Source organism: Streptomyces sp. NPDC002446, assembly GCF_053595675.1.
Window position 1 is genome coordinate 1 of the sequence record NZ_JBSFYC010000037.1, and the last position, 56,893, is coordinate 56,893.

Sequence of the window (56,893 nt, forward strand, 5' to 3'; positions counted from 1 at the left end):
ACCGCCATCTGGCACAACTGGACCGCAGGCACACCAGCCAAACGCTCACTGATCGCGTACGACCACTGAAGACATCGGACTCAATCATCTAGGGGCTGCCACGTCACCTGCGTGTTGTGCCCTGCCGAGCGCTGCCCGTAACGCTGTTGGGCGCCGAGGTGCCGCGCCGTGTCGTACGAGAAGCCGCCCGCGGACGGGGCCCGGGCCGCCGCCGCCCGCCGCCGCCCGCCGCCGCCCCTGTCACGTGTGCGGCGGCCGCCCGAATTGGGATAATCGGGTGCAAGGGGTAGGGGCTCTGGCCGACCGCCCTGGAGAGGGAGCGTCCCGTGACCGCTGTGCCCGTGGATGATCACGAAGACTTCGCCGACGCCGACCGCGGCTTCATCGCCGGGCTCGACCCGCCCGAGATCACCATGGACGACGGCCGGCTGGTCTGGGACGCCGAGGCCTACGGCTTCCTGGCCCAGAACTGCCCCGACACCGCCCACGAGAGCCTGTGGCGCCAGGGCCGGCTGGTGAGCCGCCAAGGCCTGTACGAGGTCACGGACGGTATCTACCAGGCCCGCGGTCTGGACCTGTCCCATATGACGCTGGTCGAGGGCGATCACGGCGTGGTCGTCATCGACCCGCTCCGCTCCGCCGAGACCGCCGCCGCGGCCCTGGAGCTCTACCGCAAGCACCGCGGCGACCGGCCGGTCTCCGCACTGATCTACACCCACCCGCACGGAGATCACTTCGGCGGCGCACGCGGCGTACTGCCGCACGGCCAGGACCCCGTACCGGTGCTCGCGCCCGCCGGCTTCCTCGCCCATGCGGTCAGCGAGCAGATCTACGCCGGGACCGCGATGGCCCGGCGCGCCGTCTACATGTACGGCGCCGAGCTCCCCAAAGGGCCGGACGGCCAGATCGGCTGCGGGCTGGGCGCCGCCCACTCCACCGGCACCATGACACTGATCCCGCCGACCGTGGACATCACCAGCACCGGCCAGGAGGAGATCGTCGACGGCGTGCACCTCGTCTTCCAGCTCACCCCGGACACCGAGGCGCCCGCCGAGATGAACTTCTGCTTCCCGGCGCACCGGGCGCTGTGCCTGGCCGAGAACGCCACCCACACCCTGCACAACGTCCTGACGCTGCGCGGCGGCGCCGTCCGCGACGCCCGGGCCTGGTCCCGCTACCTGGGCGAGGCCCTCGCCCTCTTCGGCGACGACGTGGACGTCGCCTTCGCCTCCCACCACTGGCCGACCTGGGGCCAGGACCGCATCAAGACCCTGCTGGCCAACCAGCGCGACCTGTACGCCTACCTGCACGACCAGACCCTGCGGCTGCTCAACCAGGGGCTCACCGGCCCCGAGATCGCCGAGGAGCTGCGGCTGCCACCGGACCTGGAGCGGGCCTGGGCCCACCACGGCTACTACGGCTCGCTCAACCACAACGTCAAGGCGATCTACCAGCGCTACCTGGGCTGGTTCGACGGCAACCCCGCGCACCTGTGGGAGCACCCGCCGGCCGAGCAGGCCAAGCGCTATGTGCACACCCTGGGAGGCGTCGAGGCCACCGTGGACGCGGGCAAGCAGTACGCCGCCGAAGGCGATCTGCGGTTCGCCGCCACCCTCCTCAACCACGCCGTCTTCGCCGACCCGAAGAACCTCCGCGCCCGCCGCGAACTGGCCCTCGTCTACGAACGGCTGGGCCACGGCTGCGAGAACGGCACCTGGCGCAACTTCTACCTCACCGGCGCCATGGAACTGCGCGGCACCCTCGCCGAACCGCTGCCGGCCACCACCACCTGCGACCTGGCCCGCGCCCGCACCGTCGACCAGCTCCTCGACTCGCTCGCCATCCGCATCGACGGCCCGCGCGCCTGGTCCACCGGGCTCACCCTCGACCTCTACCTCCCCGACGAGGAGCGGACCTGGCACCTGACGCTCTCCAACGGGGCCCTGACCCACCTCAGTTCACCCGGCGCGCCCACCCCGTCCGACGACCGCGGCCCGGATCTGACCCTCACCCTCACCAAGCCCCAGCTGCTCGACCTCCTCACCGGCCGCGGTCCGGCCGAGGCCGACCGGCACGGTGAGACCGGGGCGCTCAACCAGCTCCTCGGCCTCCTCAGCCCCCCGGACCCCACCTTCCCCATCGTCACGCCCTGACCGGGCACCGCCCCGCCCACCGGCGTCAACTTCGCGCCCCCGGCCGCCCACGCCACCCTGCGCCACCCTCGCCAAATCTGGGGCAAACTGGGCTCGTGGCGTGCAGCATTCCCGAGGAGTCGACCAGTTTCGTCGGTCGGCGGAGCGAACTACAGCAGATCGACCAGGAGTTGACGGAGCACCGGCTGGTCACCCTGACCGGGCCCGGCGGGGTGGGCAAGACCCGGGTCGCCCTACGCGTCGCCCGCGCGGCGGCACCGCGCTTCCCCGACGGTGTCCGATGGGCCGAGCTATGGCCCTTACACAACGACGGGCGGCTGCTGTCCACCGTCTGCGACGCCGTCGGCCTGGCCGACCACACCTCCCGCACACCCGCCGCGGCGCTGTGCGCATGGCTCGCCGACAAACGGCTGCTGCTGGTGCTGGACTCGTGCGAACACCTCGTCGACGCCTGCCGCGACCTCCTCGGCGACCTGCTCACGGCCGCCCCGCACCTGACCGTGCTGGTCACCAGCCGGCAGCCGATGGACCTCGCCGGCGAGTGGACCCGCGAGATCGGCCCGCTGCCCTGCACCGGCGACAACGACGCGCTGGCCCTGCTCACCGAACGGGCCGGCGCTGCCGCACCCGGTCTGCGGCTCACCGACCCCCGGCACGCGGCGGCCGCCGAGACCATCTGCCGGCGCCTCGAAGGCATCCCGCTGGCCCTGGAGCTGGCCGGCGCCCAGCTCGCGAACAGCTCCGTGGAGCGCATCGCCGAGCGGCTCACCTCCCGCTTCGACGCCCTCGACGGCGACCCGCCGACGCGGCTCCCGCGGCACCGGACGCTGCGCTGCGCCATCGGCTGGAGCCATGAGCTGTGCACACCCCTGGAGCGGCTGCTGTGGGCCCGGCTCTCCGTCTTCCGGGGCACCTTCGACGAGGAGTCGGCGGCCGCGGTGTGCGCCGGCGGGCCGCTCACCGAGCACGAGGTGAGCACCGTACTCGCCGGGCTCGCCGCCAAGTCGGTGCTCACCCGCGAGGGCACGCGCTACCGCATGCTCGACACACTGCGCGAGTACGGCCGGCTGTGGCTCGGCGAACTGGGCGAGACGGCGGCCCTCGCGGACCGGCACGCCGGGTACTTCGTCGACTTCGGGCGCCGCGCGGAACCGGGCTGGCTGGGCCCCGAACAGGTCCGCTGGTACCACAGGATCGCCGACGCCCACGCCGATCTGTGCACCGCCCTGGACCACCTCCTGGTCGCCGACCCGGAGCGCGCCCAGGAGCTCGGCGCCTCGGTCGGCTTCTTCTGGAGCTGCTGCGGCCATCTGCACGAGGCCCGCGACTACCTGGCCCGCGCCCTCGCCGCGCACCCCGGACCGGGCCGGGCCCGCACCCGGGCGCTGTGGGCGCTGGGCATCGCCGTCCTCCTGCAGGGTGATCTGCCGCTGGCCGACGCCCTGGGCCTGGAGTGCGCCCAGGCGGCGCGGGCGGGCGACGACGCGGAGGAGGTGCTGCAGGCCGGCCACCTCATCGGCCTCACCCATCTGATGGCCGGCCGGCCGATGTCCGCGCACACCGTCGTCGAGCAGGTCCTCGGACCGCCGCCGGACGGCCCGTTCGACTCGCCCGGACGGCTGCGCTGCCACCTCGTGCGCATCTTCGCGCTGACCTGCCTCGGCAAGCTCGACGAGGCCCGCGCCGAGGCCACCGCGCTGCGCCGCGGCTGTGTGCAGCGCGGCGAACACTGGAGCCGCTCCTACACCGACTACCAGCTCTCCCTGATCTCGCTCTTCCAGGGCCGCTCCGAGGAGTCGGAAGCGCACGCCCGTGCCATGCTCGCCGCCAAGCACAGCATCGGCGACACGTTCGGGATCGCCCTCGGCCTGGACCTGCTCGCGGCCGCGCTGGCGGCCAAGGGCGACGGTGCGGCCGCCGCCCGGGTCTACGGCATCGGCCAGGCCATCTGGCGCACCGTCGGGCACCCCCAGCGCGGCACCCCGGAACTGCGTGCGGTACGCGAGGAGTGCGAGCAGCGGGCCCGCGCGGCGCTCGGCGACGACGTCTACGCGGAGGTCTTCCACAAGGCCGGCGAGGAACGCCCCGAGGTCTCGCTCGCCCGGGTCCTGGCGGGCGAGCTCTGAGACCGCCGGCCGCCCCGGTTCACCCGGCCGCCTCGCAGGCCAGCGCGTACAGCAGCTCGTAGGCGGTGGTGATCATCCGGCAGGCGCGGCCGCGGCGGGTGGCCAGCGCCGCCAGGCCGGTCTGCGACGCCGGGTGGAAGCCGAGGAACGCCTGCTGGCCGAAGGTCGCCCCGACATGGAAGAGCAGCGGGCCGCGCGGTCCGGGGTGCTGGTACCACGTCAGGGTGTGGGTGTTGCGGTGCCGCCAGCCGCGGCGCAGCAGCGGGACCTGGACGTCACGCAGCGGCCGGACCAGCGGTGTGTCCTCGGGGGAGAGGTGCGCTTCGAGGTAGCCGAGCAGATCCCCCGGGGTGGCGCGGACCGACCCGACGGCGGCGAAGGCGCCCATGTCGGTGCTGCGCACCGGCGTCACGCCGTTCGCCCGGTGGCCGATGGCGTCGGTGCCGGTGGCCCCCGGGGCCAGGGTGGTGTCCTTCAACCCGAGCGGGCGCAGCACACGGTCGGTGAGCAGGTCCGGGTAGCCGGCGCCCGCGGCCTGGGCCATGGCCGGGCCGAGCAGCGCCAGCCCGAAGTTGGAGTAGCGCCAGCGGGTGCCGGGACGGTTCCGGGGCCGGGTCCGGGCGAAGGTGTGCAGCAGGCGCTCGGTGTCGTAGGTCGCGTACCCGCTGGTGTTCGGATGGATGAGGGCACCGGGGATCAGGTCGGTGGGGATCCGCGGCAGCCCCGAGGTGTGGGTGGCCAGGTGCCGCAGGGAGATCCGCCGCGAGCGCGGGTGCGGCAGCGGCAGGTCCGGCAGATGCGCGGCGAGCGGATCGTCCAGCGCCAGCACCCCGGCCCGGGCCAGGTCGGCCAGCAGCAGCACGGTGAAGGTCTTCGACAGCGAGCCCACTTCGTAGCGCAGCGCGTGGCGGGGCGTGGGCGGGGTGAGGGCACGGCCGCCGGTGAGCACGGTGCGCAGGCCGCGCCGGGTGACCGCGAGCACCACGTCCGGCGCGTCGATCAGGGTGACCGCCTCCGCCAGGCGCTCGGCGAGCGCGGGACCGCGTACCGGGCCCATCAGACGGCGGACATCGCCCGGGAGGTGGCCATCGCGGAGGCGAACGCGGCGACCAGGGTGGGGTGGTGGACCTGGTCGAAGACGTACGCCGGGTCCCCCTCGGGCATCCGGCGCTGGACGGGCATCGCCCCGGAGGCCGACTGCGCGGCGGCGTAGCGCTCCCACAGCCCCGCGTCCAGCGAGGGCCGCGGCAGACAGGCGTCGACCACGAGGAGCTCGCCCAGCAGGTCCCAGTGCTCCAGGTCCGCCCAGTCGTCCATCCAGGCCGGCAGATACCGCGTGAGGTAGTCGGCGATGGCCGGCGGAATGTGCTCGGGGGACTCGCCCCAGTTGGTGAGGTGGAAGACCGTGTGGGTGATGTCGTAGGCGATGTGCAGCTGCACCGTCCAGGGTTCGGCCAGCTGCCCCAGCCAGGTGCGGGTCACGGCCTGCTCGAAGTCGCTGCTGGGTGCGAGGCCCAGCTTGCGCTCCGCGTTGAGCACACCGAGCCGCCGGTTGGGCATCATCTCCAGCGCCGTCCAGGTGCCGGTGCGCCGGCAGACCCCCACCATCGCCTCCAGCCCCGGATGGCGGTGGCCCAGCTCGTGGAAGGGCGCATAGACCTCCAGCGGTACGGGGGAGAGCGGCTCGTCGTGCTGGAGGCGGGCCAGTACGTTGCCGCCGTCCAGCAGCTCGCGCCAGGCGAAGTCCAGCAGCTGCCCGGCGTGGTGCTTCTGCCGGGACCCGGCCACGCCCTCCCGGAACAGCACCTGCATGTTCATCGCCAGCTCCCCGATGGGCTTGAGCCGTTCGGCGACCGCGCCGTTGGTGACGAAGTCGTCGGGGGTCAGCCGGAAGTGCTCACGGTGCTCGTCGAGCCAGGACAGGGCCCGGTCGCCGACACCGTGCAGCAGGGCGGGGGATGCGGCCGTCACGGTCACGGGGCTGTCTCGCTTTCACGCAGGGTCCGCCCGCTCACCTGCGCCGGGCCCCCGGCCGACGGACCGGGCTCGGCCTCGTCTGCGGCGATCCGGGCGAGGGTGGCGGCGAACGCGGTCACCAGGGTGGAGTGGTAGCAGGCGAGGAACGCCTCGGCGGCGTCGCCGGACGACGGCGCGGCGCCCGTCTCGGGCACGCTGCCGTCGGCCGCCTGCGCTTCGGCGAGCCGCTGCCAGGCCACCGGGTCGTACGGCGCCGCCGGCAGACAGGCCGTCACGGCCAGCAGCTCGCCCACCAGGTCCCACAGCTCCTCCGCCAGCCAGGTGTCCAGCCAGGAGGGAAGCCACAGCCGCAGATAGCTGGCGAGTTCGAGGGACATCCGCTGCCGGTTGCGGCCCCAGTCGGTGAGGTGGAAGACGTCATGGGTCACGCCGTAGACCGCCCTGCGGTCCAGCGCCCACGGCTCCGGCAGCCGGCCGAGCCCGGTCTGGGCCAGCACGGCGGCGAAGTCGGCGTGCTGCCGCAGCCCGATCCGCCGCTCCGCGTTGAGCACACCGAGCGTACGGGTGTGATCCTGGCGCGCCACCCGCCAGCCGCTCAGCCGCGTGGTCGTCTGCAGCAGGCCGTCGACCTCGGCATGGCGCAGTCCGGCCTGGGCGAAGATCCCGTAGAGCTCCACCGGATAGGTGGCGAACGGCTCTCCGCGGACCAGCTCGGCGAAGAGCTCGCCGTCCCGGGTCTCGTTCCAGGCGAACGAGAACAGGGCGCGGGCCGCCTGGCGGATGTCCTCCCGTGGGTGCAGCACCCCGATCAGCTGCGTCAGTTCGGCGAGTTCGCCCAGGGGTTTGAGGGTCAGATTCGGATCGGCGTCCGTCGTCACGTCCGGGGGCAGCCGGAAGAACCCGCGCGCCCCCTCCAGCCACCCCAGGCTGCCTAGGACCATCCGGTCCAGCAGCCCGGGATCGCTGGGGGCGGCGGTCACCAGCCCCTCCCGTAGAACCGCTGGGCGGCCACGACGTGCAGCGCGACCCGCGGGTCGGCGCCGCCCATCTGGCGGACGAACGCCAGCCCGCTGTCCAGTCCCAGGGTCAGCGGTACGTCGGGAAGCCGGGCCAGCCAGCGGCCCAGCCCGGCCGCCTGCAGCCAGTCCCGGCGGCGCACCGCCCGGACGAAGCCGCGGGCCAGATCGTCGGTACGGGGTGCCAGTTGCTCGGCGAGGCCGGATCCCAGTTTGGGCAGCGCGAGCGCCGCCAGCTGGGACACCTGGTGGGAAAGCTTCGGCCAGGGGTCGAGCCCGACCCAGCCGGCGTCGGCGTCCGGCGCCGGCGGCCAGGGCTGGGCTCCTCCCGGCAGAAACGCGTGCGAGGCCTCGACCAGGCCCCGGTAGCTCCATAGCGACACCTGTGAGGCATCGGCTCCTGGTGGATAGGCCGCGAGCGCCTGCCGGACCACCGCTTCGTCGTCCGCGCCGACGGGCGCCGTCCGGTGCTCCATCGCGTACGGTGCGAGCGCATCGGCGCCGAGCACCCGGACGGCGGCTGGGCCCAGCGCGTCCTCCTGTCGCAGAATGCCGGACAACGCATAAGGGTCGCCCTCACCCCGCAGGGCGAGGGCGACCCCAGTTGCGGCATCGGCGATCACAGCGCTCAGCGGGACTGCTCCCTGCGTCTGTTCAGCCAACGCTTTTCCCCTCAGCGAGTGTCAGTCTTGGGCCGGGGGGTGGGCGGCGAGAGCAGGAGCAGCGCTGCCAGCAGCAGCACTCCTGCGCACTCGCGGGTGTCGCGGAAGACGCCGTCGGCCTCGGCGGGTTCGAGCAGTCCCTCAACCTCGGCGGCCAGGGTGGCCGTCTCAACGGGCGCAGTGCGATCAGTAATCATGTGATCAACTCCTTTGGCGAATGGGATATCAGATTCGCATCGGTATTTATAGGGCGCAACGGGAAAAATCGGAACATTAGCCATTCCGTGTGACCCTGCGTCAGGAGTCCGACGGCTCCGCGGATCCCCAACTCCCTCCACTTCGCGCAAAGTTGACGACACCTTGGGGAATGTGTGGTGCAGGCACCCATTGGCGCCTCCGGGGTGAGGAGACCGGTCCGGCAGGGTGCCGGCCTGCTCTGTTCGGATGCACGTACGGGCGGCGGCGCACCCCGTCCCCGCCGCCCGCCGCCGCCCTCGCCCACCGCGCGAGATCGGGCGGCCCCCGACCGGCAGCGCCTGCCGCACGATGCGCTCCCGGCGCTGGAAGATCGGGTACCTCCACCGACCGAGGGAAGGGCAAGGACCCCATGTACGACGCACTCCTGGCAGAGACCGTCACCCTCACCGGCCACGGCGGCGACCCCATCGAGGCGTACGCGGCCCGGCCGCTCGTCCCCGGGCCGGTCGGCGGTGTGGTGGTCATCCACCACATGCCCGGCTACGACACCGGCAGCAAGGAGATCACCCGCCGGTTCGCCGCCGAGGGCTTCGCCGCCGTCTGCCCCAACCTCTACAGCCGCGAGGCGCCCGGCGCCGACCCGGACGAGGCGGCCGCGGTGGCCCGCGCGCGCGGCGGCGTCCCCGACGCCCGCCTGGTCGGGGACGTCGCCGGGGCCGCCCGCTACCTGCGCGGACTCACCTCCTCCAACCACCGCGTGGGGACCATCGGGTACTGCTCCGGCGGTCGGCAGTCCTTCCTGGCCGCCTGCAGCCTGGACCTGCAGGCGGCCGTGGACTGCTACGGGGCCTTCATCACCGGCCGTCCGCCCGCGGACTTCCCGATCGCCGTCGAACCGATCGTCCATCTGACCAAGGACCTCGGCTGCCCGCTGCTCGGCCTCTTCGGCGCCGAGGACCAGCACCCGTCCCCGGCGGAGACGGCGGAGCTGGAGAACCAGCTGCGCAAACACGGCAAGGTTCATGCGTTCCACACGTACGAGGGCGCCGGGCACGCCTTCTTCGCGGTGAACCGGCCCAGCTACCACCCACAGGTCGCGCAACAGGCCTGGCAGCGCGTACTGGAGTTCTTCGGGCGCCATCTCAGCGGCTGAGGGGGCCTGGCGCGGAGACGCCCGCCTTGGTGCTGTGACGCCCGAGACGCCTGCCCTGGCGCCGGGACGCCCGCTCTGGCGCCGGGACGCCCGCTCTGGCGCCGAGACGCCGCTCTGGTGCCGAGACGCCCGCTCTGGCGCCGAGACTCCCGCCTGGCGCCGAGACGCCCGGCACGCGGATCACGTCCGGGCCCTGGGCTCCTCGTCCGGCCCCTTGAGCCCTTCGCCCGGCCCCTGGGGCCTTCGTCCGGCTCCTGGCCCTTCGTCTGGCCCCTCGGCCCCTCGTCCGGGTCCTGGGCCCTTCGCCTGGCCCCTCGTCCGGGCCTCTCGTCTGCGCCCCTCCCCGCTGTGCCCCTCTCCGCCGTGTCCCTCCCCGCTGTGCCCCTCTCCGCGGTGTCCCTCCCCGCTGTGCCCCTCTCCGTCGCGCCCCTCCCCGCCGTGCCCCTTCTCCTCCAGACCCGCCCACCCCCCGAAGGGGGGTGGGCGGTGGGAAAAAATCAGGCGGGAGGGGGGTGGGGAAAAACCAGGCGGGAGGGGGTGGCGGCGGGAAAAACCAGGCGGGGAGTTTTCGCCCCCGCTCCCCTAGAGTGCGAGGGTGAGTGCGAGGGTGCCGACGTACAGCATCGGTCAGGCAGCCGGGCTGCTGGGTGTGAGCGCGGAGACCGTCCGCCGGTGGGCCGACGGCTGCCGGCTGCGCATGGAGCGGGACGGCGCGGGGAACCGCGTGATCGACGGCGTGGGCCTGGCGGCGTTCGCCAAGGAGCGCGCCGCCGGTCTGCATCCGGTGCCCGGTGAGGCGCTGACGTCCGTACGGAACTCGTTCGCGGGGATCGTCACCAAGGTGACCATGGACGAGGTGATCGCCCAGGTCGAGATCCAGTCCGGGCCGCACCGGCTGGTGTCGGTCGTCAGCCGGGAGGCGGTCGAGCAGCTGGGGATCGAGGTCGGGGTGACCGCCACCGCCCGGGTGAAGTCCACCCATGTGCACATCGACCGGCCGGGCGAACGGAGTTGAGCCACCCGGGGGACCGGGCCGGGGAAGGGCGGAGCCGGGCCGGGGCGGCTCCCCCTCAGCGGCACAGCAGCGCCGCCCGCAGATCCAGTTTGTGGTCGAGCCGGGACAGATCGCGGCCGGTGAGCATCTCTATGCGCTGGATGCGGTAGTGCACCGTGTTGACATGCAGCTGGAGCGTCTCGGCGGTACGCGCCCATGACCCGTGCTGCGCGAGGAAGGCCTCCAGCGTCTCCAGCAGCATCCGGTGCGAGGCGGTGCCGCCGTGCGCCAGCGGGCCCAGCACCCGGCTGCTGAAGGCCCTGCGGACATCGGCCGGGACTCCGGCGAGCAGGGGCCCCATCGTGGTGAGGTCGTCGACACGGGTCACCCGGGCGCGTCCCGGGGCTTCGGAGCGCGCCACGGCCAGGGCGTAACGGGCTTGGTCCAGCGCGGAGTTGAGCCCCGCCGGTGTGGGCACCAGGGCGCTGACCCCGGCGTGCAGCGGTGCCTGCGGGCGCCAGTCGCGCTCCCCTTCTTCCTCTGCGCCCGGTGTCGTGGGGACGATCGCGACCGCCTCGCCGCCCGGCAGCAGACCTGCCGCGAACGGCCCACGGGGGGAACCGGGGGAGCCGGGGGAGCCGGGAGAGCCGGGGGAGCTGGGGGAGTGCCGCAGTGCCCCGGTCAGTGCGGTCACCGCGCGGTCGCCCCCCTCGCCGTCCAGCGTGGCCACCACGACCCGGTACGGGCCGGTGGCGGGCAGCCCGCAGGCGTGCAGCGCGGCGTCGAGCGCCACACCGTCGGCCGGGTCGGCGGCGGCGAGCGCGATCAGCTCGTCGGCCGCCCGCCGCCGGGGCGGGGGCACCGCCCCGGTGAGGGTGTGGAGGGTGGTGTGCGCGGGCACCCCGACCAGCGCGATCCCGTGTGCGCGGCAGGAGTCGACGAGCGCGTCGGGAACCGTGCCGGGCGTCTCCGCGGCGGCCAGCAGCGCGGCGGCACCGGCGGAGTGCAGCGCCGAGACGAAGCGGTCGGCCTCGGCGCGGTCGTCGCCCGGCGCCCACCACCCCGGACCGCTCAGCACCAGATCGCCCGGCTGCACGGACCGCGCCGGGTCCGCGGTGTCGATGTCGGTGGCGGTGACCCCGCGGACTTCCCGGTCGAGCAGGGCACCGTCGCCCCACAGCAGGGTCAGATCGAGCGACTCGACCTGGAGGAGATCTCGGACGTGCATGTGCTGGCTCCTTGGGCGGCTGCCGGGGACGAGCCCCGGCACCTCGCATTCACGAGGCGAATGCGGGTGCCAGCATCGTAAACCTGGAATATGCCACGCTGATGACCGATTTTGCCTCACAGTGGCGAGGTGGAAGCGTGCCTGAGGGTGGTACCCGTGGTTCAGCGGCGGATCGGACGGGCGGCGCGGTTAGGCGGCGGCGAGCGCGATCTCGGTGGACTTGATCAGTGCGGTGACCTCGGAGCCGGCGGTCAGGCCCAGGTCCTCGACGGCGTCCTTGGTGATCGCGGCGGTCAACTCGCCGCCCGCGACCGCGACCTTGACGCCGGCCATCGCGCCACCGGTGGTGACTCCGGTGACCGTGCCGGGGATCTGGTTGCGGATGCTGACGCCGCCGACCGCGCCGGTGGCCAGCGCGACCTCGGTGGACTTGATCAGGGTGCGCACCGTTGAGCCCGCCGCGATGCCGAGCTCCCCGACCGCCTCCAGGGTGATCGCGGCGGTGATCTCCTGGCCGCCCTCCAGGCGGACCCTGACGGTCGCCATGACCTCGCCCGGGGTGACGGCGAGCACGGTGCCGGTCAGCTGATTGCGGATGCTCAGGCTCATGGAAGTACCTCAGGGGGGAAGCGGACGGTGACGGTGCACACGGCCGGGCGGAGTGAAATGCCCTGATTCATCGCCCGATGGCCGGAACTCTAGTCATCGGTGCGCTAGTCGTCGGTGCGGCCTGCGCGCGGTCACTCGGGCGCCGTCCTTCGTCCGTTCCTCCAAGCGGTCCGCTCCTCGCCTGGCATCTGCCATACAGGTTCGCCCGAAGGATTGCAGGTGCGAGCGTGAGCTGCATATCTTGTCGCACATGCAGTCCTACACGATTGGTCAGGCGGCGCGCCTGCTGGGCGTCAGCCCGGACACCGCCCGTCGCTGGGCCGACGCCGGAAAGGTCGCGACCCACCGCGACGACAGCGGCCGCCGGCTCATCGACGGCCGTGATCTGGCCGCCTTCTCCATCGAGGTGGCACAGCACGGCACCGGTGAGGACGACGGTTCGTACACCTCCGCGCGCAACGCCTTCCCGGGCATCGTCACCGCCGTCACCCTCGGCGATGTCGCCGCCCAGGTCGAGATCCAGGCCGGTCCGCACCGCCTGGTGTCCCTGCTGACCCGGGAAGCGGTGGAGGAACTGGGCCTGGAGGTCGGCATGCAGGCCACCGCCCGTGTGAAGTCCACCAGCGTGCACATCGACCGCACCTGACCCACCGCGGCCGCGGCACCTTCCCGTCACCGCACCGCGACCGGACCGCATCCACCGCCCCCACCGGCCGTCCCCACATCGGCTGCCTCACCCCAGCGGCGTCGCCCGTCCACGGCGCGGCTTCCCCCTCCACCCGGACGGCGTCCGCCGTCCCGTGTCACAAGGAGTCCGCCACATGTCCCAGCTCGTCACCGCGCGCCGCGCCGCCGCCGCGATCGTCACCGCCGCCCTGCTCGTCCCGCTCGCCGCCTGCGGCGACGGCGGCGGCGCGAAGGAGGACGGCGGCAGGAAGTCCGGCGGCGGCGCCGCCAAGGCCGAACTCACCGTGCTGGCCGCCTCGTCGCTGACCGACGTCTTCAAGAAGGCCGGCGCGGCCTACGAGAAGGACCACCCGGGCACCAAGGTGAACTTCTCCTTCGCCGGCTCCCAGGAACTGGCCGCCCAGGTCAAGCAGGACGCACCCGCCGACGCCCTGGTCACCGCCGACACCAAGACCATGGACGGGCTCCGGGCCGACACCGGCACCCCGACCGTGATCGCCAAGAACCGCCTGGTCATCGCGACCGGCGAGGGCAACCCGAAGAAGGTCACCGGCCTCAAGGACCTCGCCGGCAGCGGGCTGAAGGTCGTTCTCGCCGCCCCCGAGGTGCCGGTCGGCCGCTACTCCCAGCAGGTGCTGGAGGCCCAGAAGCTCAAGGTCAAGCCGGTCTCCCAGGAGCCCAACGTCCGCGCCGTCCTCAGCAAGGTGGAGCTCGGCGAGGCCGACGCCGGCCTCGTCTACAAGACGGACGCCGCCACCGCGCCGAAGAAGGTCGACGCCATCGACATCCCCGACGCCCAGAACGCCGTCGCCTCCTACCCGGCCGCGACCCTGAAGTCCTCCGCGCACCAGGCGGCCGCGGCCGCGTTCGTGAAGTGGCTGAGCACGCCCGAGGCACAGAAGATCCTGCGGCAGGCGGGCTTCCAGAAGCCGTAACGGGCCGCGGTGCGCACGGGCCTGTCCGGCTCGGGGGAGCGGACAGTCCCGTGCGCACCGGCGTACGACACCTGCCCACGCCGCCGGTTCCACCCCGGCCCCCGGCCCCCGGCCCCGAGACCCGGGCCCGGCCCGGCGATCCCGACCCCAGGAACACCCGATGACACGCCTTCGCACCCCGGCCGCGCCCCCGGTGGGCAGGCGCCGCACGCCCGGCACCCGCACGCCCGTCGCACTGGCGGTGCCCGCGCTCGTCGCCATTGCGTTCCTGCTGATGCCGCTCGTCGGCGTCCTCGCCCGGACCAGCTGGAGCGAGATCGGCGCCCACCTGACCAGCCCGGGTGTCACCGAGGCGCTCGGCCTGTCCCTGGTGGTCTCCTTCTGGGCGCTGGGGCTCTCGCTGCTGCTGGGCGTACCGCTGGCCTGGCTGCTGGCCCGGGTCCGCTTCCCCGGCAAGGCGCTGGTGCGCTCACTGGTGCTGCTGCCGATGGTGCTGCCGCCGACCGTCGGCGGTGTCGCCCTGCTGCTCGGCTTCGGCCGCCGCGGGCTCCTGGGGCCCTGGCTGGAGGACACCTTCGGCATCGTGCTGCCGTTCCACACCTCGGGCGCCGTGGTCGCCGCCACGTTCGTCTCGATGCCGTTTCTCGTCATCAGCCTGGAGGGCACCCTCGCCGGGCTGCGCCCCCGTTACGAGGAGACCGCGGCCTCCCTCGGCGCCTCGCCCGTACGGGTCTTCTGCACGGTCACCCTCCCCATGGTCGCCCCCGGTCTCGCCGCCGGCGCCGCGCTGACCTGGGCCCGCGCGCTCGGCGAGTTCGGCGCCACGATCACCTTCGCCGGCAATCTGCCCGGCACCACCCAGACCCTGCCGCTCCAGGTCTATCTGCTGCTCCAGAACTCGCCGGAGGCCGCCACCTCGGTCTCCCTGCTGCTGCTCGCCATCGCCATGGCCGTACTGGTCTGTCTGCGCGGCCGCTGGAGCGGCACCGCCACCGACCGCACGGCCCGTGGCGGGCCGGCCGCCGAGGACCCGACCCCCGGCCTCCCGGACGCGCCCGGCTCCGCCGGCGAACCGCCCGCCGTCCCGCCCGCCGCACCCGCCGGACGCTGGCCGCTGCACGCCGATCTCACCGGCTTCAACCAGCTGACCCTGGACGCCGAACCGGGCACCACCATCGCCGTCGTCGGGCCCAACGGCGCGGGCAAGACCACCCTGCTGCGCGCCCTGCTCGGCCTCACCCCGCGCGCCCGCGCCACGCTGCGCCTCGGCGACAGCGACGTCACCACGCTGCCTCCGCACCGCCGCGGCGTCGCCTGGGTCCCCCAGGACGGCGCGCTCTTCCCGCATCTGAGCGCCCTGAGCAACACCGCGTACGGGCTGCGGGCCCACGGCACCGCCCGCGCCGAGGCCCGCCGCACCGCCCAGCAGTGGCTCGACCGGCTCGGCGTGGGCCACCTCGCGCACCGCAGGCCCGCCCAGCTCTCCGGCGGCCAGGCCCAACGCGTCGCGCTGGCCAGGGCGCTCGCCGCCCGGCCCCGGCTGCTGCTGCTCGACGAGCCGCTCGCTGCGCTCGACCAGACCACCCGCGCCCATGTCCGCCACACCCTGCGCAGCCATCTCGCGGACTTCGGCGGCGTCTGTCTGATCGTCACCCATGACCCGGTCGAAGCGGTCTCGCTCGCCGACCGCGTCCTCGTCCTCGACGAGGGACGAGCCCTCCAGGACGCCCCGCCCGCCGAGGTCACCCGCCATCCCCGCTCCCCCTGGGTCGCCCGGATGCTGGGCCGTAACGCCTGGCCGGGCACCGCGACCGGCGACGGTCTCGCGCTCGCCGACGGCGGTCACCTCGTCGTCGCCGACCCCGTCGCCAAGGGCTCCCGGGCGCTGGCGATCATCGCCCCCGAGGCCGTGTCCGTACACCTCGACAGGCCCGCGGGCAGCCCCCGCAACGTCTGGCCCGGGACCGTACGGGAGATCACCTCGGCGGGCAGCCGGCTACGCGTCCTCATCACCTCGCCCCAGGCCCCCGACCTGGTGGCCGAAATCACCCCCTCGGCCGCCCTGGAACTCGGCCTCGCCGACGGGGTGTCCGTATGGACCAGCGTCAAGGCCACCGAGGTCTCGCTCGTGACGCTCTGAGGATCAGCCGTGCGGCGTGGCGGCCGGCTCCAGCACGAACACCGGGATCACCCGGTCCGTCTTCTGCTGGTAGTCGGCGTAATCCGGGTACGCCCGGACCGCGCGCTCCCACCACAGGCTCTTCTCCTCGCCGGTCACCTCACGCGCCGTCATGTCCTGGCGCACCGGCCCGTCCTGGAGTTCCACCCGGGGGTCCGCCACGACATTGTGGTACCAGACCGGGTGCCGGGGCGCGCCGCCCAGGGAGGCCACCGCCGCATAGGTCCCTTCGTGCTCCACCCGCATCAGCGGGGTCTTGCGGATCCTGCCGCTCTTCGCTCCCCGGGTGGTGAGGAGGACGACGGGCATTCCGCGCATCGTGGTGCCTTCCGTGCCGCCGGAGCCCTCGTACAGCTCCACCTGCTCGCGCACCCACTGCGTCGGGCTCGGCTCGTACTCACCCTGAAGAGGCATGCTGTCCGTCCCATCTGCCAGGACTCATGTGCTGGCCGGTGTGGTTCCGATCACCGCCGGAGCAGGGGCGCCCGCCGGTGGCCGTCTGACCTTCACTCAACAACCAATGACCTTCACTCAACAACCGAGGCACAGGCAATCATCCCGCCCCGCCGACGTGTCCCGACCGCACCGTTCGCGGCGGTCTTCCCCGGCGGCCGCGGCGCGCCTACGGTCAGCACCGATGAGCACCCAGTGGTCCACCCCTCCCGCCGCCGAGCCGTCCGCCGCCCGCACCACCCTCGAACGGAACGCCATCGGCACCGGTGACCTGGTCTTCTTCGTGGTGGCCGCGGCCGCCCCGCTGACCGTCATGGCCGGCGCCGCTCCGGTGGCGATCGGCATGGCCGGCCGGGCGGCGCCGCTGGGCTACCTCCTGTCCGGGCTGCTGCTGATCGTCTTCGCCGCCGGCTTCACCGCGATGAGCCGCTACGTCCGCAACGCCGGCGCGTTCTACGCGTACATCGGCCGCGGGCTCGGCCGGGCGGCCGGCGCCGGCTCGGCGTATGTGGCCGTGCTGTCGTACAACGCCATCGAGGCCGGCCTGCTGGCGGTCTTCGGCTGGTTCACCGCATCCGGGTTCCGGGACCTGACCGGGGCGGCCGTCCCGTGGTGGGCCTGGGCCCTGGCCGGCCTCGTGGCCATCGCGGTCCTCGGCTACCGCAGGGTCACCCTCAGCGCCAAGGTGCTCGGCGTCGCGCTGGCGCTGGAGGTGCTGATCCTGCTGGTCTTCGAGGCCGCGGTGTGGGCCCACGGCGGCGGGCCGGACGGGCCGCAGTTCGCCGCGCTCTCCCCGGAACACCTCGGCACCGCGGGCGCCGGCGGGATGTTCGTGCTCGCCGTCGGCGCGTTCATCGGCTTCGAGGCCACCGCGATCTACGCGGAGGAGGCGCGCCGCCCCGAGCGCTCGGTGCCGTACGCCACCTACACGGCCGTCGGATTCCTCGCGCTCTTCTACACCTTCACGGTCTGGACGGTCATCAACGCCTACGGGGCGGACCGCGCCCAGACGGTCGCGAACGGCAGCGCGGGCACCGAGATGGTCTTCGCCGCCACCGGACGGTTCGCCGGGGCCTGGGCCGCCGACGCCATGCACCTCCTCATCGTCACCAGCGCCTTCGCCGCCACCCTCGCCTTCCACAACGCCGCCGCCCGCTACTTCTACGCCCTGGGCCGCGAAGGTCTGCTGCCCCGCCGCCTCGGCACGGTCACCGCGCACAGCGGATCCCCGGCCACCGCCGTCCTCCTCCAGTCGGCGATCGCCCTGCTCGTCGTGCTCGCCACGGTCCTCACCGGCCAGGACCCCTACGCCGTGACCTTCCTGTGGACCAACGGCACCGGGATCCTCGGCGTCATGCTGCTGCAGGCGCTCGCCGCCGTCGCCGTCCTCGGGTTCTTCCGCCACGACCGCCGCGGGCTGCCCGCCTGGCGGGTGCGGGCCGCGCCCCTGGTCGCCGCGGCCGGTCTCGCCGTACTGATCGTGCTGGTCTGCGCCCACTTCGACCTGCTGACGAACGCGCCGACGGGCGTCAACCTCGCGCTGCTGTCGCCGCTGCCGCTCGCCTTCGCGCTCGGAACCGCCGTGGCGCTGCGCATCCGGCGCCGGGACCCGGGGGCGTACGAGCGGCTGACGACGGTGGACGCGGAGCGCGGCTGAGCAACGCAGCGGGCCCTGTCCGCCGCACCGGGAGGTGCCGCGGACAGGGCCCGAGGGATCAGCTGACGGGTCAGGACACCAGCTCCGCCGGCTCACGGCTACGGCGGTGCTGCTCCTCCCAGTTCGCCAGCGCCGCGCCACAGGCATGGTCCAGATGGCGCAGCCCGGTCAGGTCGAGCTCCACGTCGCGGTCGGCGGGCAGGGCGTCGAGCTGGTCGAGGATCTTCGGCAGCCGCAGGAAGGTGGCGTTGCCGACGGCCCGTACGAGCACCGGCTCGTCCGCGTCGTCCGGGGTGTGCACCTCCAGGTGGACATGGGAGGTCTCCCAGGCCGTCTTCGCCACGGCCATCAGCAGGCCGATGAGGACGCCCTCGAACATGTTCACCGTGACGATCGCGATGGCGGTGACCAGCAGCACGACGGCCTCACCGCGGTGCTCGCGCCACAGCGGCCGCAGCTCGCGCACCGGGATGAGCTTGCAGCCCGAGAACACCAGGACACCCGCCAGCGCGGCCACCGGCACCACGCCCAGCGCGGCCGGGAACGCCGCGGCGAACACCAGCAGCCATACGCCGTGCAGCACCCGCGAGGCCTTGGTCTTCGCGCCCGCGTGGACGTTGGCGGCACTGCGCACGATGACCGCGGTCATCGGCAGCGCGCCGAGCACACCGCACACCGCATTGCCCGCCCCCTGGGCCATCAGCTCCTTGTCGTAGTCGGTCTTCGGCCCGTCGTGCAGCCGGTCGACCGCGGCGGCGCTGAAGAGGGACTCGGCCGACGCGATCAGCGCGAAGGCCAGGACCGTGCCCAGCACCCCGACGTCGGCGAGCCTGCCCAGGTCGGTGAGGCCGGGCGGCTGGATCGCGTCCAGCAGCCCGCTGACCTTGACGCGGGCGACGGGCAGATCCAGCGCCCAGACCGAGAGGGTGGCGAGCGCCACCGCGGCCAGCGGCGCGGGCAGGATCCGCGCGGCGCGCCGCCAGCGGGGCCACAGCACCAGGACGGCGATGGTGCCGGTGCCGACGGCGAGCGCACAGAGCGCGGTCCGGGACCCCACGGTGTCGGCGACCAGGCCCGGCAGCGAGCCGATGTTCGCCAGTCCGCTGCCCGGTGCCTTGGCGTCGGTGAGGGCGTAGAGCTGTCCGGCGATCAGCACCAGGCCGATGCCGGCCAGCATGCCCTGGACGACGGCGACCGAGATCGCGCGGAACCAGCGCCCCAACTTCAGGGCGCCCATGGCGAGTTGCAGTACACCGGCGGCCAGCACCAGCGCGCCCAGCGTGCCGAGGCCGTACTCCTTGACGGCTTCGAAGACCAGCACCGTCAGGCCGGCGGCCGGGCCGCTGACCTGCAGGCTGCTGCCGGGGAGCAGACCGGTGAGCAGTCCGCCGACGATACCGGTGACCAGGCCCAGCTCGGCCGGTACGCCGGAGGCGACCGCCACGCCGACGCAGAGCGGAACGGCCACGAGGAAGACGACGAGGGAGGCGGTGAAGTCCGCCCGGAACGAGGTGAGTTGCTTCATGGCGTGTACCCCCGCCTTCACAGCGGGAGGAACAGGTCGGAGGCCGGATGATGTGCGGCCACCATGCCGGTGTGCACCTCGTAGAACCAGCCGTGCAGATTCACCTCTCCGGCGTCCAGCCGTTCCTGGACGCAGGGGTAGCCGCGCAGCCGGTCGAGCTGCTGGCGGACGTGCTGCTGGACCGCGGCCGAGACCGTCGGTTCGTCGTCCTTGGGCAGTTCGTCGGAGAGCTGCTGCGCCAGCCAGTCGCGTACCGCGGGCGCGCCGGTCAGGTCCTCACCGCGGGCCTTGGCCCCGACGGCGCCGCAGTGCGAATGGCCGCACACGACGATGTCGGCCACCTGCAGCACGCGCATCGCGTACTCGATGGTGGCGGCCTCCGCGCAGGCCGCCATGCCCTCTTGGTAGACGGGCACGGCGTTGCCGGCCGTGCGCAGTTCGAACAGTTCGCCGGGCCGTGCGCCGGTGATCAGGGACGGCACGACGCGGGAGTCGGAGCAGGTGATGAACAGGGCGAGGGGCGACTGGCCGGCCGCGAGCCGGCCATAGGTCTCCTGCTCCTCACGCCGGTCGGCGATACGGGCCATCAGGCCCCGGGCATGCTGAATGAAGGTCTCCACTGGGAGGTCTCCTGCTGAAGTGTGGTGCCACTGTGGGGTGGTGGCGGATACGTGCGAGGTGCGGATGGTGCGGCAGACCGCCACGACCTCGCTCAGCAGCGGAACACGCAGTGCAGGACGGGGAGTCTCTCCGGTCTCGGTGCGGCCTTGGTGGAGCTGTGTGCGGGAGCGGGGTCGCACTCCGAGCCGTGGCGCAGCCGGTCGACGTTCCCGTACGGCAGCGGCCGTCCGCCGTGGCGGGGGGCTCCGAGGGTGGTGTACGCGGAACCGCGGGCCTTGCCCCGATCGTTCTCGCGCTTGGTCTTTTCCTCGTTGGTGTCACCGGCGGGTTTGACGGACGACTTGGTGCCCGCGGACTGGGTGGCAAGTGCGGATGCGCTGGCGGCCGTTGACGCGCCGCCGAGCAGGAACGCCAGGATCGCGGCGAGGGCGGCCAGCGCGAGGCGCCAGGCGCGCAGCGCCGGTGTACGGGATATGCCGGTGCCTTTCCGCGTCATCGCTCCCCCGTGGATCGTCCACACGACTAAACGTCCCCCAATAGTGCATCACTCAGGTTTCCCGCGTGATAACGAGAAATGACGCCAAGTTTCAAGACTTTTTCGGACGGTACGGGAGAGGGCGGGTGTGGCGTCCGGTACCCGCCGGCCGTGTCCGTCGGCCGGGCGCGAGCTCAGGCCCGTTCCGTCTCCGTACGCGTCGTTGCGGGGGCCGGGACGGGGTGTGCGGGCCGTCTGGCGGCCCAGAGGACGATGGGTATGACCGCCAGGGCGAGGAGCCCTCCGGACAGTGCGAGAGCCGGGTAGCCGCCGGCCACCACGATCAGTCCCGAGGAGGCGCCTCCGGTGGCGCCGGCGATCGAGATGCCGACGTCCACCAGCCCCTGGGCCGCGGCCCGGTCGGCGGGCGGCAGTGCGTCGGTGACGATGGCGGTGCCGCTGACCAGGCCGAAGTTCCAGCCGAGGCCGAGCAGTACGAGGGCGGTGGCGAGCGCGGGCACGGAGTGCGGGGATGCCGTGGCCGCCAGGACACCGGCCGCCAGCAGGGTCAGCCCGGATGCCGCGGCCGTCCACAGCCGGCCGACCCGGTCGACGAGCAGACCGGTGAGCGGTGACGGCAGGAACATGGCGCCGACGTGGAGGGCGATGACGAACCCGGCGTCCTGGGTGCTGTGCCCGTGGGCGCGCATGTGCACGGGCGTCATCGTCATGATCGCGATCATCACGAGCTGGGTGACGACCATGACCAGCGTGCCCATGACCACACGCCGTCGCTGCGGGGGAGCGGAGGGCAGGTCGTCCGTCGCGGGGCCGTCGGACGCTTCCGGTGACGCCTGCTGGGCCAGCGCCTCGGCCAGTCGCAGCGGATCCGGCCGCAGCAGGCAGGCGAGGGCGACCGCGGCCGCGCCGAACGCCGCGATGGCCAGCAGGAACGGCCCGGCGAGCCGCGGGATGCCCCAGGAGTGCGCGAACTGCCCGGTCAACGTGACCAGGTTGGGGCCGACCACCGCGCCGAGCGTGGTGGCGAAGAGCACCGTGCTCACGGCGCGGCCGCGGCGCTCGGGGGAGGCCAGATCCGCTCCCGCGTAGCGCGCCATCAGGTTGGTCGCGGTGCCGGCCCCGTAGACCAGCAGGCCCAGGAAGAGCAGCGGAGCACTGTCGAGGGTCGCCGCGATCACCACGACGAGGCTGCCGAGCGCCCCGGCGCCGTAGCCGAGCGCGAGCCCGGGGCGCCGGCCCCAGCGCCGGCAGAGCCGGCCGATGGCCACGGCGCCGAGCGCGGAACCGGCGGTGAACAGCGCGCTGGGCACGCCCGCCAGACCCGTCGAGCCGAGCATCTCCTCGGCGAGCAGTGCGCCGACGGTGATCCCCGCGGCGAGGCCCGCGCCGCTGAGGATCTGGGCGATGACGAGAACGGCCAGAATGCGCCGCTGTTCGGGGATTTCGCGCGTGGCCGGTGCGCCGTTCCTAGCCGTCATGGTTCCTTTCCGATCGGGACGGTCCGCGTACTACGCGGTCGACATCGGCTCCAGCGCCGCGATGTCCGCGAGGGACAGGCTCATCTGCTCGTGCAGGAAACGCACGATCGTCCAGTGCGGCAGCGCGCCCTCGTCGAACGCGCCGAACTCCCGGCAGTACAACGGGATCCAGCGCAGGGCCTCTTCGAGCGCCTGCTCCCGGCCCGGCTCCTGCTGGTAGTCCTCGTAGGCGATGCTGCGGTGTTCGATGAAGACCCGCCCCGGCAGCCGCTGTTCGCACAGCGCCCGGTATTCGCGGGTCTGCAGTATGAGGTAGTGCCAGATCTCGTCGATGTCCTGCTCGACCGGCAGGAACAGTCCGCCGAGCTGCTCACGGTAGCGGGAGACGAGGTAGAGATACCGCAGGCACTCGGTGACCTGCCGCGTCACGAACTCCCGTGAGAGTTCCTCGTTCTTGGCGGCGAAATGGTCCACCACCTCGGTGTGCAAGGCGTCGCCGAGCAGGTCCCTCAGATCGTCGGCGGATATCCGCACGCGGCTGGTCATGACTCTCCTGTGCAGGTGGGGGCGGGTAGGGGCGCGGTTCAGGCGTCGCCGGCGAGCCAGGCGTACTTTCCCGACCGCCCTATGGGGATGTGCGTACGGTGCTCTATACGGCAGCGCCGCCCGGTCAGTTCACCGATGCCGTGCTCCAGTGCCTCGGCCTCCGTGTCACCGACCGGCGCACCGTTGAACGTCGTATACGCCAGCAGGGCCTCGGAATCGCCCGTCAGCTGCAACTGGTGCAGAAAGACCTGGGAGGACGCCTCCCCGATGCAGCGGTCGAGATCACCCTGGGCGACGGGCCCGTGCGGGGTGCCGAGCAGTTCCTTCTGGCGGCCGCAGAACTGGGCGATCTTCGTCGGGTCCGGCGTGCCGTCGAGGGTCCGTACGCAGTCCCCCGAGCGGTAGCGGATCAACGGCATGAAGGGGTTGCGCACACTGGAGACGATGAGCTCGTAGATCGTGCTTTCCGGTGCGACCGGGTGGAGTTCGACGCTCATCTTGTCCAGGTGCGGCCAGTATGTGCCGCGCCGGTCGCTGTAGTAGAGATAGCCGAGCTCGGTGCTGCCGAAGAGGTCGATGACGGGGCAGGCGAAGTGCTGGTGCAGAAAGCGCCGGACGTTGACCGGCGTGTATTCGTAGGCGTGGATGATGCTGGCCGGTGGCGGGAAATCGTCCCACAGCCCCCATTCGCTGACCTTCCGCACCAGATGCGCCAGGTGGTACCCGGAGCAGTCGAGGTGGTACCAGCCTCGGGGGTGTGCCTGCCGTGCGGTGCGGATCTCGGCGAGCATCCGTACCACGTCGTCGCGCTCCCACAGCGCCGGGTCGAGCCGCAGGTTGAGATAGCAGGTGCGGTCGTCGAGCCGGCGGTCGTCGAGGGTGGGGACCGGCCGGGGCGGTACGCCGCTGCGTGCGGCGTTGACCCGCGCCACGTGTTCGGTCGCCAGCACCGTGGTCAGCGACACCCGCCGGCAGCCCGACTCCCAGGTGTCGGCGATGTCCGGGTGTCCCTGCCACAGCTCGTAGTAGGAGCGCAGCAGGAAGTACGGGGGCCGGATGATCTGCATCCGGGCGTGGTTGGTGCCCGTGGACAGTACGAACTCCGCTTCGCCGGCCTCCAGGGCGGCGGCCAGCCGGGGCGTCATCCAGTTGTCGGGGAAGCCACGCGCGATCTCGGGCTTGTCGAGTACGGGGAAGTGCCCCTTCGCCAGCGATTCGCGGTAGATGGGTATGTCGCGGATCTGCTCGATGACCTCGGCGGTCGGCTGACCATCCATGGAATTCCTCGTTACGGCTCGAAGAGCGGTGCCCGTGGGCGCGTGCGTGGCGCGATGCCCGGGAGGGGGAGCCGGCGGCGGGGAAGCGCCGCCGGCTCCCCCTCCCGGGTTCACCGGCGGATCCGGCGTCAGGAGATACAGCCGGCCTTCGGCGTGGCGCTGATGCAGCCGGACTTGGGCGCCGCGCTGATGCAGCCGTTCTTCGCCGCCTGCTGTGCGGAGTTGGCGGCGAGCCAGTTCTGCCAGACGTTGTCCTGGGCCATCTTCTTGATGAGCTGTTCCATGGAGACCTCCGGGAAGAGTGCGGAAGACGTACCGGCACTGCACTTGACCTGCGCTGATGCCGTAAGAACGAAGGTAAAAGTGTTACCAACTGAATGTCAATTAAAGGCAATGTCGGTTCGCGCGGAAGTGTGGCCGGCGCGCCAACTTTGGCGAGATTTCGTCGAGTTGATCAATCGCGGGAACCACATGACTGCCAGTCATATGGAAGCCCGGATTCACGTGATCCATGCCGGTGCGGGCTCATAGTTCCGGTGCAGGCTATGGGCGGTGATTGCGCCGCATTGTGTCCGTATTGCGCCGCACGGCGGCCGCCGATCGGGTGACCTGCCGCGCGCGTCCGGAGGTGCGGGCGCGGACCGGGGGGACGATCACCACCGATCCCCGCTCATCGGTCCCCGTCCCGGAGGAGTCTGCTGTGCGCATCCTGCTCATCGCCGGCGCGTTCAACAGCCTGACGCAGCGCGTCTACGCCGAGCTCGGCGACAGCGGACACCAGGTACGGGTGGAACTGGTGACGCGGGAGACCCCGCTGCTGGAGGTCGTACGCCGCCATGCGCCGGAACTGATCGTGGCGCCGATGCTCAAGACGGCCGTGCCGCGCGAGGTGTGGTCCGCGTACACCTGCCTGATCGTGCACCCGGGCCCCGTCGGCGACCGCGGGCCGTCCTCGGTGGACTGGGCGGTGCACCTGGGCGCGGACCGCTGGGGCGTGACGGTCCTGCAGGCCAACGACGAGATGGACGCCGGCGACATCTGGGCCGCGGCCGACTGCCCCGTCCCCGCGGTGGGCAAGAGCGACCTCTACCGCAACGAGATCGCCGACGCGGCGAGCGCGGCGGTGCGCGCGGCCGTCGCCCGGGTGGCGTCCGGCAGGCATCGCCCGCAGCCGCAGGACGCGCTGCCCGACGCCGCGAAAGCCGGCCGCCCCCGGCCGCCCCTGCGCCAGGAGCAGCGCCGGATCGACTGGCGCTCGGACCCCACCGACACCGTCGTACGCACCTTGCGCGCCGCGGACTCCCGGCCCGGTGTACGGGACGAACTGCTCGGCGACGCCTGGTTCTTGCACGGCGGTCACCCGGAGGACACCCTGACCGGCCCGCCGGGCGAGCTGCTCGCCACCCGATGTGGCGCGATCTGCCGGGCGACGGCCGACGGGGCGGTGTGGATCCCGCAACTGCGTTCGCCGCGCCGCCCGGGGGAGCCCGGCACCTTCACGCTGCCCGCCACCCTCGCGCTGGGCGACCGGCTGCCTCCGCTCCCCGAGGTCCCGGCCCCGCTCGACCCCGGCGACTCGCCCCGCACCTGGACCGACATCCGCTACCGGGAGGACGGCCCGGCCGGATTCCTGGAGTTCTCCTTCCCGGGCGGCGCGATGAGCACCGACCAGTGCCGGCGCCTGCTGGCCGCCTACCGGCACGCCTGTACCCGTCCGACGTCCGTGCTGGTCCTCGGCGGGCGCCGGGACTTCTTCGCCAACGGCATCCATCTGAACGTCATCGAGGCCGCCGCCGACCCGGCTGAGGAGTCCTGGGCCAACATCAACGCCATCGACGATCTGGTGCACGCCGTCCTGACGACCACCGACCGGCTGGTGGTCGCCGCGCTGGCCGGCAACGCCGCGGCCGGCGGGGTGATGCTGGCGCTCGCCGCCGACGAGGTGTGGTGCCGTTCGGCGGCGGTGCTCAACCCGCACTACCGGCTGATGGGCCTCTACGGATCGGAGTACTGGACCTACACCCTGCCCGGCCGGGCCGGCCCCGAGGTGGCCGAGCAGCTCACCGCGCGCGCCCTGCCGGTCACCGCCGCGGCCGGGCAGCGGCTCGGGCTGGTGGACCGGATCATCGACTGCGGTCCCCAGGAGTTCGCGCCCCGGACCGCGCGGCTGGCGGTCCGGCTGGCGTCCTCGCCCGCGGCCCAGGCGCGGATCGCCGAGAAGAAGGCCGCCCGGGAGCGCGATGAGGCACAACGTCCGCTGCACGCCTATCGCGCGCACGAACTGGAGCGTATGCACCGCATCTTCTTCGACCCGGACCAGCCCTACCACGCGCTGCGCCGGGCCTTCGTCCGCAAGGAGCCCCTCACCGGCACTCCCGCACACCTCAACCCGGCGCCGCCGGAAGCGGGGACGGACCCGCCGCGGGCCGGCTGAGGCCCGGGCGGCCGGTGGCCGGGGGACCCCCGGCCACCGGCCCGTGGCGCGTACGCGGCCGTCCGCCGCCTCGGCGCCCGGGTCACCCCGCGGGCAGGTACTTGTACCCGATGCCGAAGACGGTGCTGATGGAGTCGCGCAGTCCCGGCCCCAGGCGCCGGCGGAGCCGGGCGATATGGACGTCGACGGTGCGCGTGCTGGACTGACAGCTGGGCCAGACCGCGGCCATCAACTGCTCCCGGGTGAAGGCGCGCTGGGGGTGCAGTACGAGGTGGGCCAGGAGATCGAATTCCAGCCGCGGCAGGCAGACTTGGCGGCCTCTGATGAACACCGTCCGGGCCGCGGTGTCGATCTGGACGGGCTCCGCCCGGGCCGGTCTGGCGGCCGCCGGTTCGCCGGCACCCGGCGGCTCCTCGCGCGGTGGCGCCAGGATGATGTGGACCTCGTCCGAGGGCAGCCGGTGCACCGAGACGGGTTCCAGGTCGTGCAGGGTCAGTTGCCACTTGCCGTCGGGAAGCCGGTCGACCGCCAGGGGTGGCCCTTCGCCGGGCCCGGCTGTTGCCGGACGGCCGAAGCCGGCCTCCGGTCGCCACGCAAGCGGGGTCGTCGAGGAGTTCATAAACATGATCTGGGCCCATTCCTCTTGCAAAGCAGGCGTGTACGGACAGACATGGCGGTGCTCGACGTTCAAGGTGCTGAGATGCTGCGCAGCCGTCGCGACGCAGTCCGGTGTCGAGGCGGTGGGCGGCGCACGGGCGCGTCCGGTGCGGGTGCGCCCAGCGGGGGCAAACGCTCCTTCCGTGCCGCAGGAACGCGCGCGCCCACGCCCGTCGTCAGCCGTGACGTGGTGCGATGTCACGGCCTCCGGTCCAGTCGAACGCTACATGTGATCGCGCGGTTCCGGAAAGTAGCTTCCGCTAATTTCGGTTGCTCTTGAGCCGATTCTGTGTTTGCGGGGAGCCGCGTCGGCCGACGCGGCGGCGTTCCGCGTCCGGGCGGGCCGTCGTTTCGTTCCGTAAGCGCACGGGAAATTGAGGGAACGCTGTCCGAGGGCGCCCGCCCGCCCTGGCTTCCATAGCCGCGCCGCCCGCCCGTCCGGCATGGCTCAAAACCATCGGTCAACTGGTCATGATCCACCAGCGGTTGTGCGTGGTCTGGACCTATAAGGTGTCGCCGTGGTGGGGTGCCCGGCAGGGCGGCCGACCGGCCGTACGGCTCGCGTCGCTCGGTGAACCGCGGTGCCGGTGGCCGTGCCGGCCGTGCGGCGGACGTGCCGGTAAGGCTTGAATCCGGCCGCCGCCCGCCCCCGGTCTGGGGCGGATCCACTGGATACGGAGGAGTAATCGCCGGTGGGCGTCCGGTTGTGGAGGCCCCGTGAGCGGGTGAATATGCCAAATTAATGCCCCGCGGCGGCCCGTGGTCCCGGCGGTGGCAAAGTGGGGGCTCCTGGAGAGCGGCCGGAAAGTTGTTTCCTCTTCAATCTCATTGCGGTGATGGGTGCGGAACCAGATTTTCCCGTCGGTTGTTTTCGCAATGAGTTGATGATGAGTAGGGTGTGCCCCGCTGTCACGTGACCGGTGGCAGGGGTCCAGCTGAATTCGGCGCGGCTGGAATGCGGTGGGGGATGACGCCTTCGTGACCGGGAGGGGACCATGGCGGCCGGCTCATTCGAGGGGCAGTACGTATGGAGTCCGGCGGCCGACGACCGGGCGCTGGCGCGGGCGTGCATGGACGTCAGGGCCGGCCGGTACCTGAGCGCACACGAGGTGCTCAAGGAGACCCGGGAGGATTTCGAGGTGCGGGCCCACCGCTCGCTCGTCCTGGCGTCGGTGGCGGCCGACTCGGACCTCGCGGAGCGCTGGCTGGCCGAAGAGCCGGGGCCGGAGGCGGCGTTGCTCTGGGCGCGGGTGGCGATGCTGCGCGCGCTGCGGATGGCCGATGCCGGGGACCGGCGGCAGGGCGCGCTGGCGCGGATCGCGCACGCGGCGTGCGAGCGGGCGGCGAAGGAACTGCCGGAGGACCCCACGCCCTGGGTGGCCCAGCTGGCGCTGGCCCGCCTCGACCGCCCCCGGGACCCCGCCCCGCAGGGACTGCTGACCGCGCCGACCGGCCCGTGGTACCTCTTCGCCCACATCCTCCGGCTCGATGCCTGGCACCGCGAGGCGCACCACCGCTTCCTGTCGTTCTTCTTCCCCCGCTACGGCGGCTCCTCCAGCGCGAGCTGGGACGTCGCCGCGTTCCTGAGCCAGCGGGCCCCGGCCCACTCGCCGCTGCGGCTGCTGCCGCTGGTGGCGCTGGTCGAGGACTACAACCCGTCCGCCCCCCTCGCGGACCGCACATGGGAGCAGCCCCAGTGGATCAGCACCGCGATGGGCATCTACCGCAACTGGCTGCCCCGGGTCGCCGATTACCGCTTCACGCCGGTCCTGGACCTCGCCTATCTGGCGCATGCGCTGTTCATGGCGCAACGGGAATTCGAGGCGCGGGAGGTCTTCACGGCGATGGGGCCCTATGCCTCGCGTATGCCCTGGAGCGCGTTCGGTGACCCCGCGGAGCAATTGACCCGGGCGAGACGTTCCTGCGGACTCCCCGTACCGCATGACGGCTGAGGAGGGTGCCGGAGTCTGCCGTACGAGGAATTCCTGGGAATGCCGCACGCCGGGCGCTGTGGAAACGTTCTCAGGTTCCTCCACACCTTCTTCGCATCCCGCTCGAACCGTCCCCGTCGATTCCCTCTGATCAACCCGCGCAATTCTTCCCCCGAAGTCCCCCCAGAAAGGTTGCGGTTGTGTCCGAGCGCGCATCTCTCACCCGCTCGAAATCTCCCCACCATCCGGCAAGTCCCGTCACGCTGGACGACGACGCGACGCTGCATGCGATGGGCTATCCGCGGAAACTGACCCGTAGATTCCGGGCGTTCGACAATTTCGCCATTTCGTTCACCATCATCAACATCATATCCGGGATCTTTTCCTCCTTCGGGTTCGGAATGAACGCCGGCGGCCCGCGGATTCTGATCTTCGGCTGGGTGGCGGTATCGATCATGGTGCTGTTCGTCGGAGCCGCGATGGGTGAGATCGCCTCCGCCTACCCGACCAGCGGCGCGCTCTACTTCTCGGCCGGCAAGCTCGCCAAGCGGCACAAGGGCGCCTGGTCCTGGTACACGGGCTGGCTGAACTTCGTCGGCCAGGTCGGCGGTACCGCCGCCACCAACTTCGCCGCCGCCACCTTCATCCAGGCATTCATTGCCATGCAGTGGCCCTCCTACGAGCCGACGGCACAGCAGACCGTCGGCATCACCGCGGCCATCCTTTTCGTCCAGGCGCTGGCGAACACGTACACGGTGCGGCTCGTTGCATTGGTGAACCGGATTTCCGTGTGGTGGCTGCTGATCGGCATGGTGGTGATCGTCGGCGCACTGGCCGTGATACCCGACCAGCATCAGTCGCCCTCGTTCGCAACCCACTTCGTCAACAACACCGGCTTCACTCATGCGGTGTACGGCGGAATGCTGGGTCTGCTCGTCACCAGCTGGACCTTCACCGGATTCGACGGCAGCTTCCACATGTCCGAAGAGACGGTGAAGGCAACGGTCAACGCGCCCAGGGGCATCATGCGGGCAATCGCCTGCTCCGCGATCACCGGACTGATCCTGATGCTCGCTCTGGTGTACGCAATCCGCGACTATGGCCGAGCCGCGAGCGCCGAGGCGCCGCCGGTGCAGATTCTCATCGACGCGCTCGGCCAAAACACCGCGAAGTTCCTGCTGTTGATCGTTATCGGCGCCATGCTGTTCTGCGGTCTCGCCAACATGACCAGCAATACCCGGCAGATCTTCGCCTTCTCCCGGGACGGTGCGATGCCCGGCTCCCGTTGGTGGCATTCGGTCTCCGCGCGCACCCGCACCCCCGTCAAGGCCGTCTGGCTCGCGGCGGCCTGCCCCCTGGTGCTGGTGCTGCCCGGCTGGTGGTCGCACACCGCCTTCACCGCGGTGGTGAGCGTCAACGTCGTCGGGCTGTTCCTCGCCTACGCCGTGCCCATCTTCCTGCGGCTGCGGCTCGACGACTTCCAGGCCGGACCGTGGAACCTCGGCCGCTACGGCAAGCCCGTCGCGGCGATCGCGGTGACCTGGATCCTGGTCAGCAATGTGCTGTTCATGCTGCCCCAGGCCTCCCCGATCACCCCCTCCTCGTTCAACTACGCACCCATCGCGCTGGCGGTGGTGCTGATCATCGCGACCGTGTGGTGGTTCGCCACCGCCCGACGGCGCTTCCAGGGACCGGTCAGCTACGGCCGCCCCGACGAGGTCGCGGCCATGGACCTCATCTAGGGCCTGTCCGACCCTGACCCACCGGACAGACCCTAGGGCCTGTCCGACCCTGACCCATCGGACAGGCCCCAGGGACCCGCCCCGTACGCACCATCCCGCCCCCGCCCCCACCAGAAGGGACGACCACCGGCATGCCCCCGATCAGCGACGCCCCGCACCCGCAGCCCGCCGTGGACGGCGAACTCGCCGTCACCACCGCCTCGTTGGACGACTGGCACCAGGTGGTGCAGTGGGCCGCCGACGAACAGTGGAACCCCGGCCTCGACGACACCGCCTGCTTCCACCCCACCGACCCCGCCGGCTTCTTCCTCGGCAGCCGCGCCGGCCGGACGGTCTCCGCGGTCTCCGTCGTCAACTACTCGGACCGGTACGCCTTCCTGGGCTACTACCTCGTCCACCCCGACCACCGCGGGCAGGGCCTGGGCCTGGCCACCTGGCGCGCCGCCTTCCCGCACGCCGGCGCCCGGACCGTCGGCCTCGACGCGGTCCCCGCCCAGCAGGACACCTACCGGCGCGCCGGGTTCACCCCCGCGTACGAGACCATCCGCTACGGGGGGTGCCCGGCCCGCCCCGGCACCGCGCCGTCCGCGCACATCGTCCCCGTCACCGGCGCGCACCTCGACGCCCTCGCCGCCTATGACCGGCGCTGCTTCCCCGCCGACCGGCGGGACTTCGTCGCCCGCTGGCTGACCGCCCCCGGCCATACCGCCCGCGCCTACGTCCGCGACGGCGCGGTCGCCGGCTACGGAGTCATCCGCCCGGCCCGCAGCGGCCACCGCGTCGGCCCCCTCTTCGCCGACGGCCCGGACGCCGCCGAGGCGCTCTTCGACGCCCTCACCGCCGCCGTGGACCCGTCCGCCGAGGTCTTCCTCGACGTCCCCGAAACCCAGCGGGCCGCCCACGCCCTGGCCACCGCCCGGGGACTGACCCCCCGGTCCCACACCATCCGCATGTACACCGGGCCGGTCCCGGCGGTGGACCGGCCGCGGACCTTCGCCGTGACGAGCCTCGAACTGGGCTGATCCGCGGGCGCCCGCGCCGGGGGCCTGCTCGTGCCGCCTCACGCGCCGGTCGCGCCGTCGATGCCCTCGCGGAGGAAGTCGGCGTGGCCGTTGTGGCGGGCGTACTCGTGGATCAGGTGGAGCATCACCAGGCGCAGCGAGACATGCTCGCCCCACCGGGGCTGATAGCCCGTCACATCGAGGGAGGCGGCGGCCTGTTCGATGCGCCGGGCGTGGGCCACCTCGGACTCCCAGGCGGCGAACGCCTCCGCGCGGGTGGCCCGGCTCGCGTCGTAGGCCGCCTGGAAGTCGCCGTCGGCCGACCAGACGAGCGGGATGTCCTCGCCGTTGATCACCCGGCGGAACCAGGTGCGTTCGACCTCGGCCATGTGCCGCACCAGACCGAGCAGGGAAAGCGTGGAAGGCGGCATGGACCGGCGTCGCAGCTGCTCGTCGGAGAGGCCGTCGGTCTTCATCGCGAGCGTGGCCCGGTGAAAGTCGAGAGCGGCCCGCAGGGTCTCCCGTTCGCCGGCGCGTACGGGCGGGGACAGGCGTTCCGTGGTCATGACGGGGAGGGTTCCCGAGCGGTGCCGCTGCCCGCAAGCCGTTTTGCGGACCCCGTGGCCACGCCGCCGCGCAGGGGCATCGACGTGCCGGTCACCGGCACGTCGATGCCCCTCCGTACGGCCGGCACCGCGCAGGCGGTGCGCGTGCCGGTGTCAGGGATTCACGGCAGATACCGCTCGATGGCGCCCGGCCCCTCCTCGGCGATGAGGCGCCTGGCCCACTCCAGGGCATGGGGGGTGGGTTCGCGTCCGGAGGCCTTCACCAGGTCCTCCGGGTCGTAGGGCCGCTCGCTACCGGTGTACAGCTCGGCCGGCCGGTGCTGGGCCGACTGCTCCCTGCCATTGGTCGTCACAGGTCCTCCTTCGTCCGCGCCCGCCGGGTCGCCGGGACCTCGCTTGGTTCCATGATGGGACCGGCTCCCCGGGCCCGCACGCCATGCGGCGGCCCGGGCCCCTGCGGCCGGGCGCCGCGCGGTCAGCCGACCGGCCGCGGAGCCCCGGGGTAGTCCGGCGGAAACGCCTGCTCCGTCCAGATCGTCTTGCCGTACGGCGTGTAGCGCGTACCCCAGCGCTGCACCAGCTGCGCGACGATGAACAGTCCCCGCCCGCCCTCGTCGTCGCCGGCGGCGTGCCGCAGGTGCGGGGAGGTGTGGCCGGTGTCCGACACCTCGGTCAGCAGGGTCAGATCGCGCAGCAGACGCAGATGCAGCGGCCCCGAGGCGTGCCGTACGGCGTTGGTGACCAGCTCGCTGACCATGAGCTCGGTGGTGTACGACAGCTCTTCCAGACCCCACTCCCGCAGCTGCCCGGTGGCCAGCTCCCTGGCCCGGCCCACCGCGGCCGGCTCGGCGGGCAGCTCCCAGGCCGCGACCTGCCGGGTGTCCAGCTCGCGGGTGCGTACCAGGAGCAGCGCCAGGTCATCGGTGGCCGGCGCGTCCGTCAGCAGCTCGTCCAGGGCCCGGTCGCACAGCTCCTCCAGCGGTCTGCGGTGGTCGGCCAGTACCCGGCGCAGGACCGCCAGCCCCTCGTCGACGTCCCGGTTGCGGGCCTCGACCAGCCCGTCCGTGAAGAGCGCGAGCAGGCTGCCCACCGGCAGTTCGAGCTCCAGCGACTCGAACGGCAGGCCGCCGAGCCCCAGCGGCGGGCCGGCCGGCAGATCCGGGAATCGCACACCGCCGTCCGCGTCGACCACGGCGGGCGGCAGATGGCCGGCCCGCGCCATCGTGCAGTGCCGGGAGACCGGGTCGTAGACCGCGTACAGGCAGGTCACGCCGGTGGCGACATCGTCCGGGCCGGCATCGGTGCCGACCGTGCTCGCCCGTTCCTCCGCGGTCTGGCCGACGAGGTCGTCGAGCCGGCTCAGCAACTCGTCGGGGGAGAGGTCCAGCCGGGCCAGGGCACGGACGGTCGTCCGCAGCCGCCCCATGGTCGCGGCCGCCTCCAGGCCGTGGCCGACCACGTCCCCGACGACCAGCCCGACCCGGGTGCCGGAGAGCCCGATGACGTCGAACCAGTCGCCGCCGACCCCGGCCCGGTCGTCGCTGGGCAGATAGCGGTAGGCCAGATCGACCGCGGACTGCTCGGGCAGGTGCTGCGGCAGCAGATTGCGCTGGAGGGTCAGCGCGGCGGCGTGCTCCCGGGTGAAGCGGCGGGCGTTGTCCAGGCACACCGCCGTTCGGGTGACCAGCTCGTCGGCGAGTTCGACCTCGCCCTTGTCGAAGAGCGACGGGCTCTCCCCGCGGCTGAAGGTCACCAGCCCCATCGGGGTGCCGCCGGACCGCAGCGGCACGACCATGCTGCTCTCCCCGTGCACCATCCCGCCGGAGGACAGGCTGCGGTACGGGAGCGAACCCGGCGGGTACTCGACGCGGTACGCGGCGTGCGGAGGGGCGCCGGGCGGGTCGCCGGCCCGGCGCGTGGCGACCCGGACGAGCGGGGGCAGGGCGCCGTCGCCCGGTGCCGGCTCCTCGCCCTCCAGTACGGACTGCAGCAGGTCGACGGCGACCACGGCGGCGAAGTCCGGCACCGCCACCTCGGTCATCTCCCGGGCGGTGACGGTCATGTCGAGCGTGGTGCCGATCCGGATGCCGGCCTCCACCAGCAGGTTCAGCCGGCGCTGCGCCTGATAGCGCTCGGTGATGTCGAAGGCGTCCTCACACACCCCGAGCACCTGCCCGCGGGCGTCCTGCAGCCGGTAGTAGGAGCAGGACCAGACGTGATCGGGCCCCGGGTCGGAGGGCTGCTGGCCGACGAAGTGCAGATCGAGGATCGGCTCGCCGGTCGCCAGGACGTTCTTCATGACCTCGTCCAGAGTGCGCGGATACCCCTCGGACACGAACTCGCCGTCCGGGTAGAGCTCATCGGCCCGGGCGCCCAGGAACTCCGGCAGCGGCCGCCCTATCTCCCGCACATACGCGGTGTTCGCCCAGGTCAGCCGCAGGTCGGTGTCGTAGATGCCCAGGCCCACCGGGGACTGGGTGCCCAGGCCGCGCAGCATCGCCTGCTGGGACTCCCACACCTGCTGTTCGTCCAGTGCGGCCGCCACCAGGATGCGGGCCGGGGCGCCGCCGTCCTCGGCGGAGACACTCAGCGGGCAGGTGGTGACCGCCACCGGCAGCAGCCGGCCGTCGCGGTGCCGCGCCGTGCGGGGCGCCGCGCCGCCGAGCGAGGCGTCCGCGGCCCGTTCGGCCCACATGGGACCGGCCGCCTCGGCGGCCGGCAAGAACGTCTCCAAGGGGTGGCCGATGATCTCCTGCGGCGTATACCCGAGGAGCCGCCGGGCCGCCGGGCTCCACCCGATGACCAGGTCCCGGGCATCGAGAACCGCTGTGGCCGCCCTGGTGACGTCGAGGGGACCACGGAAGTCGGCGCTCTCGGCCGCGTTCCATGCGTTCATGGCATCAACCCAGCCCGGTTCAGTAACTACAGCATCGATCCTGATCAAGACCGGCACAACCGCGCTGCCCGACGGGGTGCGCCCTTGGTGCGGCCCGGCTGTGTCGCTGGCACAGTGGGAGAGGGTGCGAGCGACAGGAGGCAGATGTCATGTCGGTCCATGGGCCCACGACTCCGGTACGGGGCGCTCCGTGCTGGGTCAGCTTGCTGGCCCGCGATCTGGAGGCCGCCCAGGGGTTCTACTCCGCGGTCCTGGACTGGCGGTTCCGCCGGGCCAGTCTCGGCGACGAGTTCTCCATCGCCCTGGCCGACGGGGAACCGGTGGCCGGCATCGGCGCCCTCGCCCAGAGCCTGCAGATCGCCGTGGCCTGGACCGCGTACTTCGCGGTGGAGGACGCCGACGACACCGCGGGCCGGATCCGTGAGCGCGGCGCGACCGTCGCGGTGGGCCCGCTCAAGCTCGGCCCCGGACGCGCCGCGCTCGCCGCCGACCGCGACGGGGCCACCTTCGGCTTCTGGGAGGGCCAGACGCTGGCCTGGTCGGTCGGGCAGGGCAATGCGCCCGCCTGTCTGGAACTGCGCACCCGCGACGCCTTCGAGGCCGCCATCTTCTACGCGGAGGTCTTCGACTGGGCCTCCGAGAAGCCCGGCGGCTGCGATGTCACCTACGAACACGACCAGGTGATCGTCCGCGACGGTACGCACACCGTCGCCACCCTGCGCGGCGGCGCGGTCGAGGCGGCCCCGGACCCGCGGGTGCGCCCCCGCTGGCACGTCCACTTCCCGGTCCGCGACATCGAGAAGGTGACGGCCGCCGCGGTGGCCGCCGGCGGCACCGTCACCCCCGTGACCCCGATCGCCGACCGCGAGGGCCACCAGGCCGTCGTCCGCGACCCCGACGGCGGCCTCTTCACCGTCACCTCTCCCTGACGGGGACGACCGGCCGCGGGCTCAGCGGCCCTTCTCCGGCTCCAGCGGCGGACACCACGCCGACTGCGTCCGCCCGCCGACCCGGCCGCAGAACCCGGCCTGCGCGGGCCGGCCCGCGCCGTCGATGCGCTGCACCGACAGCAGCTTGTCCAGCGGCACCTGGCGGTCCACATCGCCGCCGAAGCTGATGATCCCGCTCTCCCCGTCGAGCGCCGCGTCCCCGTGGACACCGCTGATCGCATGCCACACCGCGGGCGGCGTCAGCGGCATCAGGGCGGCCTCCTCGCGCAGCTGCTTGACCGCGTTGACGTACAGCTTGACGGCGTCGAAGCCGAGCGCCGCATGGCCGTCCAGGGAGGAGTTGGGGACCTTCGCGCACTCGTCGGGGAAGAGCCGGCTCAGCTCCGCGTACAGCTCGCTGGTGCCGTCGCAGTGCGCCGAGCCGAGCGTGAAGTCCAGGAAGTCGTAAGGGATTCCGGGGTAGTGCTCGCGGCGGTCCACGTCGGCGGCCAGCCGCGCCACGTCGTCGCCGCCGATGAGCGTGGGCGGATCCGAGTTGCAGGACTCGTTGATGCCGCCGAGCAGCGACTCGAAGTCCTCCGAACGGCCGGCGAAGAACACCACGCCCGGGTAGGAACAGCTCCGCCGGCCGACGGTCCCGGGGCCGGGGGCGTCGGAGGAGGGCTCCTCGCCCGGCGGCGGGGGCGGGGTGAACACCGTCCTCTCGACCCCGAACCCGCGGGCCCGGAAGCGCCGGGCGACATCGTCGCTGAGCGTCTTGCTGTAGGTGTCGCTGGGATCGGCGGAGCCGATGATCCGCACCCGCCGGGCCGTTCCCTTCCCGCCCTGTCCCACGAGGTGGTCCGCGTACGCGGCGGCGACGTCCGCCTCCCGGGTGTTCTGCGGCGACACCTGGAAGTACATCGGGGACTGCCGCACCAGCGTGTCCGCGGACAGGGTGGTGGCCACCATCGGCAGCCCCACCGCGGTCAGCTTCCGTATCGTCCGGTTGGTCGCCTCCCGGCTCTGGTCGAGCCCGGTGACCCCGACGATGGACGGGTCCTGCTGCTGGAGCCGCTCCAGGATGTCCACCACCCGGGTGCCGAAGCGCATGCCCGATCCGGCGTTGGCGGGGAAGATCCGCAGGATCGGCTCCGTGGCACCCGTGGTGCGCAGCTGCCGGGACTGGGCGCCGGCCGCGCCCTGCAGCGCCTCGCGCCCGTAGGCGAGCTGCCCGGCCGGCTTTCCCGAGACGCTGAGCAGCGCGGAGAGATGGACGAGGGTGACGAAGGGGCGGTCCGGAGCCGCCTTGTGCGCCTCCTCGGCGCGGGCGTTCTGCCGGTAGATGGTCTGCAGGGTCCGGTCGAGCGAGGGGTCGGGGGAGTGGAAGGTGAAACCGTGCCGCGCCACCCCGATGCACTCGCCGGTCTCCGCGGTCAGCAGGGTGTCCGCGTCCTCCTCGAACCGGCTCAGACCGCAGTGCGCCTGCCGGTAGCCGCGCTCGGCGCCCAGCACCAGCCCGCCCGCGCCCAGCAGCGCCAACGCGGCTGTGCACGCCGCCGCCACGGACACCACCCGGCGCGCCCACAGGGGCGGTTCGGGGATCCGCAGCCGGGCGTCCTGGGCGACCTCCAGCCGCCGGGTCAGCTCGTAGCTCTCCTCGGTGGGCGGCATCAGCCGCGGCACGGCGACCGGCAGGTACCAGGGGGCGCGGTTGCGGGCCCGGCCCTGGTGCAGAAAGGTGTCCCGCCAGCCGCCGTAGAGCCGGTCGGAGAGCACCCACAGCTCGCGCCGGCCCCAGTCGGCGCGGACCTCGGTGCCCTCGGCGGGCGGTTCGGCGCCGCAGGCGATGACCAGCAGCGGGTCGAACGCGCCCGTCTCGTTGCGTACGTCGATGATCGTCCGGAGCAGCGGATGGCCGCAGTTGTCCGGGCCCATGCCGTCCAGCAGCGCCACGCAGTACGCGGTGCGCCGGGCCGTACGGGGGCGCCAGATGCGGCGGCGGAACGACACCCGCAGATCCTCCAGGAACGCGTTGACCATCAGCTTCCGCAGCTGTTCGGGGTCCTCGACCTCGTTGTGCGGGGCGGTCAGCCGTTCGGCGAAGCCGGTGAAGGTGCCCGGGTCGCGCGGGGCGAGGTAGGGCTGGTTGAGCAGCCAGCGGTACTCGCAGCTCAGCCCGCGGCGGACCCGGAACCAGGCGAGCGGAAAGACATGGACCGCGAACAGCCACACCCACCACGGCACCTTGCCGTCCACCGCGAGCTCGGTCTCCGGGGAGCGCAGCAGTCCGAACAGCCGCCGGCGGCGGAACTCCCGCTCCCGCAGGCCCTGGAGCAGTGTGTGGTCATTGCCCTCGACATCGCCCACGTGGTCGCCGCCGCTGTCGGCGCCCACCTGCATCAGCCAGTTGACCAGCCCGAACCGGCGGAAGCGGACCCGTCCGTCGCTGCCGTTGACGCTGAGGGCGAAGCCCCGCGCCAGCCGCTCCAGGGTGCGGCGCACCGCGTCGGCGGACTCCGGGTCGGCGGGCCGTGCGTCGGCCTGGAGGTCGTGGAGTACGTGGGGGACCCGGCGGGGGTCGGCGTGGCCGAGGAAGTAGCTGATGCCCTTGGCGAGTTGGGCGTGGTCGTCCCCGCCGACCAGACAGACCACCGGGAGGCCCTCGCGTCCCTGGGCCACTCCGCGGTGCCGCACCGGCTCCGGGCACTCCCGGCGCCGGGGCCTGCGCACCAGGTCGGCGATCAGCCGGAGCAGATGCCCGGCTCCGTGGAAGACGGGGATCACCGGGGTGACGGGGGTACGGGAATCGAGTTCGTTCGACGCCATGGTGCCCCTGAGGAAGGGTCGGAGTAGGGCCGGTCATTCTGGCACCGCTCCGCGGGCGGTCGCTATGGTTCCGCCGCGCTCAGGGGCCCCGTGATGCTCAGTGGCCCCGCCCACAGGGGATGTTGGGGGGTGGGCGGGGCCGTCGGAGCGCGAAACTCCGGTCGTCCGAGGTCAGTTCAGCGCATCACCCCCGCTCATGCCGGGGTCGCCGACGGCGCCGGCTCCGGGGTCTTCGGCGCCCGGGTCCTCGGTGCCCGTGCCCGGGTCCTCGGTGCCCGGGTCCTGGGCGCCCGATGCTCCCGCGTCGCCGCCGCCCCCGGCGCCGATCTCCGCCCCCGTGGCCTCCAGGGCGTCGGTGACCGGCTGGAAGAAGGTCTCGCCGCCCTGGGTGCAGTCGCCGCTGCCCCCGGAGGTCAGTCCGACCGCCGCGTCGCCGGAGAACATCGAGCCGCCGCTGTCGCCGGGCTCCGCGCAGACGTCCGTCTGTATGAGGCCGTTGACGATGTCGCCGTTCCCGTAGTTCACCGTGGCGTCCAGGCCGGTGACCGTGCCGTCGGCCAGCCCGGTGGTGGAGCCCGACCGCTGCACCTTCATGCCGACGGCGGCCTCCGCGGCCTTGGTGATCTGCTGGGTGCTGCCGTTGCCCAGGTCGACCGCGCTCTGCGGCTGTGCGGCCGCGTCGTCGTAGGTGACCAGCGCGAAGTCGGTCTTGGGGAACTGGGAGTCGGCGACGGTGCCCAGCGGCTGGCCGCCGCCCTGGTCCGCCGACCAGGTCGCCGAGTCGTTGCCGCAGTGCCCGGCCGTCAGGAACGCGGGGGCGCCCTTGACCGTGACGTTGAAGCCCAGGGAGCAGCGGGCGTTGCCCCCGAAGATGGCACTTCCGCCGATCGGACCGGCGGCCGCGTCCCCGCCTCCCGCGCCCCCGTTCGCCGCGGAACCGCCCGCGTTACCGTTCCCGTTCCCGGCGGAGCCTCCCGTGTTCCCGTTCCCGTTCCCGGCGGAGCCGCCCGCCGAGCTCCCCGCGGCGCTTCCCCCGGCACTTCCCGCGTCCCCGCCGTCGTACCGCCGGAACTCGCCCCGGGACCGCTTGACGGTGACCAGCTCGCCCATGCCGTCGGTCGTCTTGTTGAGCGTGCTCATCTTGGCGCCGGTGACAGTTCTGTCGGCCAGCACCACGATCTTGTTGGTCTTCGGGTCGATCGACCACGCCGTGCCGGGCACCGAGGCGTTCTCGCGCAGGGTCCGCGCGCCGGCCTTCAGTGCGGTCATGCTGTTGCGGACGACCTTGGCGACCGCGCCCTTGGCCCGGACGGTCGCGGCGTCGTCCTCCGAGAGCACGTTCATGACCAGGTGGCCGTTCGCACCGTCCAGGTACCAGCCGGCGGACTGCTCCCCGAGGTCCGCCTTGAGGGCCGTCGCCAGTTGGCCGGCCGCGTGGGCACCGAACGTCCGGGGGGCCGGTGGCCGGTCCGTACTCGCATTGGCGTCGGGGAGCAGGATCGCCGCGGCCGCGATGGCGGCCGCTGCCGCGCCGGCGACGGCGCCCGTCCGCTTGTTCACATGTCGGTGGCTCAATTCACTGACCTCCAGGGACGCACAGGAACGAAGCACACGGGAGGCCGCGGTGCGTCGCGTCAGCACCCGTGCGAAGTTGCTCATCCAGTCCTACGTAGCGCCGCACATCCCGGTGTCATGGCCACTCAACCTGTGATGAATTCCGCCGTTCGCGGTGGCGAACCCCTACACTCCCGGGGCTCCGTGGCCGCCGGGACACCCGTTCACGGTGGGGCGTAAAGGGCAGCTGTGACTGTGCTTAAGAAAACCTCGATGGACCCGGAGCCCGGCATACGGAAGATTTCCCCCCGGAACCGGGTGGCCGAGAAACGCCTCCCGGCAGGTCACAGCACACTTACTCACCTACGGGAGCCGGCGCGGTGAAGGCACTGGTCAAGCAGAAGGCGGAGCCGGGACTGTGGCTCACGGAGGTCCCGGAACCGGACTGTGGGCCCGGCGACGTACTGATCAAGGTGCTGCGCACCGGCATCTGCGGTACCGACCTGCACATCCGCGCCTGGGACGGCTGGGCGCAGCAGACCATCGCCACCCCGCTGACCGTCGGCCATGAATTCGTCGGCGAGGTGGTGGAGACCGGCCGCGACGTGGCCGAGATCAAGCCGGGCGACCTGGTCAGCGGCGAGGGGCACCTCGTCTGCGGCAAGTGCCGCAACTGTCTGGCCGGCCGCCGCCATCTGTGCCGCGCCACCGTCGGCCTCGGCGTGGGCCGGGACGGCGCCTTCGCCGAGTACGTGGCGCTGCCCGCCGCGAACGTGTGGGTGCACCGCGTCCCCGTCGACCTCGACATCGCCGCCGTCTTCGACCCGTTCGGCAACGCCGTGCACACCGCGCTGTCGTTCCCGCTGGTCGGGGAGGACGTACTGATCACCGGCGCCGGGCCGATCGGCATCATGGCCGCGGCCGTCGCCCGGCACGCCGGCGCCCGCAATGTCATGATCACGGACGTCAGCGAGCCGCGCCTGGCGATCGCCCGCAAGGTCGGCGTCAGCCTCGCCCTGAACGTCGCCGACGCGACGATCGCCGAGGGGCAGCGCCAGCTGGGCCTGCGCGAGGGCTTCGACATCGGGCTGGAGATGTCCGGCCGGCCCGAGGCGATGCGCGACATGATCGCCAACATGACGCACGGCGGCCGGATCGCGGTACTCGGCCTGCCCGCCCAGGACTTCCCCGTGGACTGGTCCCGGATCGTCACGTCCATGCTGACGATCAAGGGCATCTACGGCCGGGAGATGTTCGAGACCTGGTACGCGATGTCCGTGCTGCTGGAGGGCGGTCTCGACCTCGCGCCGGTGATCACCGGCCGCTACCCCTACCAGGACTTCGACGCCGCCTTCGACGACGCGGCCGGCGGCCGCAGCGGCAAGATCATCCTCGACTGGACTGCCTGATCCTTCGGCTCGGTTCGGCACGCCCCGCCGACCCACCCCGACTCCTGGAGAAACCCTGATGTTCGACTCCGTACGCGACGAACTGCGCACCACCCTCGACGAGATCCGCGCCGCCGGACTGCACAAGCCCGAACGCGTCATCGGCACCCCGCAGTCCGCCACCGTCGCGGTCACCGCGGGAGGCAACCCCGGCGAGGTCCTCAACTTCTGCGCCAACAACTACCTCGGCCTCGCCGACCACCCCGAGGTCGTCGCGGCCGCCCACGAAGCGCTCGACCGCTGGGGCTACGGCCTCGCCTCGGTCCGCTTCATCTGCGGCACCCAGGAGGTCCACAAGGAGCTGGAGCAGCGGATCGCCGGCTTCCTCGGCCAGGAGGACACCATCCTCTACTCCTCCTGCTTCGACGCCAACGGCGGTGTCTTCGAGACCCTGCTCGGGCCGGACGACGCGGTCATCTCCGACGCGCTCAACCACGCCTCCATCATCGACGGCATCCGGCTGTGCAAGGCCCGCCGCTTCCGCTACGCCAACCGCGACATGGCCGACCTGGAGCGCCAGTTGAAGGAGGCCGCCGAAGGCGGCGCCGGCCGCAAGCTGATCGTCACCGACGGCGTCTTCTCCATGGACGGCTATGTGGCACCGCTGCGCGAGATCTGCGACCTGGCCGACCGCTACGGCGCCATGGTCATGGTCGACGACTCCCACGCGGTCGGCTTCGTCGGCCCCGGCGGCCGCGGCACGCCCGAGCTCCACGACGTGATGGACCGTGTCGACATCATCACCGGCACCCTCGGCAAGGCCCTGGGCGGTGCCTCCGGCGGCTATGTCGCGGCCCGCGCCGAGATCGTCGCGCTGCTGCGCCAGCGCTCCCGCCCGTACCTCTTCTCCAACTCGCTCGCCCCGGTGATCGCCGCGGCCTCGCTCAAGGTCCTCGACCTGCTGGAGTCGGCCGGCGAGCTGCGCGAGCGGCTGCACGCCAACACCGCGCTGTTCCGCTCCCGGATGACCGAGGAGGGCTTCGACGTCCTCGCCGGCGACCACGCCATCGCCCCCGTCATGATCGGTGACGCGGCCGAGGCGGCCCGGATGGCCGAGCTGCTCCTGGAGCGCGGCGTCTACGTCATCGGCTTCTCCTACCCGGTGGTCCCGCAGGGCCAGGCGCGGATCCGCGTCCAGCTGTCGGCGGCGCACTCCACCGAGGACGTCCACCGCGCGGTGGACGCCTTCGTGGCGGCCAGGTCCGCGATGGCGGCCGAGGCGGAGCCCGCCGTCGCGGAGTGACCCGAGCAGGCCGCCCGGCCTGCGAAAATGGCGGCATGATCGAAGCACGACGGCTGCACATCCTGCGTGCGGTGGCCGACCACCGGACGGTCACCGCCGCGGCAGCCGCGCTGTACCTCACGCCCTCGGCGGTCTCCCAGCAGCTGGCCGCCCTGGAACAGGAGACCGGCCACCGCCTGGTGGAGCGCAGCGCCCGCGGCGTACGGCTGACCGCCGCGGGCGACATCCTGCTCACCCACGCCAACGCGGTCCTGGCCCAGCTGGAGCGCGCCGAGTCCGAGCTGGCCGCGTACGGCTCGGGCGAGGCGGGCACGGTGACGGTCGCGGCCTTCGCCACCGGCATCGGGCTGGTCGTCGCGCCCGCGCTCACCGCGCTCGCCCGCTCCGCGCCCGGCATCCGGGTCCGGGTGCAGGACGCCGAGGGCGACGCCAGCCTGCGGATGGTCCTCGACCGGCAGGTCGATGTGGCGGTGGCCGTCGAGTACCGGGGCGCGCCCCGTGCCGACGACCCGCGGCTGACCCGGGTCCCGCTCTACGCCGAGCCGTTCGACGCCGTACTGCCGACCGGCCACCGCCTCGCCGAGGCGGGCAAGGTGGCGGTCGCCGATCTCGCCGAGGACCCCTGGATCGGCCCGTACCAGGGCAACCCCTGCCATGACGTGGTCGTCCTGGCCTGCGAGTACGCCGGATTCCAGCCGCGGCTGGAGCACTCCTCCGACGACTTCCGGGCCGTTGTCGCCCTCGCCCGCGCCGCGGCCGGTGTGGCCCTCGTCCCCCGCTCGGCGCTGGGCGACATGGACCTGGCGGGAGTGGTGGTCCGGCCGGTCGACGGGGCGGCGCCCACCCGCCGGGTCTTCGCCGCGGTACGCCGCGGAGCCGAGGAGCACCCGCTGTTCCGCCCGGTCCTCGCCGCTCTCCAGGAGGCGGCGGCGCCACAGGGGTGACACGGCGGCGTTCGGGTGCCCCCGCCCGCGTCGTATGCCCCGGGGACGGGCGGCCGTGGCAGGCTCGTCACGGCCGTGGCGGCGAGGAGGCGAGGCGATGTCGGTCGGTCCCACCGGACCGGTCCGCGGCGCGCCGCCCGGCGCGCCGCAGGACCCCTACGCGCTGGTGCGCACCCGCGGGTATCTGCGGCTGCTGCTGATGGCGGCGGTGATCGGCGTCCCGGTCTGCGCCGTCTCGTTCGGCTTTCTCGCCCTGGTCCACGCCCTGGAACCGCTGCTACAGCACGATCTGCCGCGGGCGCTGGGGTTCGCCGGGACGCCGCTGTGGTGGCCGGCGCCGATGCTCGCGGTGGCCGGTCTGCTGGTCGGGCTGACCATCCGCCATCTCCCCGGCAACGGCGGTCATGAGCCGGCCGACGGGCTGGTGCTCGCCGGCGCGCCCCCGCTCGCCGCGCTGCCCGGCGTCGTGTGCGCGGCCCTGGCGTCCCTCAGCTTGGGCGCGGTGCTCGGCCCGGAGGCGCCGCTGATCGCCCTCGGCGGCGGGCTGGCCGCGGGCGCCGTACGGCTGACGGGCAGGGGAGCGCCGGAGCGGACGGTGGCGATGATGGGCGCCGCGGGCAGCTTCGCGGCGGTCAGCGCGCTGCTCGGCTCCCCGCTGCTCGGCGCCTTCCTGCTGATGGAGGTGGCGGGGCTGGGCGGCGCGATGCCGGGGCCGGTGCTGCTGCCCGGCCTGCTCGCCTCCGGCCTGGGGGCGCTGATGTTCACCGGGCTGGGCGACTGGACCGGCCTGGGCACCTACTCGCTCGCGCTGCACGACATCCCCCGTGCTGGGGAGCCGACGGTCGCGGAGTTCGCCTGGGCCCTGGGCATCGGGGCGGCCGCCGCGTTCACCGCGGTCGGCCTGCGGCGGCTCGCGCTGCTGCTGAAGGCGCGCGTGGTGCGCCACCGGATCGTGGCGACGGTGGCGATGGGGCTGGTGGTGGCCGGCGCGGCGATCGGGTTCACGGCGGCCACCGGCAAGCCCGCCACCGAGGTGCTCTATTCGGGGCAGTCGGCGCTGGGGTCGCTGTTCCGCGACAGCGCCGGCTATTCGGTGGCGGCGCTGCTGCTTCTTCTCCTGTGCAAAGGCGTGGCGTACTGCGCCTCGCTGAGCGCCTTCCGGGGCGGGCCGATCTTTCCGGCGCTGTTCCTGGGTGCGGCGGGCGGTGTGGTGCTGTCCCGTCTGCCGGGGCTGTCGCTCACCGCGGCGTTCGCGATGGGGGTCGGGGCGATGACGGTCTCGATGGTCCGGCTTCCGATGACCTCGGTGCTGATGGCCACGCTGCTGATGGGCGGCAGCGGGCTCACGGTCATGCCGCTGGTGATCGTCGCGGTGGTCGTCGCGCACGTCGTGGCGCTGCGCCTGACTCCGGCCGGGCCCGCGGCCGTCCCCGGGGCCCGGCCGGCACCGTCCGCCGGCTGACCGGGCCGCCGCTCAGCGGCCCGGTGTGCGGCCCGTCCCGGTCCAGGTGGCCAACTGGCGCTCCGTCCAGGTGTTGATGACCCGGTCCGCCGGGACGCCGCACTCCTCGGCGCGGGCGCAGCCGTAGATCTGCCAGTCCAGTTGGCCCGGTGCGTGGGCGTCGGTGTCGATGGAGAAGAGCGTGCCGGCCGCCAGTGCCTGGCGGAGCAGCCGGCGCGGGGGATCGAGGCGCTCGGGGCGGCAGTTGATCTCCACGGCCGTGTGGTGCTCGGCGCAGGCCGCGAAGACCTCCCCGGCGTCGAACCGCGACTCCGGGCGCGACCTGCCCGTGACCAGCCGCCCGGTGCAGTGCCCGAGGACGTCCACGAGCGGATTGCGCACCGCCGCCAGCAGCCGCCGGGTCATCGGTCCCTCGTCCATCCGCAGTTTGGAGTGCACCGAGGCGACCACCACGTCGAGCTGGTCCAGCAGCTCCGGCTCCTGGTCGAGGCTGCCGTCGTCGAGGATGTCGCACTCGATCCCGGTCAGCAGCCGGAACGGGGCCAGCTCCTCGTTCACCTCCGCCACCAGGGCCAGCTGTCGCCGCAGCCGCTCGGCGGTCAGCCCGCGGGCGACGGTGAGCCGGGGGGAGTGGTCGGTCAGCACACACCACTCGTGGCCGAGGTCGCGGGCGGCCCTGGCCATCGCCTCGACGGGGCTGCCGCCGTCCGACCAGTCCGAGTGCAGATGGCAGTCGCCGCGCAGCGCCCGCCGCAGCCGCTGCCCCTGCTCCCCTTCGACCAGCGGGCCGCCCGCCTCGTCCTCCAGGCCTGCCAGGTAGACGGGCCGTACTCCCGCGAGCGCCTCTTCGACCACCCGGGTGGTCTTGGGCCCGAGCCCTTTGAGCCGGCCCAGCGAGCCGGTCTCGGCGCGCCGTTGCACCTCGTCCTGCGACAGCGCGCCGATCGCCGAGGCGGCCGTACGGAAGGCCTGTACGCGGTAGGTCGCCGCCCCCTGCCGCTCCAGCAGGAAGGCGATGCGCTCCAGCGCCTCGACGGGCTCCACATACGCCTCCTCCCGGTGCGCCCGGCTTGGGGCCTGTCCCAGGACCCCTTTCACGGTGCCCCAGCGGGCGCCGGGCTGCCACCGGGGTGATACCGGCGGTAAATCGCCCATTCCCGCCGAGTCGGAAGCCGTTGCGTTATGCGGCTATGTCCGTTCTCGGCGCGGTGGATCCGATTGCTTCGGAATGGCACACGGATAGTGCTGATGATTCCGTTCAATGCGTTCTTCGGGGTCATTGTCGGCCCGAAAACTCTGGGCGAATCGGGCGTGGTTAAAGCCGCTGCAACATTCGGTGGGGTTTGCTGGACTTGCCCGCCGGAGTTCTGGAGGTGGCGGGCGATCAGGTGCCGTAAAAATTGGCGGTCTTCAAAAAATCTGCACACCGAATGTGCAGTCGGCACACCGTCCCCGGTGTCGTTTCGCTGCGCTGACCTGCGCGTAAGCGGTTTGGGGCGGGAATGTCCAGTTCGTCGAACGGATCGTCACCGGCTCGCTGGAGGGGAAACTGCAGGAGTTGTGAAGAAGCTGCCACCAATTCATGGATGCGCGTGCACGAGCCGTAATTCGGCGGAGCGCTGACGTCCGTATCGGCGGTGGTCGGATTAGCAGCACAACCCGCCCGCATGCTTTGATCCTTCGCACTGCGGGAGTCACACCAACGGTTCCCGATTTCGGGCCCGGACTCCCGCTGCCGTGACCGGACCACCCCACCGGACGGTTCGGACACAGCTTTTACGAGATATTCATCCGAAGGGAAACATCATGGACTTCACCCCCCAGGTTCAGACCCAGGAAATCTCCGACGCCGACCTGGACAACGTGTCCGGTGGCCTCGTCGGCGGTGTGCTCGGCTCCGTGACCGGCACCGTTGACTCCGTCGCCCCGGTCTCCGGCGTCGTCGGTGAGGCCACCGGCCTGGTCGGCGAGACCACCGGCGTGAACACCGGCGCCGTCACGAACATCGTCGCCGGTCTCTGAGCCCCGCCGTGCCGCTGAGCGGCACAGCCTGCTTTGAACGGTGACAACGGCAGGTCGGCGTCCCCTCCTTGCCGACATGCCGGGCCGTGTGCCCCGGATCCGCCCGCCCGGCGGTGCCCGGGGCACCCGGCCGCCACCGCTCCGACAGACCACTGCAGTTGAGGGAAGAGTGTCGTGCAGTTCCGCCAACAGGCCCTTTCCAAGCTGCAGTCGCCCGAGGACATCGATCTGCCGGTGCGCTTCGCCCGGCCCCAGGGCTGGCTCGTGCTGACCGTCACGGTGCTCGTCGTGATCGCCGCCTCCGTCTGGGCGGTGACCGGAACCGTCTCCTCCACGATCGCCGCACCCGGAATCCTCACCCACGGCCAGGGCAGCTACGTCCTGCAGAGCCCGGTCGCGGGCCAGGTCACCGCCGTACTCGCCGAAGAAGGCCGACGGGTGGCCGCGGGCGCCCCGCTGCTCAAGGTCCGTACCGCGCAGGGCACCACCGTCGTACGCTCCCTCGCCGCCGGCCGGCTGACCACGATGGTCGCCACGATCGGCTCCGTCGTCACCACCGGAGCGGACGTCGCCTCCGTGGAACGCATCGCACACGCCGGCGACCGGCTGACGGCCACCCTCTACCTGCCGGCCGAAAGCGGCGCCACGGTCCCCGTCGGCGCCTCGGTCGACCTCACCGTCCAGTCCGTGCCGAGCCAGCGCTACGGCGTGCTGCGCGGCAAGGTCACGGCCGTCGGCCGGACCGCCCAGACCCGCCAGCGGATCGGTGCCTTCCTGGGCAGCAGCCAGCTCGGCGAGCAGTTCTCCCAGCACGGCCCGCCCGTCGCGGTCCGCATACGGCTCGACGCCGCCCCGCAGAACACCTCCGGCTACGCCTGGTCGACCTCCGGCGGCCCGCCCTACCCCGTCGAGTCCATGACGCTGGTCCGCGGCGCCGTCCATCTGGCCGCGCAGCACCCGATCGATTGGCTGCTGCCGTGACCGCACCGAACGACTCCGCCCCCGCCCAGCAGCAGCTGCCGCCGCCCGGCCGCGGCCGGCACCGCCCCGAGCCCGCGCCCGGCGCCCGCCGTACCCGGCGGGCCGCCCCGCCCGCCCCAAGGGCCCGGAAGCCGAAGGCCGTCCGCACACCCACCGTCCTCCAGATGGAGGCCGTCGAATGCGGCGCCGCCTCCCTGGCCATGGTCCTCGCCCACTACGGACGGCATGTCCCGCTGGAGGAGCTGCGGATCGCCTGCGGTGTCTCCCGCGACGGCTCCCGCGCCAGCAATCTGCTCAAGGCCGCCCGCAGCTACGGCCTGACGGCCAAGGGCATGCAGATGGAACCGGCCGCGCTCGCCGAGGTGGCCGCACCGGCCATCCTCTTCTGGGAGTTCAACCACTACGTCGTCTACGACGGCACGGGCCGCCGCCTCGGCCGCCGCGGCGTGCACATCAACGACCCCGACAAGGGCCGCCGCTTCGTGGCGACGGAGGACTTCGACACCAGCTTCACCGGTGTCGCCCTGGTCTTCGAGCCCTCCGCCTCCTTCCGCAAGGGCGGCCGCAAACCCGGCGTCCTGGGCGCCGTGCCCGCCCGGATGCGCGGTACCACCGGCACCCTGCTCGCCGCGCTGCTGGCCAGCCTGCTGCTGGTCGCGGTCGGCGCCGCGGTGCCCGCGCTCAGCCGTACCTACATCGACATGTTCCTGATCGGCCACCAGACCTCGCTGCTGGGGCCGCTCTTCGCGTCGATGGCCGCGATGGTTGTGCTGACCGCCGTACTGACCGGGCTGCAACAGGCGAATCTGCTGCGCGGCAGGATCATCTCCTCCACCCTCACCAGCGCCCGCTTCCTGCGCCACCTGCTCAGACTGCCGGTCACCTTCTTCGCCCAGCGCAGCCCCGCCGACCTGGTCCAGCGGCTGCAGTCCAACGACGCGGTCGCCGAGACACTCGCCAGGGACCTCGCCGCCGCGGGCGTCGACGGCATCGTCGTCATCCTCTACGCCCTCCTGCTGTGGAGCTACGACCCCCAACTGACCGTCATCGGCGTGGGAATCGCGCTGCTCAACGTCGTCGCGATGCGGATCGTCGTCCGGCTGCGGGCCACCCACACCCAGAAGCTGCGCGCCGACACCGCCCGGCTCACCAACACCTCCTACACCGGCCTGCAGCTCATCGAGACGATGAAGGCCACCGGCGGGGAGAACGGCTACTTCCGCCGCTGGGCCGGCCAGCACGCCACCACACTGGAGGAACAGCAGCGGCTCGGGGTGCCCAGCGCCTGGCTGGCCGTCGTCGCCCCCACCCTCGCCACCCTCAACAGCGCACTGATCCTGTGGATCGGCGGACTGCGGGCCGTCGAGGGCCATATCTCCATCGGCCTGCTGGTCGCCTTCCAGGCGCTGGTGACGCGCTTCTCCGCACCCATCACCCGGCTCAACACCGTCGCCGGCCGGATCCAGGACTTCGCCGCCGACGTGGCCCGCCTCAAGGACGTCGAATCCTTCCCCGCCGACAGCCTCTACGCGCGGCCGGGGGCGGACGGCACCACCCGCAGACTCACCGGCCATGTGACGCTGGAGGACATCACCTTCGGCTACAGCCCGCTGGACGCACCGCTGCTCACCGGCTTCTCCCTCGCCGTCGGCCCCGGCCGGCAGGTCGCCCTCGTCGGCGGTTCCGGCAGCGGCAAGTCCACCGTCTCCCGCCTGATCTCCGGCCTCTACAGCCCCTGGGAGGGCACCATCCGCATCGACGGACAGCGCCTGGAGGACCTCTCCCGCAGCGCGCTGGCCGCCTCCGTCTCCTTCGTCGACCAGGACGTGTTCCTCTTCGAGGGGACGGTCCGCGACAACGTGGCGCTCTGGGACCCGTCGATCCCCGACGACGCGGTCATCGCCGCCCTGCGCGACGCCGCCCTCTACGACGAGGTGATCGCCCGGCGCCCCGACGGCATTCACAGCCGCGTCGAGCAGGACGGCCGCAACTTCTCCGGCGGGCAGCGGCAGCGGCTGGAGATCGCCCGCGCACTGGTACGGCGCCCCAGCATCCTGGTCCTCGACGAGGTCACCAGCGCGCTGGACGCCCGTACCGAACAGATCATCATGGACAACCTGCGGCGGCGCGGCTGCGCCTGCGTCGTCATCGCCCACCGGCTGAGCACCGTCCGCGACAGCGACGAGATCGTGGTCCTCGACCACGGCGTGGTCGTCGAACGCGGCCGGCACGAGGACCTGGTCGCCGCCGGGGGCGCGTACGCCGAGCTGGTCAAGGAGCACTGACGTGTCAGCCATGCCGCCGTCCGCGGTCGCGGGAACCGGCGAGACCGACGCGGTGACGCAGGCGCTGGGCGGCCTCGGCGCGCCCGTCGACTGCACCGGCCTGCGCAGCGTCCCCCTCGAAGGGCCGCATGTGCTGTGGCTGGTGACCGGCGGCTCGCTGGACCTGTTCGCCGTCGACGCCGCCGCCCAGGGCCACTGGCACTTCCTCGGCCGGCTGGAGGGCGGCACCCTGCTGCTGGGCCCGGTTGAGGGCCCCCAGCACACCCTGCTCGGCCGCCCCTCGCAGGACTGCCGGCTGCGCCGGATCCCGCTGCGCGAGCTGCCGCGGTACGAGACCGGCCCGTACGGGGAGTACGGCGGGTCCGCGGCGTACGGGGAGTACCCGGACACCGGGGCGTTCCCGCAGTACGGCACGCAGGGCGGCTACGGGCACGAGGCGCCCTCCCCGCTGGAGCACGCCTTCGCGCTGGGCACCGCCCGCAGTTCGGGCGTCCTCTTCGAGGCACCGCTCGACGGCCGGCCGGGCGACGACGCGGTGGCCGACGACGACGTCCTGTGGATGCCGGTGCCGCCCGGCAGCGTCCAGTACGGCGCCTCCTACAGCGCGGAGGCGGCCGGCGACCTGCTGGTGGACCCCGCGCTGTGGCAGCAGATGGTCAACCAGCAGTACCGGCTGCTGTCCGCCGTCGACCGCTGGATCGAGCAGCTGGAGCGCGCCCACGAGGACCGCACCGCGGCCGGCATCAAGGCCGGAGAGGCCGTCCGCGAGCGGGCCGACCAGGCGCTGCTGGCCTCCATCGGCCGTCAGGAGCGCGGGCGGGGGAGCGACGGACCCGGCCGGGCCGGCGACGACGCCACCTTCGAGGTCTGCCGGAAGGTCGCCGAGGCGGCCGGCATCACGCTGACCGAGCCCCCGAAGGGCGGCGCGGTCAGCGACCGCATCTCCCCGGTCGAGCGGATCGCGGTCGCCTCGCGGATCCGCACCCGAGCGGTCCGGCTCGCCGGGAGCTGGTGGCGGACCAACGCCGGCCCCCTGGTGGGACACCGCGCCAAGTCCGGCGCCCCGGTGGCGCTGCTGTGGCGCCGTGGCCGCTACGAGGCCGTCAACCCGGCCTCCGGACTGCGGCTGCGCATCGGCTCGGACAACGCCGAGGAGTTCGAGCCGCGCGCCGTCATGTTCTACCGCCCGCTGCCGGAGCGGCCCCTGAACATGTGGCGGCTGATGCGCTTCTGCCTGCGCGGCACCCGGATGGACGTCCGCAACCTGGCCCTCAGCGGACTGGTGACGGTCGTCCTCGGCGCGCTCGTGCCCATCGCGACCGGCAAGGTGCTCGGGGAGTACGTACCCGCCGCCGAGCGGAGCCTGATCGTCCAGGTCGCCCTCGCCGTCATGGTCACCGGCATCGTCTCCGCCGCCTTCATGCTGCTGCAGAACCTCACCGTGCTGCGGATGGAGGGCCGGATCGAGAGCGTGCTGCAGCCGGCCGTGTGGGACCGGCTGCTGCGGCTGCCGACGAAGTTCTTCACCGAGCGCTCCACCGGCGAACTGGCCGGCGCCGCGATGGGCATCAGCACCATCCGGCGGGTGCTGTCCGGCGTCGGGCCGGTGGCGGTGCAGTCCACGACGGTCGGCGCGATGAACCTGGTCCTGCTGCTGGTCTACAGCGTGCCGCTGGCGCTCGCCGCGATCGGCATGCTGATCGTCATCGGGGCCGTGTTCCTCTTCATGGGCCTGTGGGAGCTCCGCTGGCAGCGCCGGCTGGTCAAACTCACCCACAAGCTCAACAACCAGGCCTTCCAGACCCTGCGCGGGCTGCCCAAGCTGCGGGTCGCGGCGGCCGAGAGCTTCGCGTACGCGGCCTGGGCCCGGGAGTTCGCCCGCTCCCGCGAGCTCCAGCAGAAGGCCGGCCGGATCAAGAACCTGACCACCGTCCTCAACGCGGTCTATCTGCCGCTCTGCTCGCTCACCCTGTTCATGCTGCTGGCCGGACCGGCCCGCGGCAGCATGTCGGCCGGCTCGTTCCTCACCTTCAACACCGCGGTGACCATGCTGCTGACCTCGGTCACCCAGATCACCGGCGCATTCGTCGCGGCCGCCGCCGCGCTGCCGATGTTCGAGCAGATCAAGCCGGTGCTGGACGAGGCACCGGAGGTACGCGGCGCCAGCGCCCAGCCCGGCACCCTCTCCGGCGGCATCGAGGCCAAGAAGCTCTCCTTCCGTTACACCGACGACGGACCGCTCGTCCTCGACGATGTCTCCCTCCAGGTCCGGCCCGGCGAGTTCGTCGCGGTGGTGGGGCCCAGCGGCTGCGGCAAATCGACCCTGCTGCGGCTCCTCATCGGCTTCGACAAGCCCTCCTCGGGCAGCGTCCTGTACGACGGGCAGGACCTCGCCGCCCTCGACCAGGCCGCGGTGCGCCGCCAGTGCGGGGTCGTCCTGCAGAACGCCCAGCCGCTCACCGGCTCCATCCTGGACTGCATCTGCGGCGCGGAGTCCTTCACCCAGGAGGAGGCCTGGGCCGCCGCCGAGATGGCGGGCCTGGCCGAGGACATCAAGCGGATGCCGATGGGCCTGCACACCATGATCTCCGGCGGTGCCGCGATCTCCGGCGGCCAGCGCCAGCGCCTGATGATCGCTCAGGCGCTGGTCCGCCGCCCCCGGATCCTCTTCTTCGACGAGGCCACCAGCGCCCTGGACAACGAGACCCAGCGCATCGTCATCGACAGCACCCGCAAGCTCAGCGCCAGCCGGCTGGTGATCGCCCACCGGCTGACCACGGTCATGGACGCCGACCGCGTGCTCGTCATGGACGAGGGGCGGATCGTCGAGCAGGGCGCCCCGGCCGAGCTGCTCGCCGACACCGGCGGCCGGCTGCACGACCTGGTGCGGCGTCAGCTGACCTGACGGCCCCGTCCGGCCGAGCCGCTCCCCGATTCCCCGCACAGCGCCGCATATCGTGCACTGCAGCGGAGTACGGAGGACGAGATGGCCACAGCGAAGGACCTGTTCGAGGCGCTGCCGCCGGACCAGCGCCGGCGGCTGACCGACATCGCCCGGGAGGTGTCGCTGCCCCGCGGCACCAGGATCTTCGAGGAGGGCCACCGGGCGGACCGGTTCTGGATCATCCGCAGCGGACAGGTCGCGCTCGACCAGCGCGTCCCCGGACGCCGGGCCGCGATCGTCGAGACCCTGGGCCGCGACGAACTGCTCGGCTGGTCCTGGCTCTTCCCGCCCTACCTGTGGCACCTGGGCGCACAGACCGTCGGCCCGGTGGAGGCGGTGGAGTTCGACGCCACGTTGGTCCGCGCCCTGTGCGAGTCCGATCCGGTCCTGGGCCGGGCGATGTACCGCTATGTCGCCGAAACGGTCGCCGACCGCCTGCACGGCACCCGTACCCGCCTGCTCGACCTGTACGGGCCCCAGGGCAGCGGCCCCGACCCCTGAACCCCCAAGGCCGCCGGAACACCCCGCGCCTCACCCCGCCGCGAAGTGGCTCGGCCGCCCCTCGCGCAGCACCAGCCGGCCCAGCCGCTCGGCCTTGGCCCGGTGCATCAACTCGCGTCGGCCGTCGGCGTGTTCGAGCACACACGAGTGCCACGGCGTCAGCCAGGCGTCGGGCGCTTCGAGCAGCCGGATCCCGAACTTGGCCGAGCCCCGCGGCTGCGGATGGATCGAGAGCCGGAACGCCTCCGGATGCTGCCCGGCGATCAGCTCGCCCCAGGCGCTGCTGCGCCGCATCACCCCGTACGCACGCCGGCGGCAGTCGCGCTGCAGCGCCGAACGGGTACCGGCGAAGCGGGCGGTGTCCTCGAAGAGGAACCGGGTGATGCCCTGATACAGCCGCCGGGCCGGCTCGTCGCTGCGCGTCAGCGCCCGCAGCTCCGCCAGGTCCGGGGCGTACCGCTGCTCGACCAGTGCGCGCTTGTCGTGGTGCGACAGTCCGCCGCCGTAGACCTCACGCAGGTCGAAGACCTCCAGGTGCCGCAGGCCCTCGGCGCGGATCAGGGCGCGCAGCGCGTCGCTGTAGGCGTCGATGTCCACGTCCGGCACGCCGATGAGGTCGCTGAAGACATGCCCGTCCGAGCAGATGACCACCCGCGCGCCGGGCGGGTACACGGCGGCGATCCGTGCGCACAGCGCGTCCAGGAACCGCAGCGCCAGCCGTTCGCCCTCGTCGGGGAGGCGGCCCAGCACCTTGGCGGGGTTGGGGGACTTGCAGGGGAAGCCCGGCAGCGTGAACCGGATCGGCTCGCCCGCCGCCACCGGCGCGGCCAGCTGCCGTAGCTGGGCGGGGAAGTCGTCGGGGGAGTCGTGGCCGGCGGAGTCCAGGGTGCGCCGGTACGGCAGGAGTGCGCGGAGCACCGCCGCGCAGACGGCCCGCTGGCCGGCGGACGGTCCGGTGCGCGGCTGAGCGGGGCTGGTCAGCACGCGGTGACCGCCCCGCGCGGCGCGTCGAGCGGCGCCTTGGCCCGGCGTCTGCCCGGCGGGCCGCTGCGGGCGTGCGGCTCATGTTCGTCCTCGGCTGCGTACGGCTCGACGGGATCGGGCAACGTGGACAAGGCGTCCTCCTCGACGGCGCTGGTCTGCGGCAACCGCGCCCGCACGGCACGGCGTTGGAGAGGTCGGTCGCCGGGTGCGCCGAGTTCCCGCCGTCCGCCGGGAAATCCGGCGGACGAGCGGATCCACAGGTGGGGCGGTGTGCCGTCAAACCCAGTTAGTCGGGCCGGGCAGCCGCCGGGTTCCGGCCGCGGAACAGGACAAACCTCACGTGCCGACCGGCCCCCGATCGTGTGCTCGACGCCGTCTGCGCCTGCCACGATGACGCGATGTCCACCTCTCCCGCCGACCGCGGTCGGCCCTCACCGCCCCAGGCCGTCAGGCGGCTGCTGCCCGCCCGGCCGGTCATCGGATTCGTCGTCCTGCTGGCGGCGCTCTTCGCGTTGTCGTACGGGGCCGGTGCCCTCGCCGGCCCGGTCGCCCCGGGGCTGCACCCGGCCGGTGGCTCCCCTTCGGGAGGCTCCGCGCCCGCCGACGACGGCGACATGGGCGGGATGCACGGCATGGGCGCCGGGGCACCCCGCCCGGTGACGGTGGGAGCGGCCCGATGACCGCGTCGGCCTCGGCCGCATCGTCGGCGGCCTCCTCGGCGCGGCCCCCGCACCAGCCGGCCGACGAAGCCCCGGACCACACCACCACCCTCACCATCGGCGGGATGACCTGCGCCGCCTGTGTGGGGCGGGTCGAGCGGAAACTCGGCCGGCTGGACGGCGTCGCGGCCTCGGTGAACCTGGCCACCGGGCGGGCGACGGTCAGCCACCCCGCGGCCGTGCCCGTCAGCACACTGATCAGCACCGTCGAGGCGGCCGGATTCACCGCGCAGCTCCCCGAGCCGGTCACCCCGGAGCCGTCCGGTGCCGCGCGGCCGCCGGCCACGGAGCGTCCGGACGACGAGGAGCAGCGCACCGCCCGCGCCGAGCGCCACCGGCTGCTGGTGACCGCACTGCTCTCGCTCCCCGTCCTGGCCCTGTCGATGGTGCCCGGCTGGCAGTTCCGCAACTGGCAGTGGCTGTGCTTCGCGCTCGCCGCACCCGTCGCCGTATGGGGCGCCGCGCCCTTCCACGCGCGGGCGCTGCGCGGTCTGCGGCACGGCGCCGCGACGATGGACACCCTGGTCTCCCTCGGCGTCGTCGCGTCCTTCGCCTGGTCCGGCTATGCGCTGTTCCTCGGCGGGGCCGGAACGCCCGGGATGACGATGCCGTTCAGCCTGCTGCCCACCGCGGGCGGCGGAAGCGCCCACCTCTATCTGGAAGCCGCCGTCGGCGTACCGCTGTTCGTGCTGGCCGGGCGCACGATGGAGGCCAGGGCCCGGCGCGGCACCGGCTCCGCGCTGCGGGCGCTGGCCGAACTCGCCGCCAAGGACGTCGCCGTACGGGCGCCCGGCGGCGCGGAGCGGATCATCCCGGTGGACCGGCTGCGGGCCGGCGACCGCTTCCTGGTG

The 56,893-nt window shown here is 72.7% G+C and carries 49 protein-coding genes (1 of these 49 cut by a window edge); 24 read left to right on the forward strand and 25 right to left on the reverse strand.

Annotated elements, in window-relative coordinates; translation table 11 throughout:
* Positions 1-326: 326 nt before the first annotated feature.
* On the forward strand, positions 327-2,153 hold the full coding sequence (locus tag ACWD6P_RS21325) for an alkyl/aryl-sulfatase (RefSeq protein WP_451445704.1): 1,827 nt from the start codon (positions 327-329) through the stop codon (positions 2,151-2,153).
* Positions 2,154-2,248: 95 nt separating this feature from the next.
* Positions 2,249-4,279: an ATP-binding protein gene (locus tag ACWD6P_RS21330; RefSeq protein WP_451445705.1), complete on the forward strand. Its 2,031-nt coding sequence runs from the start codon at positions 2,249-2,251 to the stop codon at positions 4,277-4,279.
* A 19-nt stretch (positions 4,280-4,298) separates the two neighbouring features.
* Here ACWD6P_RS21330 and ACWD6P_RS21335 read toward each other — a convergent pair whose 3' ends face one another.
* From ACWD6P_RS21335 to ACWD6P_RS21355, 5 genes are read right to left on the reverse strand one after another with little or no spacing between them, the layout of a single operon-like run.
* Positions 4,299-5,336 carry a serine hydrolase domain-containing protein gene (locus tag ACWD6P_RS21335; protein WP_451445706.1) on the reverse strand — a complete coding sequence of 346 codons (1,038 nt, stop codon included), beginning with the start codon at positions 5,334-5,336 and terminating at the stop codon, positions 4,299-4,301.
* A complete protein-coding gene (locus ACWD6P_RS21340) occupies positions 5,336-6,256 on the reverse strand; it encodes a DUF6895 family protein (protein WP_451445707.1) in 921 nt (306 codons plus the stop codon). Before ACWD6P_RS21340 ends, ACWD6P_RS21335 begins: the two co-directional genes overlap by 1 nt.
* Entirely contained in the window at positions 6,253-7,236 is a 984-nt protein-coding gene (locus ACWD6P_RS21345; protein ID WP_451445708.1) for a DUF6895 family protein, read from the reverse strand. Before ACWD6P_RS21345 ends, ACWD6P_RS21340 begins: the two co-directional genes overlap by 4 nt.
* Positions 7,233-7,934 (reverse strand): hypothetical protein, encoded by a 702-nt coding sequence (locus ACWD6P_RS21350; RefSeq protein WP_451445709.1) that lies wholly within the window; start codon positions 7,932-7,934, stop codon positions 7,233-7,235. The genes ACWD6P_RS21345 and ACWD6P_RS21350 overlap by 4 nt, the downstream gene beginning before the upstream one ends.
* Before the next feature lie 11 nt (positions 7,935-7,945).
* Positions 7,946-8,131: a hypothetical protein gene (locus ACWD6P_RS21355; RefSeq protein ID WP_451445710.1), complete on the reverse strand. Its 186-nt coding sequence runs from the start codon at positions 8,129-8,131 to the stop codon at positions 7,946-7,948.
* A gap of 410 nt (positions 8,132-8,541) precedes the next feature.
* Here ACWD6P_RS21355 and ACWD6P_RS21360 point away from each other — a divergent pair, with 410 nt between their 5' ends.
* Together ACWD6P_RS21360 and ACWD6P_RS21365 are read left to right on the forward strand one after the other, a co-directional pair.
* Positions 8,542-9,285, forward strand: coding sequence for a dienelactone hydrolase family protein (locus ACWD6P_RS21360; RefSeq protein WP_451445711.1), 744 nt, complete (start codon positions 8,542-8,544; stop codon positions 9,283-9,285).
* 607 nt (positions 9,286-9,892) lie between these two features.
* Positions 9,893-10,300, forward strand: a complete 408-nt coding sequence (locus tag ACWD6P_RS21365) for a TOBE domain-containing protein (protein ID WP_451445763.1) — start codon at positions 9,893-9,895, stop codon at positions 10,298-10,300.
* 55 nt (positions 10,301-10,355) lie between these two features.
* Here the strand turns inward: ACWD6P_RS21365 and ACWD6P_RS21370 are convergent, their stop codons facing one another.
* Together ACWD6P_RS21370 and ACWD6P_RS21375 are read right to left on the reverse strand one after the other, a co-directional pair.
* The gene (locus tag ACWD6P_RS21370; RefSeq protein WP_451445712.1) at positions 10,356-11,507 is read right to left on the reverse strand and encodes a helix-turn-helix domain-containing protein; all 1,152 of its coding nucleotides are present in this window, start codon (positions 11,505-11,507) and stop codon (positions 10,356-10,358) included.
* A 189-nt stretch (positions 11,508-11,696) separates the two neighbouring features.
* On the reverse strand, positions 11,697-12,116 hold the full coding sequence (locus ACWD6P_RS21375; RefSeq protein WP_451445713.1) for a TOBE domain-containing protein: 420 nt from the start codon (positions 12,114-12,116) through the stop codon (positions 11,697-11,699).
* A gap of 250 nt (positions 12,117-12,366) precedes the next feature.
* On the opposite strand from ACWD6P_RS21375, the gene ACWD6P_RS21380 reads away from it, so the two are divergent.
* The 3 genes from ACWD6P_RS21380 (at position 12,367) to ACWD6P_RS21390 (ending at position 15,878) form a co-directional block, all read left to right on the forward strand.
* A complete protein-coding gene (locus ACWD6P_RS21380; RefSeq protein WP_393493021.1) occupies positions 12,367-12,762 on the forward strand; it encodes a TOBE domain-containing protein in 396 nt (131 codons plus the stop codon).
* Positions 12,763-12,937: 175 nt separating this feature from the next.
* Positions 12,938-13,738: a molybdate ABC transporter substrate-binding protein gene (gene modA / locus ACWD6P_RS21385; RefSeq protein WP_451445714.1), complete on the forward strand. Its 801-nt coding sequence runs from the start codon at positions 12,938-12,940 to the stop codon at positions 13,736-13,738.
* Positions 13,739-13,898: 160 nt separating this feature from the next.
* The gene (locus ACWD6P_RS21390; RefSeq protein ID WP_451445715.1) at positions 13,899-15,878 is read left to right on the forward strand and encodes an ABC transporter permease; all 1,980 of its coding nucleotides are present in this window, start codon (positions 13,899-13,901) and stop codon (positions 15,876-15,878) included.
* A 3-nt stretch (positions 15,879-15,881) separates the two neighbouring features.
* On the opposite strand, the gene ACWD6P_RS21395 is transcribed toward ACWD6P_RS21390, so the two are convergent.
* Positions 15,882-16,331, reverse strand: coding sequence for a nitroreductase family deazaflavin-dependent oxidoreductase (locus ACWD6P_RS21395; protein ID WP_451445716.1), 450 nt, complete (start codon positions 16,329-16,331; stop codon positions 15,882-15,884).
* 223 nt (positions 16,332-16,554) lie between these two features.
* On the opposite strand from ACWD6P_RS21395, the gene ACWD6P_RS21400 reads away from it, so the two are divergent.
* The gene (locus tag ACWD6P_RS21400; protein WP_451445717.1) at positions 16,555-18,027 is read left to right on the forward strand and encodes an APC family permease; all 1,473 of its coding nucleotides are present in this window, start codon (positions 16,555-16,557) and stop codon (positions 18,025-18,027) included.
* A gap of 70 nt (positions 18,028-18,097) precedes the next feature.
* On the opposite strand, the gene ACWD6P_RS21405 is transcribed toward ACWD6P_RS21400, so the two are convergent.
* From ACWD6P_RS21405 to ACWD6P_RS21435, 7 genes are all read right to left on the reverse strand, one after another.
* Positions 18,098-19,552, reverse strand: coding sequence for a SulP family inorganic anion transporter (locus ACWD6P_RS21405; RefSeq protein WP_451445718.1), 1,455 nt, complete (start codon positions 19,550-19,552; stop codon positions 18,098-18,100).
* A 17-nt stretch (positions 19,553-19,569) separates the two neighbouring features.
* Positions 19,570-20,172, reverse strand: a complete 603-nt coding sequence (locus ACWD6P_RS21410; protein ID WP_451445719.1) for a carbonic anhydrase — start codon at positions 20,170-20,172, stop codon at positions 19,570-19,572.
* Positions 20,173-20,264: 92 nt separating this feature from the next.
* On the reverse strand, positions 20,265-20,669 hold the full coding sequence (locus ACWD6P_RS21415; RefSeq protein WP_451445720.1) for a hypothetical protein: 405 nt from the start codon (positions 20,667-20,669) through the stop codon (positions 20,265-20,267).
* A 173-nt stretch (positions 20,670-20,842) separates the two neighbouring features.
* Positions 20,843-22,147, reverse strand: coding sequence for an MFS transporter (locus tag ACWD6P_RS21420; protein WP_451445721.1), 1,305 nt, complete (start codon positions 22,145-22,147; stop codon positions 20,843-20,845).
* Positions 22,148-22,177: 30 nt separating this feature from the next.
* Positions 22,178-22,693, reverse strand: coding sequence for a hypothetical protein (locus tag ACWD6P_RS21425; RefSeq protein WP_451445722.1), 516 nt, complete (start codon positions 22,691-22,693; stop codon positions 22,178-22,180).
* Between the two features lie 38 nt (positions 22,694-22,731).
* On the reverse strand, positions 22,732-23,970 hold the full coding sequence (locus ACWD6P_RS21430) for a hypothetical protein (RefSeq protein WP_451445723.1): 1,239 nt from the start codon (positions 23,968-23,970) through the stop codon (positions 22,732-22,734).
* A 128-nt stretch (positions 23,971-24,098) separates the two neighbouring features.
* Positions 24,099-24,254, reverse strand: a complete 156-nt coding sequence (locus ACWD6P_RS21435) for a hypothetical protein (RefSeq protein ID WP_384440414.1) — start codon at positions 24,252-24,254, stop codon at positions 24,099-24,101.
* Between the two features lie 416 nt (positions 24,255-24,670).
* On the opposite strand from ACWD6P_RS21435, the gene ACWD6P_RS21440 reads away from it, so the two are divergent.
* Positions 24,671-26,404 (forward strand): hydrogenase maturation protein, encoded by a 1,734-nt coding sequence (locus ACWD6P_RS21440; RefSeq protein ID WP_451445724.1) that lies wholly within the window; start codon positions 24,671-24,673, stop codon positions 26,402-26,404.
* 82 nt (positions 26,405-26,486) lie between these two features.
* Here the strand turns inward: ACWD6P_RS21440 and ACWD6P_RS21445 are convergent, their stop codons facing one another.
* Entirely contained in the window at positions 26,487-27,023 is a 537-nt protein-coding gene (locus ACWD6P_RS21445) for a winged helix-turn-helix domain-containing protein (protein WP_451445725.1), read from the reverse strand.
* 1,033 nt (positions 27,024-28,056) lie between these two features.
* On the opposite strand from ACWD6P_RS21445, the gene ACWD6P_RS21450 reads away from it, so the two are divergent.
* The 3 genes from ACWD6P_RS21450 (at position 28,057) to ACWD6P_RS21460 (ending at position 31,756) form a co-directional block, all read left to right on the forward strand.
* Positions 28,057-29,013, forward strand: a complete 957-nt coding sequence (locus tag ACWD6P_RS21450; RefSeq protein ID WP_451445726.1) for a hypothetical protein — start codon at positions 28,057-28,059, stop codon at positions 29,011-29,013.
* Positions 29,014-29,282: 269 nt separating this feature from the next.
* On the forward strand, positions 29,283-30,734 hold the full coding sequence (locus tag ACWD6P_RS21455; protein WP_451445764.1) for an amino acid permease: 1,452 nt from the start codon (positions 29,283-29,285) through the stop codon (positions 30,732-30,734).
* Positions 30,735-30,865: 131 nt separating this feature from the next.
* Positions 30,866-31,756 (forward strand): GNAT family N-acetyltransferase, encoded by an 891-nt coding sequence (locus ACWD6P_RS21460; RefSeq protein ID WP_451445727.1) that lies wholly within the window; start codon positions 30,866-30,868, stop codon positions 31,754-31,756.
* Between the two features lie 38 nt (positions 31,757-31,794).
* Here the strand turns inward: ACWD6P_RS21460 and ACWD6P_RS21465 are convergent, their stop codons facing one another.
* The 3 genes from ACWD6P_RS21465 to ACWD6P_RS21475 all read right to left on the reverse strand — a co-directional run bounded on the left by ACWD6P_RS21465 (position 31,795) and on the right by ACWD6P_RS21475 (position 35,197).
* The gene (locus ACWD6P_RS21465; RefSeq protein WP_451445728.1) at positions 31,795-32,301 is read right to left on the reverse strand and encodes a DinB family protein; all 507 of its coding nucleotides are present in this window, start codon (positions 32,299-32,301) and stop codon (positions 31,795-31,797) included.
* 161 nt (positions 32,302-32,462) lie between these two features.
* Positions 32,463-32,654 carry a hypothetical protein gene (locus ACWD6P_RS21470; RefSeq protein ID WP_451445729.1) on the reverse strand — a complete coding sequence of 64 codons (192 nt, stop codon included), beginning with the start codon at positions 32,652-32,654 and terminating at the stop codon, positions 32,463-32,465.
* 122 nt (positions 32,655-32,776) lie between these two features.
* Positions 32,777-35,197 carry a SpoIIE family protein phosphatase gene (locus tag ACWD6P_RS21475; protein ID WP_451445730.1) on the reverse strand — a complete coding sequence of 807 codons (2,421 nt, stop codon included), beginning with the start codon at positions 35,195-35,197 and terminating at the stop codon, positions 32,777-32,779.
* A gap of 149 nt (positions 35,198-35,346) precedes the next feature.
* On the opposite strand from ACWD6P_RS21475, the gene ACWD6P_RS21480 reads away from it, so the two are divergent.
* Positions 35,347-36,126 (forward strand): VOC family protein, encoded by a 780-nt coding sequence (locus tag ACWD6P_RS21480; RefSeq protein ID WP_451445731.1) that lies wholly within the window; start codon positions 35,347-35,349, stop codon positions 36,124-36,126.
* Between the two features lie 21 nt (positions 36,127-36,147).
* Here the strand turns inward: ACWD6P_RS21480 and ACWD6P_RS21485 are convergent, their stop codons facing one another.
* Positions 36,148-38,955 carry a hypothetical protein gene (locus tag ACWD6P_RS21485; protein WP_451445732.1) on the reverse strand — a complete coding sequence of 936 codons (2,808 nt, stop codon included), beginning with the start codon at positions 38,953-38,955 and terminating at the stop codon, positions 36,148-36,150.
* A gap of 171 nt (positions 38,956-39,126) precedes the next feature.
* A complete protein-coding gene (locus ACWD6P_RS21490; RefSeq protein ID WP_451445733.1) occupies positions 39,127-40,614 on the reverse strand; it encodes a S1 family peptidase in 1,488 nt (495 codons plus the stop codon).
* A gap of 275 nt (positions 40,615-40,889) precedes the next feature.
* On the opposite strand from ACWD6P_RS21490, the gene tdh reads away from it, so the two are divergent.
* The 4 genes from tdh (at position 40,890) to ACWD6P_RS21510 (ending at position 45,606) form a co-directional block, all read left to right on the forward strand.
* Positions 40,890-41,918: an L-threonine 3-dehydrogenase gene (gene tdh / locus ACWD6P_RS21495; RefSeq protein ID WP_451445734.1), complete on the forward strand. Its 1,029-nt coding sequence runs from the start codon at positions 40,890-40,892 to the stop codon at positions 41,916-41,918.
* Positions 41,919-41,976: 58 nt separating this feature from the next.
* Positions 41,977-43,200: a glycine C-acetyltransferase gene (locus ACWD6P_RS21500; protein WP_451445735.1), complete on the forward strand. Its 1,224-nt coding sequence runs from the start codon at positions 41,977-41,979 to the stop codon at positions 43,198-43,200.
* A gap of 35 nt (positions 43,201-43,235) precedes the next feature.
* Positions 43,236-44,144, forward strand: a complete 909-nt coding sequence (locus ACWD6P_RS21505; protein ID WP_451445736.1) for a LysR family transcriptional regulator — start codon at positions 43,236-43,238, stop codon at positions 44,142-44,144.
* Between the two features lie 97 nt (positions 44,145-44,241).
* The gene (locus ACWD6P_RS21510) at positions 44,242-45,606 is read left to right on the forward strand and encodes a chloride channel protein (protein ID WP_451445737.1); all 1,365 of its coding nucleotides are present in this window, start codon (positions 44,242-44,244) and stop codon (positions 45,604-45,606) included.
* A gap of 12 nt (positions 45,607-45,618) precedes the next feature.
* Here ACWD6P_RS21510 and ACWD6P_RS21515 read toward each other — a convergent pair whose 3' ends face one another.
* Both ACWD6P_RS21515 and ACWD6P_RS21520 read right to left on the reverse strand, forming a co-directional pair.
* Complete coding sequence (locus tag ACWD6P_RS21515) at positions 45,619-46,650, reverse strand: PHP domain-containing protein (RefSeq protein ID WP_451445738.1); 1,032 nt, start codon at positions 46,648-46,650, stop codon at positions 45,619-45,621.
* A 340-nt stretch (positions 46,651-46,990) separates the two neighbouring features.
* Complete coding sequence (locus tag ACWD6P_RS21520; protein WP_451445739.1) at positions 46,991-47,275, reverse strand: hypothetical protein; 285 nt, start codon at positions 47,273-47,275, stop codon at positions 46,991-46,993.
* A 137-nt stretch (positions 47,276-47,412) separates the two neighbouring features.
* Here ACWD6P_RS21520 and ACWD6P_RS21525 point away from each other — a divergent pair, with 137 nt between their 5' ends.
* The 5 genes from ACWD6P_RS21525 (at position 47,413) to ACWD6P_RS21545 (ending at position 54,339) form a co-directional block, all read left to right on the forward strand.
* Positions 47,413-47,628 (forward strand): type A2 lantipeptide, encoded by a 216-nt coding sequence (locus tag ACWD6P_RS21525; protein WP_451445740.1) that lies wholly within the window; start codon positions 47,413-47,415, stop codon positions 47,626-47,628.
* A gap of 174 nt (positions 47,629-47,802) precedes the next feature.
* Positions 47,803-48,609, forward strand: coding sequence for an HlyD family efflux transporter periplasmic adaptor subunit (locus tag ACWD6P_RS21530; protein ID WP_451445741.1), 807 nt, complete (start codon positions 47,803-47,805; stop codon positions 48,607-48,609).
* Complete coding sequence (locus ACWD6P_RS21535) at positions 48,606-50,894, forward strand: NHLP family bacteriocin export ABC transporter peptidase/permease/ATPase subunit (RefSeq protein ID WP_451445742.1); 2,289 nt, start codon at positions 48,606-48,608, stop codon at positions 50,892-50,894. Before ACWD6P_RS21530 ends, ACWD6P_RS21535 begins: the two co-directional genes overlap by 4 nt.
* A gap of 10 nt (positions 50,895-50,904) precedes the next feature.
* A complete protein-coding gene (locus tag ACWD6P_RS21540) occupies positions 50,905-53,799 on the forward strand; it encodes an NHLP bacteriocin export ABC transporter permease/ATPase subunit (RefSeq protein WP_451445765.1) in 2,895 nt (964 codons plus the stop codon).
* Between the two features lie 81 nt (positions 53,800-53,880).
* Positions 53,881-54,339, forward strand: a complete 459-nt coding sequence (locus ACWD6P_RS21545; protein ID WP_451445743.1) for a cyclic nucleotide-binding domain-containing protein — start codon at positions 53,881-53,883, stop codon at positions 54,337-54,339.
* A 30-nt stretch (positions 54,340-54,369) separates the two neighbouring features.
* On the opposite strand, the gene ACWD6P_RS21550 is transcribed toward ACWD6P_RS21545, so the two are convergent.
* Together ACWD6P_RS21550 and ACWD6P_RS21555 are read right to left on the reverse strand one after the other, a co-directional pair.
* Complete coding sequence (locus ACWD6P_RS21550) at positions 54,370-55,323, reverse strand: L-tyrosine/L-tryptophan isonitrile synthase family protein (RefSeq protein ID WP_451445744.1); 954 nt, start codon at positions 55,321-55,323, stop codon at positions 54,370-54,372.
* Entirely contained in the window at positions 55,317-55,454 is a 138-nt protein-coding gene (locus tag ACWD6P_RS21555) for a hypothetical protein (RefSeq protein ID WP_451445745.1), read from the reverse strand. The genes ACWD6P_RS21550 and ACWD6P_RS21555 overlap by 7 nt, the downstream gene beginning before the upstream one ends.
* Before the next feature lie 267 nt (positions 55,455-55,721).
* On the opposite strand from ACWD6P_RS21555, the gene ACWD6P_RS21560 reads away from it, so the two are divergent.
* Both ACWD6P_RS21560 and ACWD6P_RS21565 read left to right on the forward strand, forming a co-directional pair.
* Positions 55,722-56,003 carry a hypothetical protein gene (locus ACWD6P_RS21560; protein ID WP_451445746.1) on the forward strand — a complete coding sequence of 94 codons (282 nt, stop codon included), beginning with the start codon at positions 55,722-55,724 and terminating at the stop codon, positions 56,001-56,003.
* Positions 56,004-56,107: 104 nt separating this feature from the next.
* Positions 56,108-56,893, forward strand: partial view of a heavy metal translocating P-type ATPase gene (locus tag ACWD6P_RS21565; protein WP_451445766.1) — the 5' portion only. The gene runs 1,488 nt beyond the window's last position; 786 of the gene's 2,274 nt are visible here — the first part of the coding sequence; it begins with the start codon at positions 56,108-56,110; its stop codon lies beyond the right edge, outside the window.

Excerpts from the sequence above, each read along its gene's own strand:
- ACWD6P_RS21335 (WP_451445706.1), bottom strand. The coding sequence starts at position 5,336 with ATGGGCCCGGTACGCGGTCCCGCGCTCGCCGAGCGCCTGGCGGAGGCG.
- ACWD6P_RS21355 (WP_451445710.1), bottom strand. The coding sequence starts at position 8,131 with ATGATTACTGATCGCACTGCGCCCGTTGAGACGGCCACCCTGGCCGCC.
- ACWD6P_RS21360 (WP_451445711.1), top strand. The coding sequence starts at position 8,542 with ATGTACGACGCACTCCTGGCAGAGACCGTCACCCTCACCGGCCACGGC.
- ACWD6P_RS21370 (WP_451445712.1), bottom strand. The coding sequence starts at position 11,507 with ATGCACGTCCGAGATCTCCTCCAGGTCGAGTCGCTCGATCTGACCCTG.
- ACWD6P_RS21375 (WP_451445713.1), bottom strand. The coding sequence starts at position 12,116 with ATGAGCCTGAGCATCCGCAATCAGCTGACCGGCACCGTGCTCGCCGTC.
- ACWD6P_RS21380 (WP_393493021.1), top strand. The coding sequence starts at position 12,367 with ATGCAGTCCTACACGATTGGTCAGGCGGCGCGCCTGCTGGGCGTCAGC.
- modA (WP_451445714.1), top strand. The coding sequence starts at position 12,938 with ATGTCCCAGCTCGTCACCGCGCGCCGCGCCGCCGCCGCGATCGTCACC.
- ACWD6P_RS21390 (WP_451445715.1), top strand. The coding sequence starts at position 13,899 with ATGACACGCCTTCGCACCCCGGCCGCGCCCCCGGTGGGCAGGCGCCGC.
- ACWD6P_RS21395 (WP_451445716.1), bottom strand. The coding sequence starts at position 16,331 with ATGCCTCTTCAGGGTGAGTACGAGCCGAGCCCGACGCAGTGGGTGCGC.
- ACWD6P_RS21400 (WP_451445717.1), top strand. The coding sequence starts at position 16,555 with ATGAGCACCCAGTGGTCCACCCCTCCCGCCGCCGAGCCGTCCGCCGCC.
- ACWD6P_RS21405 (WP_451445718.1), bottom strand. The coding sequence starts at position 19,552 with ATGAAGCAACTCACCTCGTTCCGGGCGGACTTCACCGCCTCCCTCGTC.
- ACWD6P_RS21415 (WP_451445720.1), bottom strand. The coding sequence starts at position 20,669 with ATGACGCGGAAAGGCACCGGCATATCCCGTACACCGGCGCTGCGCGCC.
- ACWD6P_RS21420 (WP_451445721.1), bottom strand. The coding sequence starts at position 22,147 with ATGACGGCTAGGAACGGCGCACCGGCCACGCGCGAAATCCCCGAACAG.
- ACWD6P_RS21425 (WP_451445722.1), bottom strand. The coding sequence starts at position 22,693 with ATGACCAGCCGCGTGCGGATATCCGCCGACGATCTGAGGGACCTGCTC.
- ACWD6P_RS21430 (WP_451445723.1), bottom strand. The coding sequence starts at position 23,970 with ATGGATGGTCAGCCGACCGCCGAGGTCATCGAGCAGATCCGCGACATA.
- ACWD6P_RS21435 (WP_384440414.1), bottom strand. The coding sequence starts at position 24,254 with ATGGAACAGCTCATCAAGAAGATGGCCCAGGACAACGTCTGGCAGAAC.
- ACWD6P_RS21445 (WP_451445725.1), bottom strand. The coding sequence starts at position 27,023 with ATGAACTCCTCGACGACCCCGCTTGCGTGGCGACCGGAGGCCGGCTTC.
- ACWD6P_RS21450 (WP_451445726.1), top strand. The coding sequence starts at position 28,057 with ATGGCGGCCGGCTCATTCGAGGGGCAGTACGTATGGAGTCCGGCGGCC.
- ACWD6P_RS21455 (WP_451445764.1), top strand. The coding sequence starts at position 29,283 with ATGGGCTATCCGCGGAAACTGACCCGTAGATTCCGGGCGTTCGACAAT.
- ACWD6P_RS21460 (WP_451445727.1), top strand. The coding sequence starts at position 30,866 with ATGCCCCCGATCAGCGACGCCCCGCACCCGCAGCCCGCCGTGGACGGC.
- ACWD6P_RS21465 (WP_451445728.1), bottom strand. The coding sequence starts at position 32,301 with ATGACCACGGAACGCCTGTCCCCGCCCGTACGCGCCGGCGAACGGGAG.
- ACWD6P_RS21475 (WP_451445730.1), bottom strand. The coding sequence starts at position 35,197 with ATGAACGCATGGAACGCGGCCGAGAGCGCCGACTTCCGTGGTCCCCTC.
- ACWD6P_RS21480 (WP_451445731.1), top strand. The coding sequence starts at position 35,347 with ATGTCGGTCCATGGGCCCACGACTCCGGTACGGGGCGCTCCGTGCTGG.
- ACWD6P_RS21485 (WP_451445732.1), bottom strand. The coding sequence starts at position 38,955 with ATGGCGTCGAACGAACTCGATTCCCGTACCCCCGTCACCCCGGTGATC.
- ACWD6P_RS21490 (WP_451445733.1), bottom strand. The coding sequence starts at position 40,614 with ATGAGCAACTTCGCACGGGTGCTGACGCGACGCACCGCGGCCTCCCGT.
- ACWD6P_RS21500 (WP_451445735.1), top strand. The coding sequence starts at position 41,977 with ATGTTCGACTCCGTACGCGACGAACTGCGCACCACCCTCGACGAGATC.
- ACWD6P_RS21505 (WP_451445736.1), top strand. The coding sequence starts at position 43,236 with ATGATCGAAGCACGACGGCTGCACATCCTGCGTGCGGTGGCCGACCAC.
- ACWD6P_RS21510 (WP_451445737.1), top strand. The coding sequence starts at position 44,242 with ATGTCGGTCGGTCCCACCGGACCGGTCCGCGGCGCGCCGCCCGGCGCG.
- ACWD6P_RS21520 (WP_451445739.1), bottom strand. The coding sequence starts at position 47,275 with ATGCGGGCGGGTTGTGCTGCTAATCCGACCACCGCCGATACGGACGTC.
- ACWD6P_RS21525 (WP_451445740.1), top strand. The coding sequence starts at position 47,413 with ATGGACTTCACCCCCCAGGTTCAGACCCAGGAAATCTCCGACGCCGAC.
- ACWD6P_RS21540 (WP_451445765.1), top strand. The coding sequence starts at position 50,905 with ATGCCGCCGTCCGCGGTCGCGGGAACCGGCGAGACCGACGCGGTGACG.
- ACWD6P_RS21545 (WP_451445743.1), top strand. The coding sequence starts at position 53,881 with ATGGCCACAGCGAAGGACCTGTTCGAGGCGCTGCCGCCGGACCAGCGC.
- ACWD6P_RS21560 (WP_451445746.1), top strand. The coding sequence starts at position 55,722 with ATGTCCACCTCTCCCGCCGACCGCGGTCGGCCCTCACCGCCCCAGGCC.